The 57,265-nt window shown below is 69.0% G+C and carries 47 protein-coding genes and 1 tRNA gene (1 of these 48 cut by a window edge); 17 read left to right on the top strand and 31 right to left on the bottom strand.

The genetic code is table 11. The annotated features are described in order from the left end of the window. Together AB0B91_RS34135 and AB0B91_RS34130 are read left to right on the top strand one after the other, a co-directional pair. Positions 1-351, top strand: the end of a protein-coding gene (locus AB0B91_RS34135; RefSeq protein ID WP_358328302.1) for a polysaccharide biosynthesis C-terminal domain-containing protein. 930 nt of this gene lie to the left of the window's left edge; only the last 351 of its 1,281 coding nucleotides appear in the window; its start codon lies beyond the left edge, outside the window; its stop codon occupies positions 349-351. Beyond that, positions 348-1,259 (top strand): sulfotransferase, encoded by a 912-nt coding sequence (locus AB0B91_RS34130; protein ID WP_358328299.1) that lies wholly within the window; start codon positions 348-350, stop codon positions 1,257-1,259. The genes AB0B91_RS34135 and AB0B91_RS34130 overlap by 4 nt, the downstream gene beginning before the upstream one ends. On the opposite strand, the gene AB0B91_RS34125 is transcribed toward AB0B91_RS34130, so the two are convergent. The 13 genes from AB0B91_RS34125 to AB0B91_RS34065 form a co-directional block, all read right to left on the bottom strand. After that, a complete protein-coding gene (locus AB0B91_RS34125) occupies positions 1,234-1,860 on the bottom strand; it encodes a hypothetical protein (RefSeq protein WP_358328296.1) in 627 nt (208 codons plus the stop codon). The genes AB0B91_RS34130 and AB0B91_RS34125 overlap by 26 nt on opposite strands. 39 nt (positions 1,861-1,899) lie before the next feature. Further along, positions 1,900-2,703, bottom strand: coding sequence for a WecB/TagA/CpsF family glycosyltransferase (locus AB0B91_RS34120; protein WP_358328293.1), 804 nt, complete (start codon positions 2,701-2,703; stop codon positions 1,900-1,902). 375 nt (positions 2,704-3,078) lie between these two features. Further along, complete coding sequence (locus tag AB0B91_RS34115) at positions 3,079-3,999, bottom strand: glycosyltransferase family 2 protein (protein WP_358328290.1); 921 nt, start codon at positions 3,997-3,999, stop codon at positions 3,079-3,081. Positions 4,000-4,174: 175 nt separating this feature from the next. After that, positions 4,175-5,083, bottom strand: coding sequence for a sulfotransferase (locus AB0B91_RS34110; RefSeq protein WP_358328287.1), 909 nt, complete (start codon positions 5,081-5,083; stop codon positions 4,175-4,177). 195 nt (positions 5,084-5,278) lie between these two features. Then, a complete protein-coding gene (gene cysN, locus AB0B91_RS34105; protein ID WP_358328284.1) occupies positions 5,279-6,541 on the bottom strand; it encodes a sulfate adenylyltransferase subunit CysN in 1,263 nt (420 codons plus the stop codon). Positions 6,542-6,545: 4 nt separating this feature from the next. After that, positions 6,546-7,460, bottom strand: a complete 915-nt coding sequence (gene cysD / locus AB0B91_RS34100; protein ID WP_358328281.1) for a sulfate adenylyltransferase subunit CysD — start codon at positions 7,458-7,460, stop codon at positions 6,546-6,548. An 18-nt stretch (positions 7,461-7,478) separates the two neighbouring features. Beyond that, positions 7,479-8,255, bottom strand: a complete 777-nt coding sequence (locus AB0B91_RS34095) for an inositol monophosphatase family protein (protein ID WP_358328278.1) — start codon at positions 8,253-8,255, stop codon at positions 7,479-7,481. Beyond that, complete coding sequence (locus tag AB0B91_RS34090; protein ID WP_358328886.1) at positions 8,255-9,580, bottom strand: sugar transferase; 1,326 nt, start codon at positions 9,578-9,580, stop codon at positions 8,255-8,257. Before AB0B91_RS34090 ends, AB0B91_RS34095 begins: the two co-directional genes overlap by 1 nt. Before the next feature lie 226 nt (positions 9,581-9,806). Further along, on the bottom strand, positions 9,807-10,391 hold the full coding sequence (gene pth, locus AB0B91_RS34085) for an aminoacyl-tRNA hydrolase (protein WP_358328274.1): 585 nt from the start codon (positions 10,389-10,391) through the stop codon (positions 9,807-9,809). Positions 10,392-10,451: 60 nt separating this feature from the next. Next, positions 10,452-11,060 (bottom strand): 50S ribosomal protein L25/general stress protein Ctc, encoded by a 609-nt coding sequence (locus AB0B91_RS34080; protein WP_358328271.1) that lies wholly within the window; start codon positions 11,058-11,060, stop codon positions 10,452-10,454. A 161-nt stretch (positions 11,061-11,221) separates the two neighbouring features. Further along, positions 11,222-12,199 (bottom strand): ribose-phosphate diphosphokinase, encoded by a 978-nt coding sequence (locus AB0B91_RS34075; protein ID WP_219534033.1) that lies wholly within the window; start codon positions 12,197-12,199, stop codon positions 11,222-11,224. Between the two features lie 64 nt (positions 12,200-12,263). After that, positions 12,264-13,715 (bottom strand): bifunctional UDP-N-acetylglucosamine diphosphorylase/glucosamine-1-phosphate N-acetyltransferase GlmU, encoded by a 1,452-nt coding sequence (glmU, locus tag AB0B91_RS34070; protein ID WP_358328268.1) that lies wholly within the window; start codon positions 13,713-13,715, stop codon positions 12,264-12,266. A gap of 118 nt (positions 13,716-13,833) precedes the next feature. After that, positions 13,834-13,905, bottom strand: a tRNA-Gln gene (locus AB0B91_RS34065). Between the two features lie 232 nt (positions 13,906-14,137). Here AB0B91_RS34065 and AB0B91_RS34060 point away from each other — a divergent pair. The 4 genes from AB0B91_RS34060 to AB0B91_RS34045 all read left to right on the top strand — a co-directional run bounded on the left by AB0B91_RS34060 (position 14,138) and on the right by AB0B91_RS34045 (position 18,977). Next, positions 14,138-15,076: an acyl-CoA desaturase gene (locus AB0B91_RS34060; RefSeq protein ID WP_358328265.1), complete on the top strand. Its 939-nt coding sequence runs from the start codon at positions 14,138-14,140 to the stop codon at positions 15,074-15,076. Positions 15,077-15,170: 94 nt separating this feature from the next. Beyond that, positions 15,171-16,037 (top strand): TetR family transcriptional regulator, encoded by an 867-nt coding sequence (locus AB0B91_RS34055; protein ID WP_358328883.1) that lies wholly within the window; start codon positions 15,171-15,173, stop codon positions 16,035-16,037. Between the two features lie 53 nt (positions 16,038-16,090). Continuing rightward, positions 16,091-18,151: an RNA degradosome polyphosphate kinase gene (locus AB0B91_RS34050; RefSeq protein WP_358328262.1), complete on the top strand. Its 2,061-nt coding sequence runs from the start codon at positions 16,091-16,093 to the stop codon at positions 18,149-18,151. Then, positions 18,144-18,977 carry an NUDIX hydrolase gene (locus AB0B91_RS34045; RefSeq protein ID WP_358328261.1) on the top strand — a complete coding sequence of 278 codons (834 nt, stop codon included), beginning with the start codon at positions 18,144-18,146 and terminating at the stop codon, positions 18,975-18,977. The genes AB0B91_RS34050 and AB0B91_RS34045 overlap by 8 nt, the downstream gene beginning before the upstream one ends. Before the next feature lie 4 nt (positions 18,978-18,981). Here the strand turns inward: AB0B91_RS34045 and AB0B91_RS34040 are convergent, their stop codons facing one another. The 4 genes from AB0B91_RS34040 to AB0B91_RS34025 are packed head-to-tail and all read right to left on the bottom strand — an operon-like array spanning position 18,982 to position 22,815. After that, positions 18,982-20,157 (bottom strand): cytochrome P450, encoded by a 1,176-nt coding sequence (locus AB0B91_RS34040; protein WP_358328258.1) that lies wholly within the window; start codon positions 20,155-20,157, stop codon positions 18,982-18,984. Further along, a complete protein-coding gene (locus tag AB0B91_RS34035; protein ID WP_358328255.1) occupies positions 20,154-21,656 on the bottom strand; it encodes a CYTH and CHAD domain-containing protein in 1,503 nt (500 codons plus the stop codon). Before AB0B91_RS34035 ends, AB0B91_RS34040 begins: the two co-directional genes overlap by 4 nt. A 53-nt stretch (positions 21,657-21,709) precedes the next feature. Beyond that, complete coding sequence (locus AB0B91_RS34030) at positions 21,710-22,045, bottom strand: glyoxalase (protein ID WP_358328252.1); 336 nt, start codon at positions 22,043-22,045, stop codon at positions 21,710-21,712. Continuing rightward, the gene (locus AB0B91_RS34025) at positions 22,042-22,815 is read right to left on the bottom strand and encodes a trans-aconitate 2-methyltransferase (protein WP_358328249.1); all 774 of its coding nucleotides are present in this window, start codon (positions 22,813-22,815) and stop codon (positions 22,042-22,044) included. The genes AB0B91_RS34030 and AB0B91_RS34025 overlap by 4 nt, the downstream gene beginning before the upstream one ends. A 159-nt stretch (positions 22,816-22,974) precedes the next feature. Here AB0B91_RS34025 and AB0B91_RS34020 point away from each other — a divergent pair, with 159 nt between their 5' ends. Beyond that, positions 22,975-23,475, top strand: a complete 501-nt coding sequence (locus AB0B91_RS34020; protein ID WP_358328246.1) for a MarR family transcriptional regulator — start codon at positions 22,975-22,977, stop codon at positions 23,473-23,475. Between the two features lie 295 nt (positions 23,476-23,770). On the opposite strand, the gene AB0B91_RS34015 is transcribed toward AB0B91_RS34020, so the two are convergent. Then, a complete protein-coding gene (locus AB0B91_RS34015; protein WP_358328243.1) occupies positions 23,771-25,567 on the bottom strand; it encodes an ABC-F family ATP-binding cassette domain-containing protein in 1,797 nt (598 codons plus the stop codon). Positions 25,568-25,924: 357 nt separating this feature from the next. After that, complete coding sequence (locus AB0B91_RS34010; protein ID WP_358328240.1) at positions 25,925-26,827, bottom strand: 4-(cytidine 5'-diphospho)-2-C-methyl-D-erythritol kinase; 903 nt, start codon at positions 26,825-26,827, stop codon at positions 25,925-25,927. A 559-nt stretch (positions 26,828-27,386) separates the two neighbouring features. Here AB0B91_RS34010 and AB0B91_RS34005 point away from each other — a divergent pair. After that, positions 27,387-28,274: an arginase family protein gene (locus tag AB0B91_RS34005; protein ID WP_358328880.1), complete on the top strand. Its 888-nt coding sequence runs from the start codon at positions 27,387-27,389 to the stop codon at positions 28,272-28,274. Between the two features lie 75 nt (positions 28,275-28,349). On the opposite strand, the gene AB0B91_RS34000 is transcribed toward AB0B91_RS34005, so the two are convergent. Further along, positions 28,350-29,324 (bottom strand): NlpC/P60 family protein, encoded by a 975-nt coding sequence (locus tag AB0B91_RS34000; protein ID WP_358328237.1) that lies wholly within the window; start codon positions 29,322-29,324, stop codon positions 28,350-28,352. Between the two features lie 303 nt (positions 29,325-29,627). Then, on the bottom strand, positions 29,628-30,488 hold the full coding sequence (rsmA, locus tag AB0B91_RS33995; RefSeq protein WP_358328234.1) for a 16S rRNA (adenine(1518)-N(6)/adenine(1519)-N(6))-dimethyltransferase RsmA: 861 nt from the start codon (positions 30,486-30,488) through the stop codon (positions 29,628-29,630). Between the two features lie 41 nt (positions 30,489-30,529). Between rsmA and AB0B91_RS33990 the strand changes: the two genes are divergently transcribed. Further along, positions 30,530-32,338, top strand: a complete 1,809-nt coding sequence (locus AB0B91_RS33990) for a protein kinase (RefSeq protein WP_358328231.1) — start codon at positions 30,530-30,532, stop codon at positions 32,336-32,338. Beyond that, positions 32,335-33,555 carry a hypothetical protein gene (locus AB0B91_RS33985; RefSeq protein ID WP_358328228.1) on the top strand — a complete coding sequence of 407 codons (1,221 nt, stop codon included), beginning with the start codon at positions 32,335-32,337 and terminating at the stop codon, positions 33,553-33,555. The genes AB0B91_RS33990 and AB0B91_RS33985 overlap by 4 nt, the downstream gene beginning before the upstream one ends. Before the next feature lie 17 nt (positions 33,556-33,572). Here the strand turns inward: AB0B91_RS33985 and dnaE are convergent, their stop codons facing one another. From dnaE to AB0B91_RS33970, 3 genes are all read right to left on the bottom strand, one after another. Beyond that, positions 33,573-37,127, bottom strand: coding sequence for a DNA polymerase III subunit alpha (dnaE, locus tag AB0B91_RS33980; RefSeq protein WP_358328225.1), 3,555 nt, complete (start codon positions 37,125-37,127; stop codon positions 33,573-33,575). Between the two features lie 126 nt (positions 37,128-37,253). Beyond that, the gene (locus AB0B91_RS33975) at positions 37,254-38,171 is read right to left on the bottom strand and encodes a ubiquitin-like domain-containing protein (RefSeq protein ID WP_358328222.1); all 918 of its coding nucleotides are present in this window, start codon (positions 38,169-38,171) and stop codon (positions 37,254-37,256) included. Positions 38,172-38,253: 82 nt separating this feature from the next. Then, the gene (locus AB0B91_RS33970; protein ID WP_358328219.1) at positions 38,254-39,129 is read right to left on the bottom strand and encodes a TatD family hydrolase; all 876 of its coding nucleotides are present in this window, start codon (positions 39,127-39,129) and stop codon (positions 38,254-38,256) included. On the opposite strand from AB0B91_RS33970, the gene AB0B91_RS33965 reads away from it, so the two are divergent. Together AB0B91_RS33965 and AB0B91_RS33960 are read left to right on the top strand one after the other, a co-directional pair. Next, positions 39,128-42,388, top strand: coding sequence for a BTAD domain-containing putative transcriptional regulator (locus AB0B91_RS33965; protein ID WP_358328216.1), 3,261 nt, complete (start codon positions 39,128-39,130; stop codon positions 42,386-42,388). The two genes, AB0B91_RS33970 and AB0B91_RS33965, sit on opposite strands and share 2 nt — an antisense overlap. A gap of 24 nt (positions 42,389-42,412) precedes the next feature. After that, the gene (locus AB0B91_RS33960) at positions 42,413-43,636 is read left to right on the top strand and encodes an FAD-dependent monooxygenase (protein WP_358328213.1); all 1,224 of its coding nucleotides are present in this window, start codon (positions 42,413-42,415) and stop codon (positions 43,634-43,636) included. On the opposite strand, the gene metG is transcribed toward AB0B91_RS33960, so the two are convergent. Beyond that, complete coding sequence (gene metG / locus AB0B91_RS33955) at positions 43,581-45,362, bottom strand: methionine--tRNA ligase (RefSeq protein ID WP_358328210.1); 1,782 nt, start codon at positions 45,360-45,362, stop codon at positions 43,581-43,583. The genes AB0B91_RS33960 and metG overlap by 56 nt on opposite strands. A 61-nt stretch (positions 45,363-45,423) precedes the next feature. Continuing rightward, a complete protein-coding gene (locus tag AB0B91_RS33950) occupies positions 45,424-46,647 on the bottom strand; it encodes a glycosyltransferase family 2 protein (protein ID WP_358328207.1) in 1,224 nt (407 codons plus the stop codon). Positions 46,648-46,746: 99 nt separating this feature from the next. Here AB0B91_RS33950 and AB0B91_RS33945 point away from each other — a divergent pair, with 99 nt between their 5' ends. Next, positions 46,747-48,291 (top strand): hypothetical protein, encoded by a 1,545-nt coding sequence (locus tag AB0B91_RS33945; RefSeq protein ID WP_358328204.1) that lies wholly within the window; start codon positions 46,747-46,749, stop codon positions 48,289-48,291. Here AB0B91_RS33945 and AB0B91_RS33940 read toward each other — a convergent pair. After that, positions 48,227-49,771, bottom strand: coding sequence for a phospholipid carrier-dependent glycosyltransferase (locus AB0B91_RS33940; RefSeq protein WP_358328201.1), 1,545 nt, complete (start codon positions 49,769-49,771; stop codon positions 48,227-48,229). The genes AB0B91_RS33945 and AB0B91_RS33940 overlap by 65 nt on opposite strands. A 52-nt stretch (positions 49,772-49,823) precedes the next feature. Then, a complete protein-coding gene (rsmI, locus tag AB0B91_RS33935) occupies positions 49,824-50,672 on the bottom strand; it encodes a 16S rRNA (cytidine(1402)-2'-O)-methyltransferase (RefSeq protein WP_358328198.1) in 849 nt (282 codons plus the stop codon). A 189-nt stretch (positions 50,673-50,861) separates the two neighbouring features. On the opposite strand from rsmI, the gene AB0B91_RS33930 reads away from it, so the two are divergent. Then, positions 50,862-52,394 (top strand): phospholipid carrier-dependent glycosyltransferase, encoded by a 1,533-nt coding sequence (locus AB0B91_RS33930; protein ID WP_358328195.1) that lies wholly within the window; start codon positions 50,862-50,864, stop codon positions 52,392-52,394. 113 nt (positions 52,395-52,507) lie between these two features. Further along, complete coding sequence (locus AB0B91_RS33925; RefSeq protein WP_358328192.1) at positions 52,508-53,692, top strand: hypothetical protein; 1,185 nt, start codon at positions 52,508-52,510, stop codon at positions 53,690-53,692. A gap of 12 nt (positions 53,693-53,704) precedes the next feature. On the opposite strand, the gene AB0B91_RS33920 is transcribed toward AB0B91_RS33925, so the two are convergent. Next, complete coding sequence (locus AB0B91_RS33920) at positions 53,705-54,103, bottom strand: MerR family transcriptional regulator (RefSeq protein ID WP_358328189.1); 399 nt, start codon at positions 54,101-54,103, stop codon at positions 53,705-53,707. A gap of 47 nt (positions 54,104-54,150) precedes the next feature. On the opposite strand from AB0B91_RS33920, the gene AB0B91_RS33915 reads away from it, so the two are divergent. Then, complete coding sequence (locus AB0B91_RS33915) at positions 54,151-54,939, top strand: MBL fold metallo-hydrolase (RefSeq protein WP_358328187.1); 789 nt, start codon at positions 54,151-54,153, stop codon at positions 54,937-54,939. Positions 54,940-55,057: 118 nt separating this feature from the next. Here the strand turns inward: AB0B91_RS33915 and AB0B91_RS33910 are convergent, their stop codons facing one another. Beyond that, entirely contained in the window at positions 55,058-55,636 is a 579-nt protein-coding gene (locus AB0B91_RS33910) for a calcium-binding protein (protein WP_358328184.1), read from the bottom strand. 319 nt (positions 55,637-55,955) lie between these two features. On the opposite strand from AB0B91_RS33910, the gene AB0B91_RS33905 reads away from it, so the two are divergent. Continuing rightward, positions 55,956-56,837: a helix-turn-helix transcriptional regulator gene (locus AB0B91_RS33905; protein WP_358328181.1), complete on the top strand. Its 882-nt coding sequence runs from the start codon at positions 55,956-55,958 to the stop codon at positions 56,835-56,837. Between the two features lie 36 nt (positions 56,838-56,873). Here the strand turns inward: AB0B91_RS33905 and AB0B91_RS33900 are convergent, their stop codons facing one another. Then, the gene (locus tag AB0B91_RS33900) at positions 56,874-57,089 is read right to left on the bottom strand and encodes a DUF397 domain-containing protein (protein ID WP_358328178.1); all 216 of its coding nucleotides are present in this window, start codon (positions 57,087-57,089) and stop codon (positions 56,874-56,876) included. Positions 57,090-57,265 lie beyond the last annotated feature (176 nt).

Raw genomic sequence — 57,265 nt, 5'->3', positions numbered from 1 at the left:
CTGCTGCGGCTGTTCGGTGCGGGGTACGACACCGCCGTGCCGGTGGCGCTGGTCCTGGCGGGCACGATGATGCTGGCGACGGCGTGCGGCATGGTCGACGTCGTCCTGACCGCCGCCGGGCACACCACGGCCAGCCTGCTCAACCTGGTGGCCGCGATCGCCTGCACGGTCGTGCTGGACGTGGCGCTCATCCCGGCCCACGGCGCCTTCGGCGCGGTGCTCGGCTGGTCGGGCGGGATGGTCGTGAAGAACCTGCTCCCCCTCTGGCAACTGCACCACCGCTACGGCCTCCACCCCTTCGGCCGCCACAGCCTCCCGGCACTCCGCGTCCGCTCCTGGGCCACCGCATGACCGCTCCCATCCTGGTGACGGGCCTGCCCAGGAGCGGCACGAGCTGGACGGGCAAGATGCTGGCGGCCGGGGGCGACCTCGTCTACGTCAACGAGCCGCTGAACCCCCAGCATCCGCCCGGCCGCTGTCCCGGTGTCCTGCGGGCGCACGTCACCCACCGCTTCCAGTACATCTGCGATGACAACGCCGCCGACTGGCTGCCCGCCTTCCGCGACACGGTGGCGCTGCGCTACCGCTACCTGGCCGAACTCCGCGCCAACCGCTCGCCGTACGATCTCGCCCGCATGGCGCGCTACGGCACGGCCTTCACACTGGGCCGCCTGCTGGGCCGGCGCGCACTGCTCGACGACCCGTTCGCGGTGCTGTCGGCGGGCTGGTTCGCCGCGCGCCTGGGCTGCAAGGTGATCGCGCTGACCCGCGACCCGGTGGCGTTCGTAGCCAGCTGGCAGCGCCTCGGCTGGACCGTCTACTTCCACGAACTCCTCGAACAGCCCCTGCTCATCCGCGACCACCCCGAACTCCTGGCACTACGCGCCCTCGTCGGCTCCCAGGACCGCATCGCCAAGGCGGCGGCCCTGTGGCGGGTCACCCGGTCGATCCTCGCCCGTACTCCGGACATCCTGCTGACCTCCTACGACGCCTTGGCCGCCGCACCGGTCCAGGGCTTCCGTGAGTTGTACGCCTACGCGGGCCTCGCCTGGTCACCCACCGCAGAACGCCGCATCACCAGAGCCTGCACGGCCCCCGCCGGCAGTGGCAGCGCGTTCGCCTGGTCGGGCCTGACCCTGTCCCGCACGGCCTTCCGCCCCATGAACTCGCGCCGCGCCCTCGAAACGGCCACCCGCGGCCTGACCTCCGCGGAAGCGTCTCGCGTACGGGCGCTCACTTCCGCAGATTTCCCGGCCTGAGGTGCATGGGCAGGTCCACGGCCACCCCGCGGCCACGCAGCAGGACCCACACCAGCCTGGTCTGCACGATCGCCGCGATCACGAACGCGTAGATGTAGAGAAAGAGGTTCCCCACGAGCAGGGCGGGGACCGACAGCGGCAGCAGCGCGTAGATCAGCACCGGGCTCACCACGCCTGTCATGTCTCCGGCCATGTCGAACACCCCCGCCGCGATGGCCCCCATGCAGAACACGCCATAGCCCGTGGTCACCCAGAAGGCCAGGCGGCCGCGCGAATACCGGCCGGTGAACTCGGTGATCGTCTCGTCTCTGGCCCACGCGTTACCGCCGGCGGCACGGGGTCTGCCCCTGCTGAACCACCACAACGGCACCGCCTGCACCAGCCCGAGCCCGGTAAACAGGGCGACCGTCACCAGGTCTTCGAAACGGAGATCGGGCAGCAGGAACATCACCAGGCTGGCCGGGAACGCGATGATCGAGAGCAGCCTCGCGAACGTACTCGCGGCCGGGCTCACCATCACGAGGACGGCCAGCAGAACCAGCAGAGCGCAGTAGACGAGCATCAGCAGGCCGACGAACCGGGCCCGGGTGGGTAATTTCACTGCGACACCCTATGGGCCCGCGAACCGGCGGCAGAAGGCCTATTCCCGAGTGGACCTGATGCTTCCTGAAGAGGCCCTTTTGCGCAGGCAGCCACCCAGCAGCCGGGCCGCGAACGGCAGGTCGTCGATCAGATAGCGCCTGGCCAGCCGTCCGGGCTCGGTCGCCAACCGGAACGCCCACTCCAGCCCCGCCCCCTGCATCCAGCCGGGCGCCCTGGGGACCGTCCCGGCGGCGAACGCGATCGCCGACCCGCACCCCACGAACCACGACCCCGGCAGATCCTGGCTCAGGCGCGCGATCAGCCGGTCCTGCCGCGGAAACCCGAGCCCGACGAACACCAGTCTCGGCCCCGCTCCCACGACCCTCCGCCGCACCCGTTCACGCCCTCCGTCCCCGTTCTCGAACCGGAACGGCGGCGCGTCCACGCCGCAGACCTGCAGCCTGGGATAACAGGCGGTGAGCTCACGAGCGGCTGACACGGCCGCACCCGGCGGGCCGCCCAGGAGATAGATCGGCCACCCTCGGCGCGCGGCCAGCTTGCTCAACGACCAGATCAGGTCGGCCCCGGTGACCCGCTCGGGTATCGGCGTGCCGAGCAGCCGCGCCGCCCACACCAGCGGCATCCCATCGGCCACGACGAGGTCCGCGGAGTTGACGAGGTGACGTAGTTTGTCGTCCTTTTCGACGGCCCGGCAGATGTCGACGTTCGGCGTCACGATCCGGCCGCCCCGCCCGGCCTCCAGCTCCCCGTCCACGTGCTCGACGACCTGCCGCTCGGTCAGCGGATCGACGGCCACGCCCCCGACCACCACCCGCCCCGGCCTCTCCTTCTCCCCAGCCATCCCCCGCCCCTCTCCCGACGCCCCCATGAGCCCCTCTCATGTCGCTCCCCGGATCAGGACTCCTCGCGACGGGGGCAGGATGTGACGGTCCCGCCGGAGTACGGAAGAGCGCCATACCTCGATCCGCCCGCTCAGGCCGGACGCGAAATCGCGGCACGCCCCGATCCGGCCGCTCAGGCTGGACGCGAGATCGCAGCCCGTCTCGATCCGACCCCTCACGCCAGACGCGAGACCACGGCATTGCCCTTCCCGCCTGCTCGCTCTGACGGCGGGACGGCGACACGGCCGGGTCGGGGCGCTCGGCCGGGCCACGAGGGGGCGACACCGCTGGCTCCGGCTGCTCGGTATGGCCGTGGGAAGGAGGTCTGGGGTGGGTCAAATGCCGTGCCCCCGATCGTGGAGCAGGGCGAGCACTGCCCGTGCCGAGATGAGGCCGGCGGCGACGGCGAGGGCGATCGGCGCGCGAGGTTCGCCGATGCGGGAGGCGAACGTACGGAGGGCCCAGCGTCCGGCCTCACGGCGCCGGCCCAACGCGGCGTGGTGGAAGGCGAGTTGGCCGTAGACCCGCGCTGCGCCTCGCGGATCCACGGCCAGTTCGGGGTGACGGGCGAGCATCCATTCCAGCCCGGCGATGCGGTCGGCCCAGCCGGCGACATAGTGGGAATTGCCCCAACGGATACGTACAAGTGGGCGATCGACGTTCGCGATCGGATGCCGCTTGGCGGCGCGCAGGGCCAGATCCCAGTCCTCGTTCTGCCCGGCCGGAGCGCTCTCGTCCACCCACACGGCGCCACGCCTGAACAGGAACGTCGACGAGTGCACCATCACCATGCGCGAACGCACCAGGTCGGCCACCGTGACCGTGTCGGTGCCCGCGAGCCTCGGCACCCGGCGCCGGCCGTACTCGACCTCGATGCCGCAGCTCACGAACTCGGCGCCGCCCTCGATGGCCCGCGCCTGCGCGGCGAGCTTGCCCGGCAGCCATACGTCGTCGTCGTCGCAGAACGCGATCATCTCGGTGTGGCAGGCGGCGATCCCGGTGTTGCGCGCGCCCGGCAGACCGGCGCTGAGGACGTTGGGCAGGACGAGCACACGATGGTGGACGCCCGTGCCGTTCCGCTGCGCGGCCACGTCGGCCACCTGCTCGGCGACGGCGGCGGGATCACCACCGTCGACGACGATGGCCAGCGAGATCCGCCCGGGGTAGTCCTGCGTCAGGACGGCTCGGGTGGCCGTCCGCAGTTGTTCGGGCCGGTCTCCCCGGGTCGGGATCACCACACCGACGGACGGGCTCATGCGGCCCCCACTTCGAGAGGTACGGCCCACGCCACGACGTCGGCAACCGATCCACAAGGCACAGCTCGCACCCCGGCGTCGGCAACCGACCCACGAGGCACGACTCGCGCCCCGGTATCGGCAGCCGGTCCATGAGGTACGGCTCGCGGTCCGGTATCGCAGGTCCGAGGCGCGTTCATGCCATCGCCTCCCCGTAGCCGTACCTCAGCCGGAGCGGCCAGGTGAGGGCGGCGACCAGCCGCCGGTGGTGGCGCGACAGGCCGGATCTCCATGAGTCGTCCCGTCGAAGGTGGACCGGGCCGACGGTGAAGCGCATGGGGTTGCCCGAGGCGGTGTGGGCGGTGGTCAACCGGGCGGTCGTGCCGGTGAGGAACGGCAGCGCCGTGGTCAGGCCCAGGGTGTCGGCCAATGTCGCCAGGGCGGCCGCTGGGTCGGCCAGGAGGTCCTCGTAGCGGAGCCTCGTCACCTGGACACCGCGAGCGGCGAGGAGGTCCAGGGCGAGGTTCTGGGCCGTCCAGTGGGCCGCTGTGCGGGCGGGGCCCCAGCGGGTCATCGGGCGGCCGTCCTCGGGGCGTTCGACGGTCTTGCGCCAGGAGTGGGCGACGGCCCGCGGGTCTCTGACCACGTGGACCACGTGCACGTCCACCCCGGCCGCCGCCAGGCAGAAGGCCAGGGAGGCGTGTTTGCCGGAGTCGACGACGGCCGTCGCGCCGGCGGTGACGGCCGCGGCGTCGTAGAGGCGCTGGTAGGTGGCGGCGTACTCCGCCAGATCCGGGTGGGTGATGTGCGGGATCCTGCGCGTGCGGTCGACGCGGTGCCGCAGGGCGAGGACGCGTTCGGCCAGAGCCGGTGTCCATCCGCCGAACGCGGTCTCGCCGACTTCGCGCCAGAACGGGCAGGCCGGGAAGGGGGCGCCACATCCGCACGGCTCGCCGGCCAGCACACCTCTGGCCCAGAGGTGGACGACCTCGCCCAGGGGCGTAACGCCCGGGATCTCGCCGAGCAGTCTTTCGAGCAGCGTGGTGCCGCTACGGCCGAGGCCGCCCAGGTAGATCACTCTGGAAGCGGTCGAACGGTGAGTCACGGGGGAACGGCTTTCGCGCGAAGAATACGGAACGTGGAGAGGCTAGCGCGGAGAGTAATCATTCCATCCGTGAAACGGTAAAGGATCTACCTAAGTCCCACCGCGATCCCTGGTCAGCGCCACCTGCCGCCAAGCCACACAGAACACGCAAAAGCGGGCGCCCGGCCCACCGGACGCCCGCCTCGAACGACGTGACTACCGCACGTCCATGATCATGCCGGCCCCCACCGTCCCGTTCGTGGCCTCGTCCACCAGGATGAACCCACCGGTCAGCCGGTTACGCGAGTAGTCGTCCACGAACAACGGCTGGGTGATCCGCAACGACACCCGCCCGATCTCGTTGAGCGACAGCGAGGTCGCCGTCTCGTCCCGGTGCAGTGTGTTGACGTCGAGCCGATAGTGCAGGTCGCGGACGAGCGCCCGGGCAGTGCGCGTCGTGTGCTTGATCATGAGCTTGGAGCGCGGCGCCAGTTTGGTGGTGTCGGCCATCCAGCAGACCATGGCCTCGATCTCCTGCGCCACCTGCGGCTGGTTGTTGGGCCGGGCGATCAGGTCACCGCGCGAGATGTCGATGTCGTCCTCGAAGCGGAGCGTCACCGACATCGGCGGGAACGCCTCCTCCACCGGCCCGTCGAAGGTGTCGATCGAGGCGATCCGGGTGACCAGGCCCGAGGGAAGGTGGACGACCTCGTCGCCGGGCTTGAGCACGCCGCCCGCCACCTGGCCCGCGTAACCGCGGTAGTCGTGGAAGGCGTGGTCGGTGGCCCGCTGCGGGCGGATCACGTATTGGACGGGGAAGCGCACGTCGACCAGGTTGCGGTCGGAGGCGATGTGGACGTTCTCCAGGTGGTGCAGCAGCGACGAGCCGTGGTACCAGGGCATGTTCTCGGACCTGGAGACCACGTTGTCGCCGTTGAGCGCCGAGATGGGGATGAACGTCAGGTCGGCCACGTTCAGCTTCGAGGCGAAGGCGGTGAACTCCTCGCGGATCTCCTCGAAGCGCTCCTCGGAGTAGTCGACCAGGTCCATCTTGTTCACGGCCAGGACCAGGTGGGGCACCCGCAGGAGCGTGGTCAGGAAGGCGTGCCGCCTCGACTGCTCCAGGACGCCCTTGCGCGCGTCGATGAGGATGATCGCCAGGTCGGCGGTGGAGGCGCCGGTGACCATGTTGCGGGTGTATTGGATGTGCCCGGGCGTGTCGGCGATGATGAACTTGCGGCGCGGCGTCGCGAAGTAGCGGTAGGCCACGTCGATCGTGATGCCCTGCTCCCGCTCGGCCCGCAGGCCGTCGGTGAGCAGCGACAGGTCGGTGTATTCGGTGCCGCGGTCGCGCGAGGTGCGCTCGACCGCCTCCAGCTGGTCTTCGAAGATCGCCTTGGAGTCGAAGAGCAGGCGGCCGATCAGGGTGGACTTGCCGTCATCGACGCTTCCGGCCGTGGCGAAACGCAGGATGTCCATAGGTTTAGAAGTAGCCTTCCCGCTTGCGATCCTCCATGGCGGCCTCCGAGGCGCGGTCGTCGGCCCTGGTGGCCCCGCGCTCGGTGATCCGGGTGACCGCGATCTCCTCGATGATCTCCTCCACCGTGGCGGCCGTGGACTGCACGGCCCCGGTGCAGGTCATGTCGCCCACCGTGCGATAGCGCACCACCGCCTCGAACAGCGGCTCATCGTCGCCCCGCTTGACGACCTCGGAGTCGGGCAGCAGCATGCCGTCGCGCTCGAAGACCTTGCGGGTGTGGGAGAAGTAGATGGACGGGATCTCGATGCCCTCGCGCCGGATGTAGTCCCAGACGTCGAGCTCGGTCCAGTTGGACAGCGGGAACACCCGGATGTGCTCGCCCTTGCGGATCCGCGCGTTGTAGAGGTTCCACAGCTCGGGGCGCTGGTTCTTCGGGTCCCACTGGCCGAAGTCGTCGCGGAAGGAGAACACCCGCTCCTTGGCGCGGGCCTTCTCCTCATCGCGGCGGGCACCGCCGAAGACGGCGTCGAACTCCTGCTCCTCGATCGCGTCGAGCAGCGTGGTGGTCTGCAGGCGGTTGCGCGAGGCGCGCCGCCCCGTCTCCTCGACCACGCGCCCGGCGTCGATCGAGTCCTGCACGCTGGCCACGATCAGGCGGGCGGCCAGTTCCTCGGAACGGCGGTCACGGAACTCGATGACCTCCTCGAAGTTGTGGCCCGTGTCGACATGCATCAGCGGAAAGGGGATCGGGGCCGGCCAGAACGCCTTCTCGGCGATCCGCAGCATGACGATGGAGTCCTTGCCGCCCGAGAAGAGCAGACAGGGACGCTCGAACTCCGCCGCCACTTCACGCATGATGTGAATGGCCTCGGCTTCGAGTACGTCGAGCTGCGACGTCGTATAGTCGCGCTGGAGCATGGGGACTTCCTCCGGCCTTCAGCGGTGCAGATCCCGAATCCCGGCGAGCAGAGCAGACGCCAAGTCAGGTAGGGAAACAAGGATATCCGGTAGTGAGGGGTCAACCTGGTTGTAGGTCAGCGGCGAGCCGTCGATGCGACTGGCGTGGGCCCCGGCCGCCTGCGCGACGGCGACGGGCGCGGCTGAGTCCCACTCGAACTGACCTCCGGCGTGCACGTACGCCTCGACCTCGCCGGTGAGCACGGCGGAGATCTTCGCCCCGGCCGACCCGATCGGCACGAGGTCGGCACCGACCAGGTAGGCCAGCTTCTGCACGAACTCGGGGGGCCTCGTGCGGCTCACCGCGATGCGAAACCGGCCGTTGTTGGCGGCGGGGTCGAAGACGGGCAGCGTGGGCGGCTCGGCGGTGGTGAGCGTGCGGCCCTGCGCGGGCAGCGCCACCGCGCCGGCGGCCAGCGCGCCCCGGTCCCAGAGGGCCACGTGGACGGCCCAGTCGGCCCGGCCCTCCTCGGAGAACTCGCGGGTGCCGTCGAGGGGGTCGACGATCCACACCCGTGATGCGCTCTGCCTGCGCGGGTCCAGCCGTTCCTCGCGGGTGGCCTCCTCGGAGAGCACGCAGTCGCTCGGCCGCAGCCGGGCCAGCGACTCCATCAGGAAGACGTGCGCGCTGCGGTCGCCCTCGGCCCGCAGCGCGGCCGCGTCACCGAAGCCGGTGCGTCGCCGAGTCTCCAGCAACCGCTCGCCCGCCTCCGTCGCCAGATCGGCGGCGAGGGCATGGTCGTCCCGAATCGTCATCAATAAGCTCCTTGCCCGCGGGCGACGGCCGACCAGGTCTTCCAGAGGATCTGAAGATCCAACATGAGAGACCAGTTCTCCACGTAACGCAGGTCGAGACGGACGGATTCCTCCCACGATAGGTCGGATCGCCCACTAACCTGCCACAGCCCGGTCAGTCCGGGCCGGACCAGCAGTCTTCTGCGCACGTCGTCGCCATAGCGGGCGACCTCTTCCGGCAGCGGCGGGCGCGGTCCGACCAGCGACATGTGCCCGAGCACCACGTTGATGAGCTGCGGCAGCTCGTCGAGCGAGTGGCGCCGCATCAGCGTGCCGAGCGGCGTCACCCGCGGATCGTTGCGGACCTTGAACAGCACGCCGTCGCCATCGCTGACGAGAGTGATCTTCTGCTGCTCGGCGCCACGTCGCATCGTGCGGAACTTCACAATCATGAACAGCTTGCCGTCCTTGCCGACCCGGATCTGCCGGAACAGCGCGGCCCCGGGACTGGTCACGCGTACGGCCAGCGCCAGCCCGCCCAGCAGCGGCGCCAGGCACACCAGCAGTAGGGCGGCCACCACCCGGTCGAAGCCGTTCTTGACCAGTTGCCTGGCCCCCGCCAGCTCGGGGTGCTCGACGTGCAGCAGCGGCAGCCCGGCGGCCGGCCGGATCATCGTGCGCGGCCCGGCCACGTCCATCAGCGCCGGGGCGACCACCAGGTCGGTCCGGGTGCGCTCCAGCCGCCAGGCTAGCCGGCGCAGCGCCTGGCCGTCCATCTCGGGGCAGGCCAGCACGGCCACGGTGTCGGCGCCGGACTGGTCGACCACGATCGACACGTCGCTGAAGCCGCCCGCGACGGGCACGTCCGCGATCCGCTCTTCGGGCGCGTCGTCGGGCAGGCAGGCGGCCACGACCTCCATGCCGTGGTAGGGCTCCCTGCGGAACAGCTGGACCAGCTCGGCGATCGCCGAGGCGTGCCCGACGGCCACCACCTTACGCATGCACGCGCCCGCCGCCCGGCGCCGGTGCAGCGAGCGGCGCAGGCCGTACCTGCAGAAAAGGGTGAAGAGTGTGACGAGCGGCAGGGCGAGGACCACGTAGCCGCGGGCGATGTCGGTCTTGGTCACGTAGGAGCCGATGGCCGTCGCGGCGGTCAGCGCGACGCCGCACTGCACGACGCGGCGGAACTCCTCGGAGCCGATGCCGATCATGCGCGGCTCGTAGGCCCGGTTGAACGCGACCGTGCAGATCCACAGCAGCGGCAGCGCCACGCTGACCGCGAAGTATGGCGCGGAGTAGGCGGTGAAGCCGCCGAACCTGACGTAGAACGCGGAGCCGGACGCCATGCCCGCGCACAGGAAGTCGCTGAACATGGCACGGATGCGATAGGCGCGTATCCAGGTAGGCAGGTAGGGGCTGACCCTCCTGGACCTGGCGTGGCCGGACCGGACTAGGGTCATCAGCCCCTCGCCGTCGCGCACGAATCCTCCACGTGACCGGTGATCTACAGACAGTCACCAGATCGTAGCGTCGGCGGAGGCATGGGAACCTACGAACGACCCAATGCGATGGTCAGCGAGGAGGGCCGGAAATGTGCAGATCAGCGCGGTGGAATTCGTTCTGCGTGACTTCGAGGCCGCGCTCCATCAGCGACTCCACCACGTCGGCCGCCCGGTCGACCAGGAAGGCCAGGTCCTTGCGCTCAGCCGTGGCGAAGTCCTTCAGAACGTAGGCTGCGGGATCCATCCGGCCGGGCGGGCGCCCGATGCCAAAGCGTACTCGCAGGTAGTCGCGGGTGCCGAGCACCTTGGTGATCGACTTCAGCCCATTGTGGCCGTTGTCGCCGCCGCCGAGCTTGGCGCGCAGCGCGCCGTACGGGACGTCGAGCTCGTCGTGGACCACGATCAGCCGGTCGGGGGCGAGCTTGTAGAAGTCGGACAGTGCTTTGACCGGCCCGCCCGAAAGGTTCATGTACGTCAGCGGCTTGGCCAGCACCGCGCGGCTGGACTCCAGCACCTCGGACCGGCTCCGGTGCGCCTTGAACCGCCCGCCGGCCCTGGCGGCCAGCTCGTCGAGCACCATGAAGCCCGCGTTGTGCCTGTTGCCGGCGTACTCGGAACCTGGATTGCCCAGCCCGACGATCAACCAGCGGTCCATGTGTCTCCCTCACGCGAAACGGGGCAGCCATCGGCTGCCCCGTCGCCGAACAGCGGCGTGTTACTCGGCGGCTTCGTCGCTGAGCGTGGCGGCCGCGGCGGCCTCCTCGGCCTCGGCCGCGGTGGGCTCCTCGACCGGCTTGGAGATGACCTGGAGGATGACGGTCTCGGGCTCGGCGATCAGCGTGGTGCCCTTGGCCAGCTTGAGGTCGGCGGCGGTGATCACCGTGCCGATCGTCAGGCCCTCGACGTCGACCTCGACGCCGGTCGGGATGTGGGTGGCCTCGGCCTCGACCGAGACGGAGACGAGCTGCTGGTCGAGCAGGCCCTCGGAGTTGACGTCGCCGACCGTGGTGACCGGGATGTCGACCGTGACCTTCTCGCCCCGCCGGACCAGGAGCAGGTCGACATGCTCGACGAAGCCCTTGATCGGGTCGCGCTGAACGCCCTTGGGCAGCGCGAGCTCGTCGACGCCGTCGCCCTTGAGGTGGATCAGCACGTTGGCGGTGCGGAGCGCGAGCAGCACCTCGTGGCCGGGCAGCGTCAGGTGCTTGGTGTCGGTGCCGTGGCCGTAGAGGACGGCCGGCACCTTGTTGTCACGGCGGATCTTGCGAGCGGCGCCCTTGCCGAACACGGTGCGCGGCTCGGCGGCGATACGTACTTCAGACACGACATCTCCTAGGGATGCAGTTCAGGATTTTGCGCTCCCCCTCACCCGCCCTAGCGGAAGGCGTTACGAACGCAACCCTCCAAGTCTACAGCGCTGTTTGCCGGGCTCCCGCCCGGAAGGCTGCGATGGATGTCCTCGCTGCGCTGCGGATCCATCACAGCTCAGGTGTCACCCTCGAACAAGCTGGTCACCGAGCCGTCGGTGAACACCTCGGTGATCGCGCGGGCGATCAGCGGCGCTATCGACAGGACGGTGAGCTTGTCGAACCTGTTGGCCTGCGACAACGGCAGGGTGTTGGTGACGATGACCTCGGAGATCCGGGAGTTCTTCAGCCGGTCGACCGCGGGATCGGAGAACACCGCGTGGGTGGCGGCGGTGATCACGTTGGTGGCGCCCTGCTCGTAGAGGGCGTCGGCGGCCTTGCAGATGGTGCCCGCGGTGTCGATCATGTCGTCGATCAGCACGCAGGTGCGTCCGCGTACCTTGCCGACGACCTCGCTGACCTTCACCGAGTTGGCCACGTCGAGGTCGCGGCGCTTATGGATGAAGGCCAGCGGCGTGCCGAGCGTGTCGGCCCAGCGCTCCGACAGCCGGACCCGGCCGGTGTCGGGCGAGACGATCGTGGTGGTCGCCAGGTCGAGCCGGTTCTTCAGGTAGCTCTCGAGCACCGGCATGGCGAACAGGTGGTCGACCGGGCCGTCGAAGAAGCCCTGGATCTGCGAGGTGTGCAGGTCTATCGACATGAGCCGGTCGGCGCCCGCGGTCTTGAACATGTCGGCCATCAGCCTGGCCGTGATCGGCTCGCGGCCGCGGCTCTTCTTGTCCTGTCTGGCGTAGCCGAAGAACGGCATGACCACGGTGATGCGCTTGGCGGAGGCCCGCTTCAGCGCGTCGACCATGATGAGCTGCTCCATGATCCACTGGTTGATGGGCCAGGTGTGGCTCTGGATCACGAAGGCATCGCAGCCGCGGACGGATTCGAGGTAGCGGGCGTAGATCTCGCCGTTGGCGAAGTCGATCAGCTTGGTGGGCGTGAGTGAGACGCCGACGTGCTCGGCGACCTCCTCGGCGAGCTCGGGGTAGGCGCGGCCGGAGAAGAGCATGAGGTTCTTCTCGCCGGGCTGCTTGATGCTGGTCATGAGATCTCCTTCGTCGGTCCCATGACCACGGTGCGGTTGTTACTGATGACCTCGACAAGCTCGGTCATTTGCCACTCTCCTGCTGTTCTTGCTTGGCCAGCGCCTTTTCCGCCGCCGCCGCCGATTTCGTACCCGCGCGCCGGCGCAAGACCCATTTTTCGATGTTGCGCTGTCGCGCCCTGGCCACGCCGATCGCCCCCGGGGGGACGTCGCCGTCGATGACCGAACCGGCCGCGGTGTAAGCGCCGTCGCCCACGGTCACGGGGGCGACGAGCATGGAGTCGCAGCCGACGAACGCGCCGTCGCGCACCGTGCTGCGGTGTTTGTTGACGCCGTCGTAGTTGACGAAGATCACGGCTGCGCCGATGTTGACGTCGTCGCCGATCGTGGCGTCGCCCGCGTACGACAGGTGTGGCACCTTCGACCGCTCGCCGACCTGCGTGTTCTTCATCTCGACGAACGTGCCCGCCTTGGACTTGTGGCCGAGCACAGTGCCGGGGCGCAGGTAGGCGTAGGGACCGACGCTCGCCTCCGGGCCGATCTCGGCGTGGTCGCAGACCGCGTTGCGTACGACCGCGCCCGCGCCGACCTTGGTGTCGGTCAGCGTGGTGGCCGGCCCGACCTCCGCTCCGGCTTCGATGACGGTGTGACCGTGCAGCTGCGTGCCGGGGTGGACGACCACGTCGGGCTCGATCTCGACGCCGACGTCGATCCAGGTGCTGGCCGGGTCGATGATCGTGACTCCGGCCCGCATGTGGCCGTCGAGCAGCCGCTGGTTGAGCACCTTGCGGGCGGAGGCGAGTTGTACGCGGTCGTTGACACCCTCGACCTCGACGAAGTCGGCCGCGATGTGCGCGCCGACCCGGTGGCCCTCCTCCCGCAGGATGGACAGCACGTCGGTGAGGTATTCCTCGCCCTGGGCGTTGTCGGTGGAGACCCGTTTGACCGCATCGGCGAGCAGCAGCCCGTCGAAGGCGTAGATGCCGGAGTTCATCTCTTTGATGACGCGCTGCTCGGGCGTGGCGTCCTTCTCCTCGACGATCTCCAGCACGGCGCCGCCGGGGTCGCGGATGATGCGCCCGTATCCGGTCGGGTCGGGCACCTCGGCCGTCAGCACGGTGACCGCGTTGCCGTCACCAGTATGGCGTTCGAGCAGCCCGGCGAGGGTCTGCGTACGAAGCAGAGGCACGTCTCCGTAGGTGACGAGGACGGTGCCGGCGATCGTGCCGAGCTCTTCGAGCACGGTGCGGACGGCGTGGCCGGTGCCGCGCTGCTCCCGCTGGACGACGGCGCGCGCGTCGGGGCTCGACTCGGCCAGGTGCGCGCCGACCCGTTCGGAGGCGTGGCCGATGACGACGATGAGCCGTTCGGGACCTAGGTCGCGAGCGGCGGTGAGCATGTGATCGACCAAGGCACGGCCGCACATCTCATGCAGGACTTTGGGGGTTCGGCTCTTCATCCGGGTGCCCTCGCCTGCGGCGAGGACGATGACTGCGGCCGGGCGCGGCACACTCACGGACTGGGGCTCCCTGTGGCTGGGCGGTTCAGGGTCGCGGCTCTCGCACCGCCACCCTCCCGACACCGTGAGGATACCCAACGGACACTCACGCTTACTCGGCGGGAGAGCCTCCAAGCTCCCGGAAGAGGACTCGAACCCCTACAAAGTGGACCAAAACCACTTGTCCTGCCGATTAGACGATCCGGGACTAAATCGGGCACCGCAGCGCCCGACGCACTCCTACGATACCGATCCTTGGCCCACGCGCGCGCCACATAACAGACCACCCGAAAAGCCGCAAGGTAAAGAACCTACTCCTCTTCCGGGCAGAGAGTCGCCTTCGCCACACTCGCGGCTTAGGTCTTACTAACTTACGATGGCGTAGGTTACGGTGGCGTAGCCAGGACATTCGTTCTCATATATGTCGTGAGAGGTAGCCCATGACCGTTATCGCCGAGCGCACGTCCCCCGGACCGAAGCCCGACGTCGAACCCGAACCCCGGACCAAAGCCGAGCTCGTCACCTTCGCCCTCGTCGTGGGGCTCCCCCTCATCGCGATCGTGGCCGCGGTGCCGTTCGCGTGGGGTTGGGGGCTCGGCTGGACCGACATCGTCATCGCCTTCGTCTTCTATGTCGTGACCGGCCTCGGCGTCACCGTCGGTCTGCACCGCTACTTCACGCACGGCTCGTTCAAGGCCAAGCGCCCCCTGAAGATCGCGCTGGGCATCGCGGGCAGCCTCTCGCTGGAGATGTCCGTGCTCGACTGGGTGGCCACCCACCGCAAGCACCACAAGTTCTCCGACAAGGAGGGCGACCCGCACTCGCCGTGGCGCTTCGGCCCCGGCTTCAAGTCGCTGTCCAAGGGTCTGCTGTACGCGCACATGGGCTGGATGTTCGACGCCGACCGGACCAACCGCGAGAAGTACGCCCCCGACCTGGTCAAGGACGACGACGTCGTCAAGCTGCACAAGTGGTTCGGCCCGCTGGCCCTCACCTCACTGTTGCTGCCCGGCATCCTCGGCGGCCTGCTCACCTGGTCCTGGCAGGGCGCGCTGACCGCGCTGTTCTGGGGCTCGCTGATCCGCATCGGCCTGCTGCACCACGTGACCTGGTCGATCAACTCGATCTGCCACGTGTTCGGCGAGGAGGACTTCCAGGTCCGCGACAAGTCGCGCAACGTGTGGTGGCTGGCCATCCCCTCGTTCGGCGAGTCGTGGCACAACCTGCACCACTCCGACCCCACCTGCGCCAGGCACGGCGCGTTGAAGGGCCAGATCGACCTCAGCGCCGAAGCCATCCGGATCTTCGAACGGCTCGGCTGGGTGTACGACGTACGTTGGCCGACCCCCGAACGCCTGGCGGCGAAGCGCATTGGATGACCCCGGCTCCTTGATGACCGGCCCTTTGATGACCGGTCAATCATCGAGCACCGCCATTATGGAAACCGTGACCGAACCCCGATCTCGCAGGCGCATGACTGGCAGGGAACGAAGAGAGCAGCTGATCCAGATCAGCCGTACGCTCTTCGCCGAGAAGGGGTTCGACGGGACCTCCATCGAGGAGATAGCGGCAACGGCCCAGGTCTCGAAGCCGGTGGTGTACGAACACTTCGGCGGCAAGGAAGGCGTCTACGCGGTCGTGGTCGACCGGGAGATGCAGAAGCTGCTCAGCATGATCACCGAGGCGCTGTCCGCCTCCCACTCGCTGATCAAGCTGGAGCGGGCCGCCCTGGCCCTGCTCCACTACATAGAGGAGAGCAGCGAGGGTTTCCGCATCCTGGTGCGCGACTCGCACGCCGCCTCGGGCACGGGCACGTTCGCGAGCCTGATCAGCGAGATCGCCAGCCAGGTCGAGGACGTTCTGGCCGACGAGTTCGTCTCTCGCAACTACGACCCCAAGCTGGCGCCGATGTACGCGCAGATGCTCGTCGGCATGGTGGCGCTGACCGGCCAGTGGTGGCTCGACGTGCGCAAGCCGGGCCGCGAGGAGGTCGCCGCCCATGTGGTCAACCTGGCCTGGAACGGCCTGACCGGGCTGAACCCGCAGCCGGCCATCACCGCGACCGGGCGCGCCCACCCGCCCGTCGCCGTGCCGCGCACCAGCGAGAAGGAGCTGCGCGAGCTGGAGAAGGCCCGCGACAAGGAGCTCAAGGAAGCCGAGAAGGCCCGCCAGCGGGAGCTCAAGGAGGCCGAGAAGATCCGGGTCCGCGAGCTGAAGGAGCGCGAGAAGCTGCTGAAGGACGCCGAGAAGGCCCGCGAGCGCGAGGAGAAGCTGCGCCAGCGGGAGGCTCGCCTGGCCGAACGCGCCGCCAGGCTGGAGCAGATTGACCAGGCAGAATAAGCCGTTGCCGGGTCGTTCACGTTCTGTTCAACCAAATGGGGCATATTTCTCATATGTCCGCGGAACCACTTCGTCCTGAGAGCGATCTCCCCCTGCCACAAGAGAGGTTCCTCAACCGCGAGGAGAGCTGGCTGCAGTTCAACGAGCGGGTGCTGGAACTGGCTGAAGACTCGGCCCTGCCCCTACTTGAACGCGTCCGCTTCCTGGCAATCTTCGCCAGCAACCTGGATGAGTTCTTCCGGGTACGGGTGGCCGGGCTGAAGCGGCGGATGGCCACCGGGCTGCTGCTCAGGACGAAGAGTGGGCTGAAACCGCGCGAGGAGCTGGCCCGGATCTCGGCGATCTCCGACGAGCTGGCCAAGCGGCACGCGGCGGTCTTCCACCAGCAGGTCTGCCCGCAGCTGGCCGCCGAGGGCATCGAGATCGTCAGGTGGGACGACCTGGGCCGCGAGGAGCGTACGGAGCTGCGCAAACTGTTCAGGGAGCGGATCCGGCCGGTGCTGACGCCGCTGGCCGTCGACCCTGCACACCCATTTCCGTATATTTCGGGACTCAGCCTGAATCTGGCGGTCCTGGTGAGGAATCCGGCGAACGATCACACCGTGTTCGCGCGGGTCAAGGTTCCTTCGCAGCTGCCCAGGTTCGTCACCGCGTCCAAGGACAGGTTCGTGCCGATGGAGGACGTCATCGCGGCACATCTGGGGCAGCTCTTCAAGGGCATGGAGATCGTCCAGCACCACGCCTTCAGGGTGACCCGCAACGAGGACCTCGACGTGGACGAGGACATCACCGAGAACCTCATGCAGGCGCTGGAGCGGGAGCTGAAGAACCGCCGCTTCGGCCCGGCCGTACGGCTGGAGGTCGAGGACACCATCACGCCCGAGGTGCTCGATCTGCTGGTCGAGGAGCTCGAAGTCGCGCCGCACGAGATCTACCGGCTGGCCGGCCCGCTCGACCTGACCGGGCTGCACGCCCTCGCCGATCTGGACCGGGCCGAGCTGAGCTACCGGCCGTTCGTCCCCAGGGAGGCCGTGCTGGCGGATGACGACATCTTCGCGGCGCTGCGCGAGCGGGACGTGCTCCTGCACCACCCCTACGACTCGTTCGCCACCAGCGTGCAGCGCTTCATCGAGGCGGCGGCCGAGGACCCGAACGTCCTGGCGATCAAGCAAACCCTCTACCGGACCAGCGGCGAGTCCCCCATCGTCGACGCGCTGATCGAGGCGGCCGAGTCGGGCAAGCAGGTCGTCGTGGTGGTGGAGATCAAGGCCCGCTTCGACGAGCACGCCAACATCGAATGGGCGCGCAAGCTGGAGAAGGCCGGCTGCCACGTGGTCTACGGCGTGGTCGGGCTGAAGACGCACTGCAAGCTGGCCCTGGTCGTACGGCAGGAGCCGTCCGGCGAGCTGCGCCGCTACTGCCACATCGGAACGGGCAACTACAACCCCAAGACGGCCAGGCAGTACGAGGATCTCGGCCTGCTCACCGCGGACCCGCTGGTCGGCGAGGACGTCACGGACCTGTTCATCCACCTGACCGGCTACTCCAACCACTCGGCCTACCGCAGGCTGCTCGTCGCCCCGCACTCGCTGCGCGGCGGCCTGATGGCCAGGATCGAGCGGGAGATCGCCCACCAGGAGGCGGGCCGTCCCGCGCGCATCAGGATCAAGACGAACTCTCTGGTGGACGAGCCGCTCATCGACGCCCTCTACCGGGCGTCGCGGGCCGGCGTGCAGGTGGACCTGTGGGTGCGGGGCATCTGCACCCTCCGCCCAGGCATTCCGGATCTGTCGGAGAACATCCGCGTACGGTCGATACTCGGCCGTTTCCTGGAGCACTCCCGGATCTACGAGTTCGGCCTGGGCCGGCGGCCCGAGGTGTGGATCGGCAGCGCCGACCTGATGCGCCGCAACCTCGAACGCCGGGTCGAGTCCCTGGTCAAGGTGACCAGCCAGCAGCACAGGGCGTACCTCATCGAGCTGATGGACTTCGCCACCGCTGACACGACGAGCGCGTGGCAGCTGAACTCCGACGGAACCTGGGTGCGACATCCGGGCGAGGACCTGCAGAGCCATCTGATCGGCACCCGCCGCTGGAGGACCGTTGATGACTGACCCGCTCCGTGCCGCCGGAGCCGTGGTGTGGCGTGGTGACGAGCGCCGCCCCGAGGTGGCCGTCATCCACCGCCCGGCCTACGACGACTGGACCTTCCCCAAGGGCAAGCTGAAACACGGCGAGCACGTGATCACCGCCGCGCTGCGCGAGGTACGCGAGGAGACGGGCCTGGTCACGGCGCTCGGCCGCGCCCTGCCGCCGGTCCATTACCTGATCACGGACCGGCTCAAGCGGGTCGACTACTGGGCGGCCCAGGCCACGCCCGAGAGCGTGGCGTTCACCCCCGGCGACGAGGTGGACGAGTTGCGCTGGCTGTCGCTCGACCGCGCCCGCGAGCTCCTGACCTGGGAGTGGGACGCGGGCCTGCTCCACTCGCTGGAGGCGGCGCCGCTGGAGACCGTCCCGCTCGTCCTGATACGTCATGGCTCCGCGGGCTCCAGGCAGGCGTGGAAGGGCGATGACGCGCTGCGCCCCCTCGACACGGACGGCAGGGCGCAGGCCGAGACCATCGCCCGGGTGCTGCCCGCCTACCGTCCCGAGGTCCTGGTGAGCTCGCCCAGCCTCAGGTGCGTTCAGACGCTCCAGCCGTACAGCGCGGACATCAGGACCGAGCCGCTGCTCAGCGAGGAGCACCACGACCCGGACAAGACGACCGCGCTGGTCGGGGAGCTCAGGACGGCGGCGGCCGTGTGCAGCCACGGCAAGGTGCTGCCCGACCTGATCCAGTCGCTCAGCGGCAAGGACGTGAACCTGCGCAAGGGGGCGTTCGCCGTCCTGCACCGGCTGGGCGAGCGGGTCGTCAGCGTGGAGCGCTACCCGACGTGACCGGTCACCAGGTGACGGGCAGTTCGGCGACCCCTTCGGTGATCCGGCCCTCGTTGCGCCGCAGCTCGTCGAACGGCACGGCCACCCGCAGGTCGGGGAAGCGCCGGTAGAGCCGGCTGAACACCGCCTCCAGCTCGACCCTGGCCAGGCTGGCGCCGATGCAGTAGCGCGGGCCGTACCCGAAGCTCAGGTGCGGGTCACTGGACGTCCTGCCCACGTCGAAGGTGTCGGGGTCGGGGTAGATCCGCTCGTCCCTGTTGGCCGCGCCGGGCATGATCAGCACGGCCTCGCCCCTGTGGATCGTGACGCCGCCGATCTCGATGTCGTCGTGGGCGTAGCGGGGCAGGCCGTGCAGGCTGGGCGAGGCCATGCGGAGGATCTCCTCGACGGCGGCGGGCGCCCGCCCGGGGTCGGCCTTGAGCAGCGCGAGCTGGTCGGGATTGGCCTCCAGGAACAGCACGCCGTAGTCGATGCGGTTCACCGTGGTCTCATGTCCGGCGAACAGCAGCCCGCCGGCCAGCTGGGCGATCCTGCCGTCGTCGTCCAGCACGTCGGCCAGGTCGGACAGGACGTCCTCGCCGGGATCGTGCCGCTTGCGCTCGATGAGCCCGGCCATGTACGCGCTCAGCTCCTCGCGCGCCGCCATGCCCTTGGCCTCGTCCGTAACGTCACCCATGCGGGCGGAGACGCCGCTGAAGTAGTCCCGGTCCTCGAAGGGGACGCCGAGCAGCTGGCAGATGACCAGTACGGGGAGCGGGAAGGACAGCTCGGCGTGCAGGTCGGCGGGCGGCGTCAGGCCGGCCAGGTGCTCCAGCCGCTCGTCGACCAGGGCGCCCACGTGGTCGCCGAGCGCCTTCATCCGGCGGGCGGAGAACGAGGGCATGAACAGCTTGCGCATCCGCTCGTTGTCGGCCTTCTCGGTCGCGCTCTCGCCCTGGGGGCCGCCGAGCAGCGCGGAGCCGGAGACGCGGGCGGCCTTCTCCGGTTCGGGGTGCGAGCGCCCGAGCCGGGAGTCGGCGAACAGCTTGCGGGCGTCCTCGTAGCCGCTGACGAGCCAGACCTCACCGCCCACCCGGGTCCGTACCCGGGTGATGCCCTTCTCGGCCCGCAGCTCCCGATAGGCCGCGGGGACCTCGAGCGCGTCATGTCGGTCGAAAGGTATGACTGGTAAGTCACTCATAGTAGTTTCCCGATGGCTTGCACTGTTTCGGCCCAGACTCTGGGGAAGTCCGCGTGTGCTCGCTCCGCCGTGCCGCGTTCGAGGCCGATGAGCAGGCCGTAGGTGAAGGTGTCCTCGCCTGCCTGCCGCGCGGTCTCCGCCTCCTTGGCCAGCGTCTCCTGCGCCACCACACCGTCCTGGTGCGCTCCGAGCACCTCCTGCACGGCCGCGGCGTGCTTGGCCAGCTTGGCCATGCTCTTGCCGAGCGTGGGCTGGAGGGCCTCGGCGGTGTAGCGGGCGCGTTTGGCCGCCTTGCGTACGTCGTGCATGGCGATCTCGCGGCGCTCGAGGTCGGAGATCGCCTGGGCGGTGTCGTAGGCCTTGGTCACCCGGTCCCAGTTGCCGGCGGCCACGTCACTGAGCTTGTCCTGTGCCGGTTTCGCCGCGGCCTTGGTCAGCCTCGGCGTGGCCGTCATCGTGTCGAGGGCGTCGAGCAGCGCGTAGTAGCGCTCGCCGCTGAGGGTCTCCTTGATGCGCTCGTACGCCTCGTGCTCGCGCGCGAGCAGGTCCTCGCCGAGCCTGGCCACGATGGGGCCGGTGACCAGTTCGGGGGCCAGCACCGCCAGCTCGCGGGCGAACCTGGCTCTGATCACCTCCAGGTCCCGGGCCTCGCCGAGCACGGCGCCCAGCCAGCGCAGCTCGTCCTGGACTCGCTTCGTGCCGGTGATGACGGTGTCGAACGCCTTGAGCGCGCTCCGCAGCCTGCGGGCGGCGACGCGCATCTGGTGGACGGCGTCCTCTTCCGCTCTGCGTACTCGGGGATCTTGTGAGAGGAGGGCTGTTACCTGGCTTGCCAGGTAGTTCACGATGACTTGGCCTGCCGTGCCGTCTTTTGTCAGGGCCTGGGCGGGGGGTGGGGGTTCGAGGAGTCTGGCGAGCTTGCTGGCCGCCACTGCCGGGGTGGCGCCGGCCTTCATGAGCCGCTTGCCGATCTTGGCGAGCAGGGCCTGGTCACCTTCGAGCAGCTCCGCCTCGACCTCGCGCCACCGCACGACGTCCGTTTTTTCTGACGCGACCGACTCGTCTGGCTTCTTGGTGTAGACCGTGCCCTTGACCCGGTCGTCGGCGATCTCGACCAGCGGGGTCGGGCCGTCGTGCAGCAGTGAGACGGTCCTGCGGGTGTCGAGCTCGGCCACCACCTGGAGTTCGGCGCCGCGGGTGTAGGCGCGGACGAGTTCGGCCAGTTCGGGGGGCACGACCTTGGTGCTCCGGGTGAGCGGGTGGGTGATCTCCTGACGGACGCCCTTGGCCTTGGGCAGCTTCAGATGCCAGCCCGCGTCGTCACCGCCGCGTCTTCGGCGGAGGGTGATGCCCCGGGTCGCCAGCCGCAGATCGGGCGTGTCGTAGTAGAGCGCCACGAGCTGATAGCTCTTCGGGCCCGAGATCTCCCCAAGCTTGCTCAGGTCGGGTACCGCGTAGTCGGGGGGAACGTCGAACTTGTCCTCGATTTCGATGCCCACAGCACCTCACAGCCTTGGCCGATTTGGACAATCATGCCACCACTGGATGAACTTCACACTTCTTGCAATAGCTCGATTCTGTTCCCCACCGGGTCCGTGAGGTAGATCCGGCGGTAGCCCGGGAGCAGGTCGTCGGGGGGTTCGGTGCTGAACGCGTTGAGGTCGTCCACCAGGAACGCCGGGTGCGCCTTCCTGGCGGGCCGGAAGTCGTCCTCGATGCCGAGATGCACCTCGACGCCCTCGCCACGGAACCAGACGCCACCGCGTTTGGCCAGATCAGGCGGTTTGGGGACCTCCTGGAGCCCGAGGACTCCTCCGTAGAACTCCCTCAGCATCGGCTCGCTCCCCGCGGGCGCGGCGAGCTGGACATGGTGCAGGCCCTTGATCACTGCTGCTGACGTTTCTGCGCCACCACGAAGATGCGCCGGAACGGGAACGGCGTGCCGTACGGCTTGGCCGGATAGACCTGGTCGAGCCGCTGCGCCAGCTCGGCCGTGAACTTCTTCTGCTCGTCGGCCTCCAGCCGGTCGAAGATCGGGCGCAGGGCGGTGCCGGAGATCCAGTTCAGCACCGCGTTGTCGCCCTCCAGTAGGTGGACGTACGTCGTCTCCCAGGCGTCGACCCGGCAGCCGCGCAGGAAGTCGACGTAGCCGGCGGCGTCGTCGACCGGGCTGCCCCGGTCGAAGTCGCCGAGCCGATCGGACCACGCGGGCGTGGCGCAGAGCTCGCGGATCGCCACGTGGCTGGGGGCGTCGAAGTTGCCCGGCACCTGGAAGGCCAGCCAGCCGTCCGGGCTCAGCGAGTCGATCCAGTGCTCCAGCACGTCGCGGTGCGAGGGCACCCATTGCAGGACGGCGTTGGAGACCAGCACGTCCACCGGCCGGTCGGGGCGCCACGTGGTGACATCGGCGACCGTGGACCTGATCTGCTGGTGCCGGCGGGCCTCGGTGATCATGGCTGGGGAGGCGTCGAAGCCGTCCACGGTAGCCTGGGGCCAGCGGCGGGCGAGTTCGACGGTGAGTTCGCCGGTGCCACAGCCGGCGTCCACGACATAATCGGGGCTGTCGGCGCCGATTCTGGCGGTCAGCTCGAAGAACGGGCGTGCTCGCTCGTCGGTGTACCTGGCGTACGTTGTGGGATCCCAGATATCTCTCGACATAGAGATTATTGATATCGAGATATGTATCTCGATGTCAAGACAGTACAATCTGACCATGACACAGGACGCGCTCCCCCCGATCTGGCGATCTGGTGTCGCGAACGAGGAGCCGCAGGACGCGCTCTTCCCGATCTGGCGATCTCATAGCAAGGCGGTGTCGTGAACGAGGAGCCGCAGGACGAGGTCGACCGGCTGGTGGCGGCCTGGCGGACGGAGCGCCCGGACCTCGACGTCGAGCCGCTTCAGGTGCTGTCGCGGGTTTCGCGCCTGGCCAAGCATCTCGACCGGGCCAGGCGGGCCGCGTTCGCCGAGCACGATCTCGAGCCGTGGGAGTTCGACGTGCTGACGGCGCTGCGGCGGGCGGGCAAGCCGTACGAGCTGAGCCCGGGGGCGCTGATCCGGGCCACGTTGGTCACGTCGGGCACGATGACGAACCGCATCGACCGCCTCGCCCAGGCATCCCTGGTCCGGCGGCGGCCGGATCCAGAGGATCGGCGGGGGGTGCTGGTGTCGCTTACCGAGAGCGGGGTGGCGCGGGTGGATGCCGCGTTCGCGGACCTGCTGCGACGCGAGCACGCCCTACTCGCCGCCCTGGCCCCCAACGACCAACACACCCTGTCCGCTCTGCTCCGCACCATGCTCGCGCCGTTCGACTCCTAGCCGCTCGCGTTCCGCAGAGGGCGAACGGCACAATTCCACGGTCTGTCTCAAGATTTGAGACGCTTGTTTTCTGTACGGCTTCGCATGGGTTGCCCGTGCCGCCGTCGTTGGCGCGCGACCGTCAAGCGCCGGTCGTGAAGGCTCACGGGGTGCTCGCCGTAACGACTCGTTCTTGGCCGCCTTCTTCGGAAGCCCGTCACCGCTCGTCCATCGGGCGTCTGCTTCAGAAGCCAGACGCCCGCATGCATGCCAACCGCTTACCGCTACGGCGCGTACTTGGGCCCCTGCTTCCGAGTCAGTCGCTCAGTCGGTCGGCGAGTTCGAGCCACTCGGCTTCGACTGTGTCCTTCTGCTCGAGGATGTCTCTGAGCTGGGCATCCAGGGAGCCTAGTTTGGCGTAGTCGCTGGCCGCGTCCGCCATCGCGGCGTGGAGCTTGGCCTCCTGGTCGCCCAGTCGGTCGAGTTGGCGTTCGAGGCGGTTCAGCTCCTTGCGGAGCTCTCGCTCCTCCTTGGCCGACATGCCCTCTTGGGGGGCTGCGGGCTGGGTCTGGGCGGGAGTGGGCTGGGGTGAGGTCGTTCGCGCTGTCAGGGCGGTGCCCTGAGCTCGCCGGGCCAGGTATTCGTCCACGCCCCCCGGAAGGAACGAGAGCTTGCCGTTGCCCAGGAGGGCTACGCACTTGTCTGTGACGCGCTCCAGGAAGTAGCGGTCGTGGCTCACCAGGATGAGCGTGCCGGGCCAGCCGTCGAGGAGGTCTTCGAGCTCGTTCAGCGTCTCGATGTCGAGATCGTTGGTCGGCTCGTCGAGCAGCAGCACGTTGGGGTCGTCCATGAGCAGCCTGAGCAGTTGCAGCCGCCGCCGCTCGCCACCCGACAGGTCGCCGACGACCTTCCACTGCGCCTCGCCCTTGAAGCCCAGGCGTTCGAGCAGCTGGGAGGCGGACCACTCCTTCTTGCCGACCTGGATGTACTTGCGGATCTCCTCGACCGTCTCCAGCACCCGGCGGGTGGGGTCGAGTTCGGCCAGTTCCTGGGACAGGTGCGCCAGCCGTACCGTCTTGCCCCTGGCCATCCGGCCCGAGTCGGGCTGGACCGTGTCGGCGAGCAAGCGGAGCACGGACGACTTGCCGGAACCGTTGACGCCGATCAGCCCGACGCGGTCGCCCGGCCCGAACTGCCAGGTGCAGTCGTCGAGCACCAGCGGGCCGCTGCCGGGGCCACCGGCGTGCAGGGTGACGTCTTCGAGGTCGTACACGGTCTTACCGAGCCGGACCGCCGCGAACCGCAGTAGTTCCACGCTCTCGCGAGCCGGCGGCTCGTCGGCGATCAGCGCCTGGGCGGCCTCCACCCGGAACTTGGGCTTCGACGTACGCGCGGGCGGGCCGCGCCGCAGCCAGGCGATCTCCTTGCGCATGAGGTTCTGGCGGCGTTCTTCGGCGGCCTGGGCGATGCGCGCCCGCTCCGCCTTCGCGAGCACGTACGCGGCGTAACCGCCCTCATACCGCTCGACTCGCCCGTCCACGACCTCCCACGTCCTGGTGGAGACCGCGTCGAGGAACCACCGGTCGTGTGTCACGACCACCAACGCGCTCTTACGTCCGGCCAGATGACCGGCGAGCCAGGCGATGGCTTCAATGTCGAGATGGTTCGTGGGCTCGTCGAGCATGATCAGGTCGTGCTCTTCGATGAGCAACTGGGCCAGCGCGGTGCGCCGCCGCTCACCACCAGACAGATCCCCCGCCTTGGCCTCAAGATCGAGATCGCCGATGAGATTACTGAGAATCTCGCGGACGCCCTGATCCCCCGCCCATTCGTGCTCGGCCTTCTCACCCAGCACGATCTCCCGGATGGGCATCGCCGGGTCGAGCGCGTCATGCTGCGTCAGCATGCCCACCCGCAGCCCCCGGGTATGGGTAACCCGGCCGCTGTCCGGCCGGACATCCGCCGCGATCACCGACAGAAGTGTGGTCTTACCGCCGCCGTTACGTCCGACGACACCTATGCGCTCTCCGACCTCGACGCCGAGGGAGACGTCGCTGAGCAGCGGCTTGGGCCCGTAGGCATGGGAAACAGACTCGAGATTTACCAGATTCATGGCCTTACCAGGGTATCGGCCCGCGCGACGCTGTGGTGACGACGCCAAGCCGCCACCGCACCGGGGGCGTCCCCCAATCGGCGAGCGGGCGAGCAACCGGGCGGGCGAGCGGCCAGATGGACAAACAGGCGGACGGGGAAGGAGGACGTGACAAGCGGCCGGACAGACGAACGGGGAAAAAGACGTGACAAGCGGCCGAACAGGCGAACGGGCGGGGGGCCATCCAAGCGGCCCCGCGCTGCCCGCTCCCCCCGTCTGGCAGCGCTTCCATCCTCCTCTGAACAGTCGCATCGCACCCTAGAGGGGGCGTACGAGAGAGAAGGCGTACGGCAGAGGGGGCGTACGGCGCTGACGGCCTTAGACCACTATCGCGCCCGGGACAGGGCCGTGGGCGGGGATGGCGGTGCGGGTGATGTTGGTGGTGGAGAGGGCGGTGGCCAGTTGGTCGGCGTGGGCGGCGTCGGTCGCGAGGAAGGCGCAGGTGGGACCGGAACCGGAGACGATCGCGCCGAGTGCGCCGTACTCACGGCCGGCTTCGAGGGTGCGGGCCAGTTGAGGACGGAGTGTCAGGGCGGCGGGCTGGAGGTCGTTCGTCAGGTACGCGCCCAGTTTGCGGGCGTCTCCGGCGCCGAGCGCCTCCAGCAGGGGGTCGCTCAACTGCGGCCAGGGGATTTCGGCACTGGTCGCGGCGCGGAGCCGATCGCATTCGGCGTAGACAGCGGCGGTGGACAGCCCACCCTCCGCCACCGCGAACACCCAGTGAAACTGGCCGCCGGTCGGCAACTCGCTGAGCTGTTCGCCCCGGCCGATCCCCACTGCCGTGCCCCCGAGCATCGAGAAGGGCACGTCACTACCTAGATCACCGGCGATCTCCATGAGATCTTCGAACGGCAGGCCAAGCCCCCACAGCTCGTTGCATGCCACCAGGGCCCCCGCCGCGTCGGCGCTCCCCCCGGCCATGCCACCGGCCACGGGAATGGCCTTATTGATGATCAGCGCCACACCATAAGTGCGGCCCGCGTGCTTGGCCAGGGCTCTCGCGGCCTGAATCGCGAGGTTCTCGTCATCGAGCGGGACACGGTCCGCCCAGTTTCCCCCCACCGTGACGGTGATCGACTCGGACTCCTTGGCGACCACTTCGTCGAAGATCGATACCGCGTGGAAAACGTTGACCAGGTCGTGATAGCCGTCTTCGCGGAGCGGTCCGACGGATAGCTGCACGTTGACCTTCGCGGGCACCCGTACGGTAACCGAACTCATCGATCTTCTGTCACTTTCGTCGCTTGGCGGGGTCGAGGACTCATGAGCTTATAGTGGCTCGCTTCCTGGTCACGTGATTCTCGGCAGAAGTGGTGAAGCCCTGTATGGGACCCGAGCCAACGCGCGTACCCCTGGAGGCCGGTGACATACACAGAGGTTAAGGCGCTTGACGGACCAAACGACCGGACGGCCGGTACAACCGAATCGTCTCACTCACTGGAACTGCCTGATCCACCGGCGCTGCGGCCCCAGAGCACTGAGGGCCACGAACCCTGCGGGGCTGCGGGGCTGCGGGGCTGCGGGGCTGCGGGGCTGCGGGGCGGACGGTAATGCCGGGCTGCAGGCGGACGGTACTGCCCGGAGTGCCGGAGTGCCCAGAGCCTGGTGGCTGGTGGCTGGTGGCTGGACGTGGGTAGGTCGCTGCAGTAGGGGAAATATGGGCTTTTGAGAGGAAGAGAGTGTTTTGTTGGAAGTGACGGTTGTTGAGGTGCCGCAGTGGCGGGGGTCGGGGTCCAGGACGGCGGAGCGGCTGCGGGAGGGGGCTCGGCTGGTGGCCGAGATGGTGCCTGCGGAGCGGCGGCTGCGGGTTGATGTGGATGATGATGATCTGATCGTTACGGCTGCTCGGGTGCGGGCGGTGATGTCGCAGTTGGGCGATGGGCTCGTGGTCACTGCCGGGGGTGATTGCGGAGTTGAGTTGGAGCCGGTGGCGACGGCTCGGCGGAAGTACGGGGATCGGCTGGTGGTCCTCTGGTTCGATGCTCATGGGGATCTCAACACGCAGGCCAGTTCACCTTCTGGGGCGTTTCACGGCATGGTGCTGCGGGCTCTCACCGGTGAAGGGCCGGAGGGGTTGGTGCCTGAGGAGCCGATCCGTCCGTGGCAGATCGTGCTTGCCGGGGTGCGGGATCTCGATCAGGCCGAGGTCGCGTTCGTTGAGGCGAGCGGGGTGCGCCATCTGGGTGTGACGGACTCCGTGGCGCTGGTCGACGCTGTTGCTTCGGCTGGCCTCGATCGGGGACAGGGTGGTCGCTCGGAGAACCCGGACCATGGGCTGGGGCTTGGGACTGAAAACTCCGATCGTGGGTCGGGACTCCGGACTGAAGGGTCCAGTCGTGGGTTGGGGCTTGGGACTGAAGAGTCCAGTCGTGGATCGGCGATTGGGGTGGAGAAGTCCAGCCGTAGGCAGGGGGGCGGGATCGAGGAGAAGGTCGTTTACCTTCATATCGATCTTGATGTGTTGGATCCGGAGATGTTCGGGAGCGTCGGGACGCCGGCGCCGGGTGGGTTGCGTCCTGATCAGCTGCTTGAGTTGGTCGGTGCGCTGGCGGAGCGGTTTGAGGTGGCCGGGCTGGGGATCGTGGAGTATGAGCCGGCCAGGCAGGAGGATCAGGAGCTGCTTGCGCCGCTGGTCGACAGGCTGGTCAGAATTTGCGCCCGTACTTGAGTAGCCGGACCGCACCCGGCGAAATGGGGGATCGGGTGCGGTCCGAGTGTGCGGAGCCCTGCTACGGGCTGTAGGTCAGCCTGGGCGTACGGCGCCTCGGTAGAGGGGGCGATAGTAGGTGGAGGTCAGGAACGGGGTTCTTCTGACTACGTCGCCGGTTTTGGGGGCGTGGATCATTACGCCTCCGCCCAGGTTGAGGCCGACGTGGGTGGGGTCACCGGTGCCGCCGCCGAAGAAGACCAGGTCGCCCTTGCGTAGGTCGTCGAGCGTGACTCTGCGGCCCTGGCGGAACTGGGTGCCTGTGTAGTGGCCGAGCCTTATGCCAGCTTTGGACCAGGCGTAGAGGGTGAGGCCGCTGCAGTCGAAGCCCTTGGTGTGGGCTCCTCTGCCTATGCCTGTGGTGGCGCCGGATGGTGCGCCGCCGCCCCATGAGAATGGGGTGCCCAGCTGGTCGATGGCGGCTGCTGTTGCTATGTCGCCCTTGGTCAGGGGCTTGGTGGGTCTCGGCTTGGTAGGAGTATTTCGGGGGGCCTGGGCCGGGGGGTTGGGGGCGGGGCAGGACTCTGGGGGCAGGGGGATGAGGACGTAGATGGGCTGGTTGTTGTGTGCCAGCGCATCAGGAGGTAGGGCGAAGAACGGCTCTGGTGGGACGGGGATGTCCTGGGGGTGCTTCGTCTCGCGGTCGTTGGCTGCGGGTGGGTTGGTGGGGAGGGCGATCAGGCGGAAGCACGGGGTGGTCGGCGGTTCGGGTGAGGTGGTGGTCGCGGCGGCCACCGCGCTGGGGGATGCGATGAGGGCCGCGAGGGTGCCGCCGCCGATCGCGAGCCAGGTAAGAGCAGAGCAAGTGGTCAGGGCAGAGCGAGTGGCCGGGGCAGAGCGAGTGGCCGGGGCGAGATGGATGTCCAGGACGGGGGCTGTGTCCGGGACGGGGGCTGTGTCCGGGACAGGGCGGGTGTCCAGAGCAGGACTGGGGGTCAGGTCGGAGCGGGTGTCCAGAGCGGGGCTGGGAGTCGGGTCGGGGTGAGGGGTCAGGGCGGGGCGGGGGGTCATGGTGGGCCTCCTGCGGCGTGCGGAATGGAGGCCCCAGGATCTTGCGATTGGTCAGGGCGGCGGGGAGCCGAACGGGGTTCTGTGGATAGCCGGGGATACGGGGGCAGGCTCTGTGGATATCCAGGGGTGCCGGACAACGCAGGACTCGGTGGATAGCGGGCGCGCCGGACAACGCAGGTGTCTGTGGATATCCAGGGGTGCCAGACAGCGCACGACTCGGTGGATAGCGGGCGCGCCGGGCGAAGCGGCTCTTTGGAGGTCCTGGGGGCCAGGTACGGCAGGTTTCAGTGGATAGCGGGCGATCTAGGGTTTGACTTCGGCGATCCGGGCGAAAGCCGTCACGTCCAACTGCTCTCCCCTCTCCGAGGGGTTCACCCCAGCGGCCCGCAGCGCGGCCTCCGCCTGGGCGGGGCTTCCGGCCCACGTGGCCAGCGCGGCCCGCAACGTCTTACGCCGCTGCGCGAACGCGGCGTCGATCACTGCGAACACCTCCTCCCGCGACGCGGACGTCTCAGGCGGGTCCCGCCGGACCATGGAGACGAGGCCGGAGTCCACGTTAGGGGCGGGCCAGAACACCGTCCGTCCCACCGGCCCGGCCCGTCGTACGTCCGCGTACCAGGCGGCCTTCACCGACGGCACCCCGTACACCTTGGAGCCGGGCCCCGCCGCGAGGCGGTCGGCCACCTCCGACTGGACCATCACGAGGCCCTTGTGCAGTGACGGCAGCGCCTGCAGCAGGTGCAGGACCACCGGGACCGCGACGTTGTAGGGGAGGTTCGCGACCAGGGCGGTGGGGGTGTGGCCCAGCAGGTCGGCGGAGGTGATGCGCAGGGCGTCGGCCTCCACGACCGTGAGCTTGTCGCCGAGGCCGCGGTCCGCGACGGTTACCGGGAGCTGGGCGGCCAGTACGGGGTCGATCTCGACGGCCACCACGTGCTGGGCCGCGGGGAGCAGCGCGAGGGTGAGCGAGCCGAGGCCGGGCCCGACCTCTATGACCACGTCTTCTGGGGCGAGTGCGGCGACTCTGACGATGCGCCGCACGGTTCCCGCGTCGATCACGAAGTTTTGGCCTAGCTTTTTCGTCGGACGAAGATTTAGCTTATCCGCCAAAATACGTATTTCTGTAGGGCCCAACAGGCTCATCATCCAACCAGTCTCCCGCATCGAAGAACCTGCGATGGCGGATGGGGGCACCACAGGGGAGGATGGCCGTGGAACAGGAAGGGACGTCCTTGATGGAGCCAACGGGCGCCGCGCCGCTCCGCCCGACGGATCTGCGAGAAATCGGGCCATACCGACTGCTCGGCCGGCTCGGCGAGGGTGGAATGGGTACGGTGTTCCTGGCCAGGGCGCCGACGGGGCGGTTCGTCGCGGTCAAAGTGGTGAAGGCGGAGTTCGCCAACCAGCAGGGGTTCGCCGACCGCTTTCACTCCGAGGTGGAGAACGCGCGGCGGGTGGCGTCGTTCTGCACGGCACAGGTGCTCGACAACGGCAACACCGGCGACGGCCGGCCGTACATGGTGACCGAGTACATCGGCGGCACCCCGCTGTCGGACCAGATCGCCAAGTACGGCGCGCTGGACCCGGGGCCGCTGCACGGCGTCGCGCTGGGAGTCGCGGCGGCGCTGGCGGCGATCCACGTCGCCGGGCTGGTGCACCGGGATCTCAAGCCGGCCAATGTCATCTTGTCGCTGTCCGGGCCGCGAGTGATCGACTTCGGCATCGCCAGGGCGCTCGACAGGGAGACCGGGTTCACGATGTCCGGTGAGCTGCTGGGCAGTCCGGGCTGGTGGGCGCCCGAGCAGGTGCGGGGGGAGACGGTCACTCCCGCCGCCGACATCTTCGCCTGGGGCTGCCTGATCGCGTACGCCGGTAATGGGCGCCACCCGTTCGGACGCGGCGACCCCATCACGCTCGCGACGCGCGTCCTGAACACGCCGCCCGACCTGGGCGCGCTGCCCGCGCCTCTCGACGAGTTGGTACGGCGGGCGACCGACATGGAGCCCGCCCAGCGGCCCACGGCCCAGGACCTGCTGATCGCCCTGGTCGGCGGCAGCGCGCCCAAGCCTGCGGCGGCGACGGTGGACAATCCGCCGACCCTGGTGGCGCCCGGGCTGCTCAACGACTGGGAGCCGCCGCAGAACGTGGTGAACGAACCTGACATCACGGCCACGTTCGCCACGCCGCCGCCCAGTGACACGACGGCCAAGGGGCCGGCCGTGGCCACCGACGTACCCCCACAGGAGTCGAAGCAGGCCGATCTGCAGGAGCTGGCCCGCCGGGAGGAGCAGGCCGCCCGCGAGGAGCTGGCGCGTTGGGAGGTTCCGGCCCCCGAGCAGCCGACTCCGAAGAAGCCCAAGAAGCCCAAAAAGGAGCGCTTAGCCGAGCAGGCCCCTCAGCCCGACGACGAGCTGAGCGTGCAGGCCCGAAACACGGACCCGGGACGCCAGGCCGAGGAACTGTCCACGGACGACACCCAGGCCCCCCTCCCCGGCCGCTCCCTCAGCACCCGCTGGCTCATCGCGGCCGCCGCGGCCGTGGCGGCCATCGCCGTCACCGTCGGCGTCCTCATCGTCACCTCCAGCCGCAACATCACCCCGCCCGCCCGGACGCAGACCCAGTCGGCGACCTCCTCGGCGCGGCCCAACGACGTCGGTCACCGGTTCGCGCTCGGCAAGTCCTTCGACGACCCGCAGCTCATCGTCGTCGCGGCCCCGCAGTGCGGCCTGAAGGAGTTCGAGGGCAAGACGCAGACCCAGGGCCAGCTGTGCGTGGTTCGCTGGACGATGCTGAACCCCGGAGGCGAACGCCAGGAGATCGGCGACCCGATCGTCTCGCTGCTCGACGACAGAGGCGGGCGCCACGACCCGGTGGAGGCCACGTTCCCGGCGGTGATCACCGCGGGCAGCCGGATCGACAACGCGTTCGTGTTCGACATGCCGCTTTACCGCAAACCCGTAGAGCTGTCCGCCACCAGACTCAAGAACGGCAACCAGATCGAGGTCCGGCTGTGAAGACGATCGGTGCGGCGCTCCTGGCGCTCGCGCTCGCCGTGGGCGGCACGCTCGCCACCGGCACCCCCGCGACAGCCGCCACGAGCACCACCAAGAAGGCCGCCTGCTCGGGTACGAGTGACTTCGACGGCGACGGCCTGGAGGACGTGGCGGTCGGCGACCCGTTCGCCGACGGCGGCAAGGGCGCCGTGCACATCCTCTCCGGGGACAAGGTGATCCCGATTTCGGTGCCCGGCCTCCAGCAGGGTGACGCGCTCGGCTGGTCGGTGACGCTGGCCAAGGTCGATCCCGGCAACCCCTGCGCCGACCTGGTGGTGGGGGCGCCGTACACGGACGTCGACGGCGTCAAGGACGCGGGTGCGGTCTATGTCGTGTACGGCGGGGGCAGCCCGGCACCGCAACAACTGGTGGCGCCCGAGCCGCAGCGCGATGCCCACTTCGGCTGGTCCCTGGCGTCCCGGGGCAGCCTGGTGGCGATCGGCGCGCCGTACGAGGACCAGGCCCAGATCGCCGACGCGGGCTCCGTCTACGTGCGCGAGGGCACCGGTCGGCTGATCAGGATAAATCAGGACTCGGCGGAGGTGCCGGGCAACGGCGAGGTCGGCGACCAGTTCGGCTGGTCACTGGCCGTCGGGCCGGGCAACAGCCTGCTCGTCGGCGTCCCGTACGAGAACGACGACGGCGCCGGCCGCCAGGTCGACGCGGGCAAGTCCGACTCGGGGGCCGCGGTCCGCATCGACAACGTGCTGGCGCCGACGCTCGCGGGGGTCAAGCTCGACTCGCCCACCAAGGCCGCCGGAGACAGGTACGGCTACGCGGTGGCGTACGCCGAGGGGGCCGGGTTCGCGGTGACCGCGCCGGGCCACGGCTATGTCCAGCTCTACGACCCGGCCATGCGCCCGACGAGGCGGGTGGGGCAGGGGGCGGGGTTCGGGTTCTCGATGGCCGCCTCGGCCGACGGCAAGGTGGCCGTCGGCGCGCCCTATGAGGGAGGCGTACGGGTGCTGTCGTTCAAGAACGCGGCCGAGGACAAGAGGCTCCCGGCGTCGGACGGCCTGTTCGGGTGGTCGCTGACCTACAGCGGCAACAAGCTCTACATCGGCCAGCCCGACGCCGTGCCGGCCGGCAAGGTCCTGGTGCTGGCCCGCAACTCCGATGAGCTGCGGCCGCTCCAACCACCCGCCGGCGCCGACTTCGGTAGCTCGATCGCCGGTTGACCCAGCCGGCCGCGGACTTACATCATGATCGCCTCCGGGCCGAACAGCTGCTTGACGTCCGCGGCGAAGCTGGGTTCGGCATTGACGGAGAACTCCGGCAGAGCACACACCATGATCTTCCCGGTCAGCCGCTGCACATTGATCCGCAGCGGCACGTTGCCCTGGTGCAGCTTCAGCACGTTACGGAGTTCTTCCACGGCTTCCTGCGTGAGGCGTTCCTCGCGCACCTGGATGGTGATGGGATGCCCGGAATCGCTGGTGATGCCGGACACGTCGAGTGGGGTGAGGTCTTCCGCGAAGATGCTGATGGCGCCGTCACGGTTGTTGACCTTGCCGCCGACCGACACCACGGCATCCCCGCGCAGCTCCGGCGCGTACAGCTCGTAGCTCCTGGGGAAGAACAGGCACTCGATGGCCGCGTCCATGTCCTCGACGGTGACGATCGCCCACACGTTGCCGGCCTTGTTGACCCGCTTGTCGACCTTGGTGATCAGGCCGCACACCCGGACGTCCCCGCGGTCGTCACGGCCGCTTTCGAGCAGTTCGGCGATCGTGGTGTCCCGGTGGCGGGCCAGGAGCCGCTCCGTGCCCGCCAGGGGGTGATCCGACACGTACAGGCCGAGCATCTCCCGCTCGAAGTCCAGTCGCGTCTTCTTGTCCCACTCCATGTCCGGAATCTGTACGGAGAACGCCGCCGTGCCCGCGTCGTCGCTCGGGCCGCCGAACAGCGAGTCCTGGCCGTGGGCCTCGTTCTTCTTGATGTCGATGACCGAATCGACCGCCGGCTCGTGCACCATGAGCAGCGCCTTGCGCTGGTGGTCGAGCGAGTCGAACGCGCCCGCCTTGATCAGCGATTCGATGACCCGCTTGTTGCAGACCGTCAACGGCACCTTGCCGAGGAAGTCGTTGAAGTTCTCGTAACTGCCCTTCTCGGCGCGGGCCTTCACGATGCCTTCGACGACGTTCTCACCGACGTTGCGGACCGCGCCCAGGCCGAACCTGACCTTGTCGTCGCCGACCGCGACGAAGTCGAGCTGGGAGTCGTTCACGTCCGGGGCGAGCACCTGGATGCCCATCTTGCGGCACTCGGCCAGATAAACGGCGGCCTTGTCCTTGTCGTCCCCCACGGAGGTCAGCAGGGCGGCCATGTACTCGGCGGGGTAGTTGGCCTTGAGGTAGGCGGTCCAGTAGGCGACGAGGCCGTAGCCGGCGGTGTGGGACTTGTTGAAGGCGTATCCGGAGAACGGCAGCATGACGTCCCACAGCGCCTGGGTGGCCTCGGCGGTGTAGCCGTTGCCGTGCATGCCGGCCTGGAAGTTGGCGAACTCGGCGTCCAGGATCTCTTTCTTCTTCTTGCCCATGGCGCGACGCAGCAGGTCGGCGCCGCCCAGGGTGTAGCCGGCCAGCTCGCGGGCGACGGCCATGATCTGCTCTTGGTAGACGAGCAGGTGGAAGGTCGGCCCGAGGATCGGTTCGAGCGCTTCCTTCAGCTCGGGGTGGATGGGGTCGATGTCCTGACGGCCGTTCTTGCGGTGCGCGTAGTTGGTGTGCGCGTTGGCCGCCATCGGGCCCGGCCGGTATAGAGCGAGCACGGCGGCGATGTCCTCGAATCGGCTCGGTTCCATCAGCTTCAGGAGCTGCCGCATCGGGCCGCCGTCAAGCTGGAACACGCCCAGGGTGTCGCCGCGGGCCAGCAGCTTGTACGTGGGCACGTCGTCGAGGGGAAGGGTCAGGGTGTCGAGTTTGACGCCCCGGTTCTGCTCGATGATCTTGATGGCGTGGTCGATGATGCCCAGGTTTCGTAGCCCCAGGAAGTCCATCTTGACCAGGCCCATGTCTTCACAGGACGGGTAGTCGAACCCGGTGATGATCACGCCGTCCTTGTCCCGCATGTGCATGGGGATCAGGTCCAGCAGGGGCTCCGAGGACAGGATGACCGCGGCCGCGTGCACGCCGGTGCCGCGGATCAGGCCCTCGATGCCGCGGCCGGTGTCGATGACCTTGCGTACGTCCGAGTCGTTCTCGTACAGGGCGCGGAGCTCACCGCCCTCGTTGTAGCGGGGGTGGTCCTCGTTGAAGATGTCGGCGAGCGGGACGCCCTTGCCCATGACGTCCGGCGGCATCGCCTTGGTGATCTTGTCGCCCATGGCGAACGGGTAGCCGAGAATCCGGCTCGCGTCCTTGACGGCGGCCTTGGCCTTGATCGTGCCGAACGTGTTGACCTGGGCGGTCGCTTCGCTGCCGTACTTCTGCGTCACATACTGGACCATCCGGTCCCGCTGGCGGTCGTCGAAGTCGAGGTCGACGTCCGGCGGGTTGATGCGCTCGGGGTTCAGGAAGCGCTCGAACAGCAGGCCGTGCTCCAGCGGGTCGAGCTCGGTGATGCGGGTGGCGTAGGCGACGATCGAGCCGGTGGCGCTGCCTCGGCCCGGACCCACGGCGATGCCGTTGTCGCGGGCGTACTTACAGATGTCGGCGACCACGAGGAAGTAGGAGGAGAACCCCATGGGACCGATGACCTTCATCTCGGTCTCATACCGCTCCATCACCTCGGCGGGGATGGGTGTGCCGTAACGCAGCTCCAGGCCGCGCTCCACTTCCTGGCGCAGCCAGGATTCCTGCGTCTCCCCCTCGGGCACGTCGGGGAACTGCGGCATCCGGTCGACGTGCTGGAACACGTCGCCGTAGTCGCCCACCATCTCGGCCACGAGCAGCGTGTTGTCACACGCTTCCGGCATTTCGGCGAACAGCTTGCGCATCTCGTCGGCGGACTTGAGGTAGTAGCCCGACCCGTTGAACCGGAAACGGTTGGGGTCGTCCTTGTTCTTGCCCACGCCGACGCACAGGAGGCTGTCGTGCGCGTCGGCCTGGTCCTCCGTCACGTAGTGGGAGTCGTTGGTGACCAGGAGCGGGATGTTGAGCTGCTTGGCCAGGCGGAGCAGGTCGGCGCGGACCTCCCGCTCGATGCTGATGCCGTGGTCCATCAGCTCCAGGAAGTAGCTGTCCTTGCCGAAGATCTCTTGGTATTCGCCGGCGACTCTGACCGCCTCGTCGTACTGGCCGAGCCGGATCCGGGTCTGCACCGCGCCGGACGGGCAGCCGGTGGTGGCGATGATCCCGTTCGCGTGCTTGGAGATCAGGTCCTGGTCCATGCGGGGCTTGGAGTAGTAGCCCTCGAACGACGCCAAGGAGGACAGCCGGAACAGGTTGCGCAACCCGTCCGCGTTCTTGGCCCACATGGTCATATGGGTGAACCGGCCGCCGCCGGAGACGTCCTTGCCGCCCTCACCGTCGGCCACGCCGGTCTCGGCGCGCTGCCCCCAGAAGACCGGCTTCTTCACGAACCGGTTCTCGGGGGCCACATAGGCCTCGATGCCGACGATCGGCTTGACCGGGCTGCCCTTCGCCACCTTCTGGAACTCGTACGCACCGAACATGTTGCCGTGGTCGGACATCGCGATGGCGGGCATCTGGAGCCGCTCGGCTTCCTTGAACAGCGGCTTCATCTTGGCCGCTCCGTCAAGCATGCTGTACTCGGTGTGCACGTGCAGATGCACGAAAGACTCGCTCACCCGTTCCCCTTACCTCGGCGCCAGCCCGTCCTCTCGGATGAGCTTATTCCGTCTCATGAGGCTGTTGGGGCATCGGGCGTGAGGGGCCGACACCTTGTTGTGAGCCTGTTGCAGGCTGGCAAGCGGCTAGCCGAAAAGCCGTGATCCACACTCCCGCCACTGGCCCTGCCACCGGCCGCCGACCAACTGGTAGAGGAGCTGTGCCCGATAGGTCTGCTCCTCCGCCGGCCAGGTATGCGGCAGCCCGGTGCCGCCGACGGCCGCCCACATGGGCAGGCTGAATCCGTACATCCCGTAATAGGGCCCGGCGGGGTTGACCGCCAGCGGGTCGCCGTTCGACATGCACTGGGCCAGCGCGGCCCAGTCGAGCCCCGCCACGGTCGCCGGCACGATCACGGTGTGCGGCGGCGGGGGCGGGCTGACCCTGATGACGGTCCCCTGCGCCGGGAAGCTGTCGAGCGGCGGCCGTACCCGGTAGCCGCGGTGCAGCGGGACGCGGCGCTGCCTGAGCACCTCGCGGACGGTACGGCCGGTGGTCGTGGTCGCCGTCCGGACGCCGCCCGTCTCTACGTACACCTCACGTCGCGTGTACATCGAGAGCGAGAGGCCGGACAGCGGCACGTTCCGGCCCGGCGGGACCGACAGTCTGCCGCCGGCCGGGCTGATGTCGAGCTCGGCCAGCGCGTCGCCGACGTTCGTGGCGGTCACCAGGTGCTGGGTGGTGCGCCCGTCGACGGTCAGGGTGATGGGACGGGCGTGGCGCACCTCGATCCACGTGCCGTCGACGAGCTTCTCCTGCCCGGCCGGTCGTACGGAGTCGCCAGACCCCACCGGCACACCGGCCTCGCCGAGGACCTCCCGCACCGAGCCGGCGAAGCTGCGCAGCGCGATCTGCTTGCCGTCGACGACCAGCACCACGCTCTTGACCAGGGTCGCGACGGTCACGATCCCGCCCACGGCCATGACCGCGAGCAGGCAGAACACCGGTGTCCACGGCGAGCGCCAGGCAATCCGAGGGCGTGGGGCGCGCCTCTTTCCTCGCACGGTCGACCTCCGGTAGCGGCTTCGGGCGGCTCGACGTTAGTGGCGCCCGCGCCGTCGCCTCCACCGGTTCACGGAAAGATGGTCACCACTCTCCGAAGACCGAGACTCCGTTGACGCTGATGGCCTCGCACAGCTCATCCGGATGGACTCCCTTGACCTCCGCCAGGCAGCGCAGGGTGAGCGGGATGAGGTAGGGCGCGTTGGGCTTGCCCCGGTACGGCACGGGCGGCAGGTAAGGAGCGTCGGTCTCGACCAGCATGAGCTCCATCGGCGCGACCTGGGCCGCCTCCCGGAGGTAGGAGGCGTTCTTGTAGGTCACCGGCCCAGAAAAAGACATGAAATATCCGGCTTCGGTGCACTTTTTCGCCATTTCAGCATCGCCCGAGAAGCTGTGGAACACCACCACCGGCGGCGCGCCCTCGGCGGCCAGCACCTTCAGCACGTCGTCGTGCGCGTCGCGGTCGTGGATGACCAGCGCCTTGCCGGTGCGCTTGGCGATCTCGATGTGCGCCCGGAAGCTCGCGTGCTGGTCGTCCTTGGCCGCCCAGTCACGGTAGTAGTCCAGCCCCGTCTCCCCCACCGCCCGCACCTCGTCGCGCCCGGCCAGCGCCTCGATCTCGGCCAGCGTCTCGGGCGTGGCCGCGTGCGCCTCGTTGGGATGGATCGCGACGCCGGCGTAGATCCCCTCGTGCTCCGCCGCCGCCTCGGCGTTCCACCGGGAGGACGGCAGGTCGTAGCCGATCGTGACAAGCCGGGTCACACCAACGGCGCGCGAGTCGTCGAGGATGCTCCGTACGCTCGCCGACGCCGCCTGTGCCGCCTGCGCCACCGGATCGCCCGAGGACGCCTGCCGGTTTCCGACCATGATGTCCAGATGGCAGTGGCTGTCGAACACCGGCGCGGACAGCGGCTCCGGCGGGCTGGGAATCTTGCTCACGCCCTCTAAAGTAACCTCCATGCGCTTCGGCATCCTCGGCAGCACCCGTGCCTGGCGCGCGGACGGCGGCGAGGTGCCACTCGGCGGCCGGGCCCGGCGGGCCCTGCTGGCGCTCCTGCTCATCCGGCCCGGCGAGGTCGTCACCTACGACCGGCTCATCGATGTCCTGTACGGCGAGCAGCCGCCCAAGAACGCCCAGCACGCCCTGCACTCCCAGGTGTCGAGGCTGCGCGGCGACGGCATCATGGTCGAGCGGGCGGCCACGGGTTACCGGCTGGCCGTCGATCCCGGCGACGTCGACGCGCACCGGTTCCTGCGGCTGGCCGAGGCCGGGCGGCAGGCTCTCGACGCCGACCCGGACCGGGCCGCCGCGTTGCTGGGCGAGGCGCTGTCCCTGTGGCGCGGCACCGCGCTCGCCGATCTCGACCCGGCGCATGCCGTGCCCCTCGAAGAGCGGCGTGTGGCCGCTCAGGAGGACCGGATCGAGGCCGACCTGCGGCGAGGAGCGTACCGGGCGGCGATCCCGGAGCTCGGCGAGCTGATCGAACGTCACCCGCTGCGCGAGCGGCTGCGCGGCCAGCTCATGCGGGCCCTGAGCGCGGACGGCCGCCAGGCCGAGGCGCTGGTCGTCTACGAGCAGGTAAGGCGGCTACTGGCCGACGAGCTGGGCGCCGACCCCTCACCCGAACTGACCGTCCTGCACCAGAACCTGCTACGCGGCGAACTGACCCGCCTGACACCACAGCCCACCCCCGCCCTGGCCACCGCCGGACCGACCGGACAGATCGTGGTCGCATCCGGTGATTCCGGGCGGTCGCGGATGCCGGCTCGGCTCACCAGCCTGGTTGGCCGGGCCTACGATCTGGCCGCGGTCGGCGCGCTCATCGACTCGGCCCGGCTGGTGACGCTGCTGGGACCGGGCGGCGCGGGCAAGACGCGGCTGGCGGTCGAGGTCGCCGGGCGGCGTCCCGACGCCTGCCTCGCCGAGCTGGCCTCCCTGACAGAGGGCACCGGCCTGCCACAGGCGGTGCTCGACGCGCTGGGCGTGCGTGAGGGCGGCCTGCTGAGCGGCCCGGCCGAGCCCTTGCCCGGTCGGCCCGCAGGCACGGGCGCGGGCACGGGCGCTGGCACGGGCACGGGCACGGGCACGGCCGAGTCCGCAGCCCTGTCGCGGTTGATCGCCGCCCTCGCCGAGCGCCCGCTGCTGCTCGTGCTCGACAACTGCGAGCACCTGATCGAGGGCGTCGCCGCCTTCGCGGAGCGGTTACTGGCCGCCTGCCCTCAGCTGCGCATCCTGGCGACCAGCCGCGAGCCGCTCGGCATCACGGCCGAGCACCTCTGGCCGGTACGCCCGCTCGCCCCCGCCGACGCCGTCCGTCTCTTCACCGACCGGGCGGCGGCGGTCCGCCCGGGGTTCACGCCGGACGAGACGGTCGAGCGGATCTGTTCCGCGCTGGACGGCCTGCCGCTGGCGATCGAGCTGGCTGCTGCCCGCATGCGTACGCACGAGGCCCCCGAGCTGGCCGAACGCCTCGCCGGCACCGACCGCTTCCGGCTGCTGTCACGCGGCAGCCGTACCGCCGACGCACGACATCAGACGCTCCGCGCGGTCGTCGCGTGGAGCTGGGAGCTGCTGACCGAGCCCGAACGCGCGATGGCGGCCCGCCTCACGGTCTTCTCCGGCGGCGCCACCGCGACGGCCGCCGCCGAGGTGTGCGGCCTGCCCGACGCCGAGGAACTGCTCGACTCGCTGGCCGACAAGTCGCTGGTGAACGTGGCCGCCGGCCGCTACCGCATGCTGGAGACCATCCGCGCCTTCTGCGCCGAGCAGCTCGCCGACAAGGCATCCGTACAGCGGGCGCATGCGACGTACTTCCTCGGCCTGGCGCAGCGGGCCGACCCGCACCTGCGCGCGGCCGAGCAGCTCGACTGGCTGGAGTCGCTGTCCGCCGAGCACGACAACCTCCGTACGGCCCTGCGCTGGGCGGCCGAGGCGGGCGAGGTGCGGCTCGGCATGCGGCTGCTGGCGGCGCAGTCCGCCTACCTGTGGATGCGCGGGATGCGCGGCACCGCCAGAGCCTCGGCCGTCGCCCTGCTGGAGGCGGCCGGGCCGGCGCCGGATCCGGAGCTCGGCGACGCGTACGTGCTCTGCCTGCTGACCGTGGCCGGCGGCGAGGGGGCCGGGGAGCTGTGGGCCCGCCACTCCGCCGTGGCCGACGCGATCGTGTCGGCTGGAGAGGGGGCGCGGGACTACCCGGTTCTCACGTTCCTGTGGCCGATGATCACAGCGGCCATGCACGCCCCCGAGCCGACTCTCGCGGTGCTGGCCAGGGCCACGACGAGTCCCGACCCGTGGGAGCGCGCCATGGCCCGGATGATGTGGGCCTATTCGCTGATGGCTCGCGGCGAGTACGCCCAGGCACAGGCCGACCTGATCTCGGCGCTCGACGCCCTGCGCGCGCTCGGCGACCGGTGGGGGTCGATGATCTCGCTCGACGCGCTGGCCTGGCTGGCGGGCATCCACGGCGACCGGGACACCGCGCTGGCCCGCACTGACGAGGCGATCGTGCTGGCCGAGGAGCTGGACGCGACCGAGGACCTGGCCGATCTGCTGTGCAACCGGGGCGATCACCACCTGCACGCCGACCCCGCCGCCGCCAGGGCCGACTACGAGCGCGCCGCCGAACTGGCCCGGCGCGTGGGCGTGCCGACGAACGTGGCGTCGGCGCTGCGCGGGCTCGGCGACGTGGCCCTGGAGGAGGGCGACCTGGTCAGGGCGCGGGAGCTGCACGAGGAGGCGCTGCGGCGCTCGGATCCCCGGTGGCTCAGGAGTGCGGGCAGCAGGATCCGGCTCCTGGTCGGCCTGGGACGCCTCGCGGAGGCTGACGGCGACCCGCACGCGGCCGGGGCCTGGCACCGGCGGGCGATCGAGGCCGCGCTCGCGACGGGCGCGATGCCGGAGAGCGCCCGGGCGTTCGAGTCACTCGCCCGGCTCGCGCTCCTCGACGACGGCGGTGCTCGGTCGGCCGCCAAGTTGCTGGGGGCCGCCACCGCGGTGCTCAGCGGGATCCGGCTCGACACGCCGGTAAGCGCGGACGTCTCCGCCCGGGTGCGGGCCGTCCTGGGCGACGAGGCGTACGAGCGGGCCTGGACCGAAGGCGCGGCACTCACCCACTTCCAGGCGGCCCTCCTGGCGGGTGTGTCCGATGCGGCGATCGACTCCTCACCGCTGCGCCTGATCGCCACCCTGCCCGGTGAGCTCGGGGTGAGACCGCGGTGAGCGCGCCCCGCGATGCTCGGCCGCATGGACATTCTGCTCTCCGGCGCCAGCGTCGCCGGTCCCGCCCTGGCCTACTGGCTCAACCGCTCCGGACACTCCACCACGATCGTCGAACGGGCGCCCGCCCTGCGTGACGGCGGCTACTCGGTCGACTTCCGCGGCGACGTCCACCTCACTGTGCTCCGCAAGATGGGCATATTCCAGGAAATTCAGCGACGGCAGACCCACATGGGTGCCATGTGGAACGTCAACGAGGCAGGCAAGAAGCTGAGCGCCCTGCCGGCCGACCTGTTCGCCGGCGACGTCGAGATCCTGCGCGGTGACCTCGCCGAGATCCTCTACGACCTCACCAAGGACCACACCGAGTACATCTTCGACGACTCCGTCGCCGCGCTCGACGAGGACGCCGACGGGGTCACGGTCACGTTCGAGCGGGGGCCGAGCAGGCGCTTCGACCTGGTGGTCGGCGCCGACGGCCTGCACTCGAAAGTGCGTGAGCTGGCCTTCGGTCCCGAACGGCAGTTCCTGTCGTACCTGGGCCTGTACTGCGCGATCTTCACGACGGAGAACTACCTCGGCCTCGACTACAGCGGCCAGGCCTACGGCACACCGGGCAGGATGGTCGCCCTCTACAGCGCCAGGCAGAACACCGAGGCCAAGGCCATGTTCTGGTTCGGCTCGCCGGAGCTGACCTATGACCGCCGTGACAGCCGCAGGCAGCAGGACCTGCTGGAGCAGGCGATGGCGGGCGTCGGCTGGGAGGCTCCCCGGCTGCTGCGCGACATGCGGCGGGCCGGCGACTTCTACTTCGACGCCATCGCCCAGGTGCGGATGGACCGCTGGTCACGCGGCCGGGTCGTGCTGCTCGGCGACGCCGCCTGGTGCCCCTCGCCGCTGTCGGGCATGGGCACCGGGCTCGCCATGGTGGGCGCGTACGTGCTGGCGGGCGAGCTGGCGGCAACCGGCGACCACCGGACCGCCTTCGCCGGGTACGAGGCGGCCATGCGCGACTACGTGCTCGCCTGCCAGAAGATGGGCGAGGGCGTCAGTAAGTTCATGGTGCCGGAGAACAGGTTCATGCTCTGGTTCATGAACCAGAACTACAAGCTGATGCCGTACCTGCCGTGGAAGGGCCTGATGGCGCGGTCCGCGCGGAAGACGGCCGCCGCCATCAGGCTCAAGGACTACGAGATCAGTCGGCCAGCCGGGCCAGCTCCTCGTCCACGACCTTCGGGTCGAGCTTCTTGAACAGCGGCACCGGCGGCGCGAGCGGGGTGCCGGGCTTGATCTGCCGGTGCTCCCACTGGGCCGCGCCCTGGTAGTCGCCGGTGATCACCGGGTAGGGGGTGCCACCGTCCTCGTCGACGTCGTGCATCTCCGGCATGCCGGACCAGACGCCCTCGCCGCCGAGCATCGCGTGGACCTTGTTGGACGAGCCGGGCAGGAACGGCGTGAGCATCGTCTTGGCGTCGTCGACCACCTGGAGGGCGACGTGCAGGATCGACTTCTGCCGCTCCGCGTCGTCCTTGAGCTTCCACGGCTCCTGCTCGGCCAGGTAGCGGTTGGCGTCGCGGACCACGTCGAACGCCTCGGTGATGGCGTTCTTGAACCGTGAACGGTTGAGCTCGGCGCCCACCGGTCCGAAGGCGTTGCGCGAGCGCTCAAGCAGCGCCCGGTCGGCGTCGGTCAGCTCACCGGCCTCGGGAATCGCGCCGAAGTTCTTGGCCGCCATGGAGATCGACCGGTTGACCAGGTTGCCCCAGGCCGCGACGAGCTCGCCGTTGTTGCGGTTGACGAACTCCTGCCAGGTGAAGTCGGTGTCCTGGTTTTCCGGACCGGCCACGGAGATGTAGTAGCGCAGCGCGTCGGCGTCGTAGCGGGCCAGGAAGTCGCGGACGTAGATGACGACCTGCCGGGAGGAGGAGAACTTCTTGCCCTCCATGGTCAAAAACTCGCTGGAGACCACCTCGGACGGCACGTTGAGCGCGCCCAGCGACCCCGGGGAGCCGCCCCTGGCGCCCTGACCGTTGTAGCCGAACAGCATCGCGGGCCAGATCTCGGCGTGGAAGACGATGTTGTCCTTGCCCATGAAGTAGTAGCCGCGGGCGTCGGGGTTCTGCCACCACTGGCGCCACGCGTCGGGGTCGCCGGAGCGCTTGGCCCACTCGATGGACGCGGACAGGTAGCCGATGACGGCGTCGAACCAGACGTAGAGCCGCTTGTTGGGCTGGTCGCGCCAGCCGTCGAGCGGGATCGGCACGCCCCAGTCGAGGTCGCGGCTGATCGCCCGCGGCTGCAGGTCGCCGAGCAGGTTGAGGGCGAACTTGAGCACGTTGGGCCGCCACTCGCCCTGCTTGGACTGCAGGTAGGAGCCGAGCACCTCGGCGAAGGCGGGCAGGTCGAGCATGAAGTGCTCGGTCTCGACGAAGATCGGCGTCTCGCCGTTGATGCGGCTCTTGGGGTTGATGAGCTGGATCGGGTCGAGCTGGTTGCCGCAGTTGTCGCACTGGTCGCCGCGGGCACCGTCGTAGCCGCAGATGGGGCAGGTGCCCTCGACGTAACGGTCGGGCAGGGTGCGTCCGGTGGACGGGGAGATCGCGCCCATCGTGGTCTTGGGGAAGATGTAGCCGTTGTCGTAGAGGCCCTTGAAGATCGCCTGCGCGACGGCGTAGTGGTTCTTCGTCGTCGTGCGGGTGAACAGGTCGTAGGACAGCCCCAGGCCGGTCAGGTCTTCGGCGATCACCCGGTTGTAGCGGTCGGCGAGCTCGCGGGCGGTCACGCCCTCCTTGTCGGCCTGCACCTGGATGGGCGTGCCGTGCTCGTCGGTGCCGGACACCATCAGCACCTTGTTGCCCGCCATCCGCTGGTAGCGGCTGAAGACGTCGGACGGCACGCCGAATCCGGATACGTGCCCGATGTGGCGAGGGCCGTTAGCGTACGGCCACGCTACGGCGGTCAAGATGTGCTGGGACATAGGCCAAGCCTACGGTGCGACCGCGGTCGCCTCGTACCGAATCCCGGCACGAGGCGAATGATCAACGCGTCGTGGACTCCTCGCGGGACACGGCCTCGGCCGCCTCCTCGGCCACCTTGGCGGCGACGTCTATCGAGCTCTCGCGGGTGCGGCGGATGCCCAGGATGCTGATGAACAGCGCCGCGAAAATGGTCTGGAAACTCATGATGAGCGCCGTGGCCGACGGCACGACGATGCGCAGCGACTCACGCGGGTCGAGCGAGCCGAAGCTGCGGACCTGCCAGTGCACCAGCGACATCACCAGGCCGACGAGACCGGCCAGGGCCAGCAACCCGCCGACCACCAGGCCCTTCTCCAGCGTGACGATGTCGATGAGCTTGCGCACGCGTTGCGACTCGGGCAGGAAGCCCTCCTCGGCCGCGTAGACCTTGGTGAACAGCGCGAACAGCGCGGCCTGGAAGCCGATCACCACCGCCGCCGACGCCCCGACCAGGGTGTCGACGTCGAAGGCCAGCTCGCCGATCTCGACGGGGCCGAACGTCAGCGCCGTGCCCGCGACCAGCCCGAGCACCATCAGCAGCAGGCCGGGGTAGAAGAACAGCCACTTGGGGCTGTACAGCATGAGGAAGCGCAGGTGGCGCCAGCCGTCACGCCAGGAGCGCAGGTGCGGCGGCCGGGAGCGGCCGTCGGGTGACAGCGTCGTGGGCACCTCGCGCACGTCGAGGCCCGACAGCGTGGAGCGGACCACCATCTCGGAGGCGAACTCCATGCCGCCCGTCTGCAGCTGGAGCCGCAGGATCGAGTCGCGCCGGAAGCCGCGCAGGCCGCAGTGGAAGTCGCCGATGGCCGACGGGAAGAACAGCCGGCCGATGAACGACAGCACCGGGTTGCCCAGGTAGCGGTGGAGCGGCGGCATGGCGCCAGGCGCGATGCCCCCCTTGAACCGGTTGCCCATCACGAGATCGGCACCGTCGCGCAGTTGCTCGACGAACGGGAGCAACGAGGTGAAGTCGTAGGAGTCGTCGGCATCGCCCATGATGACGTATTTGCCACGTGCGGCACGGATGCCGCCCATGAGCGCGTTGCCGTAACCCTTCTCATCGACGTGGACGACGCGAGCACCGGCGTCACGGGCGAGCTGCTGCGAGCCGTCCGTGCTGCCGTTGTCGGCGATCAGGACTTCGCCCTCGATGCCGTGCTCTTCCATGCACGCCAGTGCCTTGCGTACACAGACTTCCACGGTCTCCGCCTCGTTGAGGCAGGGCATGACCACCGTCAGTTCCACGTCTCAACCCTTCAGTTAAGGCTCTTCCAGCCCACCATCATGCCCTGTGCCCCAGGGTGGTCGGGTCAAGTCCTAAAAACGACTGGCATTCTTTACAGCATGGTGAGCGCTGCGGAGATTACCCCTGTGGACCCCTCCGCTCCTGGCTGGCCGGCGCGCGCGCTGGCGTTCCTGGGCCGTCATCGGGTGTTCGCCGCCGCATTCGCCTTGGGCGGGGTGCTGCGGCTCGTCACCATGCTCGGGTACGGCCCGGCGATGTGGTTCAACGACTCCTACGAGTACGTCTCCGTCGCGCTGCACCCCAGGCCACACCCCATCCGGCCCGACGGTTACGGGTTCTGGCTGCTGCTGCTCAAGCCGTTCCACAGCTTCTCCTTGGTGACCCTGTCCCAGCACCTGATGGGCCTGGCCACGGGCGCGCTCATCTACGCGTTGCTGCGCCGGAAATTCGGCCTGCCGAAATGGGGGGCGACGCTCGCGGCCGTCCCGGTGCTGTTCGACGCCTACCAGATCCAGCTCGAACAGCTCGTCATGTCCGACACGCTGTTCACACTGCTGGTCGTGGGCGTGGTCACGATGGTCCTGTGGAACCGGCGGATGTCGTGGAAGCTGGGCGTGGTCGTCGGGCTGCTGCTCGCGCTGACCGCGCTGACCCGCTCGATCGGCCTGCCGATCCTCGTCCTGGTCGTCGCCTACCTGCTGATCAAGCGGACCGGGTGGAAGGCGATCGTGTCCGTGATCATGGCCTGCGCGGTTCCGGTCCTGGCCTACATGGGTTGGTTCTCCACAAACTTCGGCAAATTCGCGATGACCAACAGCGACGGGCTCATCCTCTACATGCGCACGGCGATCTTCGCCGACTGCAACAAGATGCACATCGACAAATACCGGGAGCTCCAGATGCTCCTGCTGTGCATCAACGATCCGGTCAATCAGCGCAAGGACTACGCGCAGTGGTACCTGTGGGGCCAGGGCAACGGTGACGGCCAGGGCACCGGCGAGGTGCTGCACCGCTGGGGCGCGGGCAAGAAGTTCACCGACATCACCAACGAGGCCGCCAGCGCGTTCGCCACACGGGCGATCGTCTCGCAGCCCGGCGACTATCTGAAGGTGGTCGCGCGCGACTTCTTCCGCGCCTTCAACTGGGGCAGGCCGCGCTTCCCTGATGAGAAGACTTACAACATGTATCGCTTCATCCCGTTCTACGAGCTCGATGACAGCGGCAATCCCAAGCGCCTGCCCCAGTGGCCCTCCTTCCAGGGCAGGACCGACACCGACGCCTACACATACGAGCAGGGCCCGCCGGAGACGAGGATCGTCGCGCCATGGGCGCAGATCATGAGCGGCTACCAGCAGGTGGTCTACCTCCCCGGCATCGTGCTGGGCGGCGTGATGCTGATCGGCCTGTACGGCACGGTGGTCCGCTGGCGCAAGTTCGGCGGCCCGGTGATCCTGCCCTGGCTCGGCGCGTTCGGCCTGCTGCTCGCGCCCGCCGCGACGGCGGAGTTCGACTACCGCTATGTTCTGCCGGCGGTCCCTCTGGCCTGCATCGCGGCGGCGATCACCCTGCGCCGCGGCGTCACTTGGGTGCGCGCTCGACCCAAGAACGCGTCAGCATCCGAGCCCACCACTGTGCCTGCGTGAGCGTCTCGGCCACCAGCACCGGATAGAGCCACCAGAAGTTGATCAGCACGATCAGCGTGAACGCCCCCACGGCCGCGGCCCCCACCGCCCGCCGTGCGGGTGAGGCGCTCTCCTTCCCGATCACCAGCCCCGCGACCAGGACGAGCGCCAGCACCATGAACGGCACCACGGGGATCATGTAGAAGAGGTACATCGTCCGCTTGTCGGCGATGGCGTAGTAGAACCAGGGCAGCCAGCCGGCGGCGTAGGCCAGCAGCACCGCCCCGGCTCGCCAGTCGCGCGTGGCGACGTACCAGGCGATGAGTCCCAGCAGGGCCAGCGCGGCGGCGTACCAGAGCGCGGGCGTGCCCGCCCCCACCACGGCCTGCGAGCACTTGTCGGCCCCGCACGCCGAGCCCGGCAGGTCCGTCGGGTAGAAGAAGGAGACCGGCCGCAGCAGCATCGGCCAGGTCCACGGATCCGACTTGTACGGGTGGTAGTCGTGCAGGCCGGTGTGATAGCCGAGCACCTGCACCTGATACTGCAGCCACGACCGCACCGAGTCGACGACGAAGAACATCGGCCCCGACGACGTCGCCTGGTCCCAGTTGCGCCCGTAGCCGCCCGCGGTGACGAACCACCCCGTCCACGAGGCCACGAAGGTCAGCGCGGGCACCAGCCCGAGCGCGGCCAGCCACGACGGCGCGTCCAGCGAGAGCGCCCCCTGGTACGGCCGGCGCAACCCGACGGCCCGCCTGGCCCCCATGTCCCACAGCAGGCTCATGACCGCGAACGCGACCAGGAAGAACAGCCCCGACCACTTCACCGCGCAGGCCGCGCCCAGGCAGACCCCGGCGGCCAGCCGCCACGGCCGCAGGCCCAGCCGCGGCCCGGCCGGGGTGAGCGGCGAGCTGTCGTACCAGTCGGCCAGGCGCCGCCGTGACCAGTCGCGGTCGGCCACCAGGCAGGCGAACCCGGCCAGCACCCAGAACATCAGGAAGATGTCCAGCAGCGCCGTCCGCGACAGCACCAGATGCAGCCCGTCCAGCGAGAGCAGCAGCCCGCCCAGGCAGCCGAGCAGCGTCGAGCGGGTCATCCGGCGGGCCACGCGGGCCAGGATGAGGATCGACAGCGTCCCCACGACCGCCGCGGCGAACCGCCAGCCGAACGGGTTCACGCCGAACAGCCACTCCCCCAGCCCGATCATCCACTTGCCCAGCGGCGGGTGGGCGACGAACGAGGCGCAATCCGTCGTATTGGGGCAGTGCTTGAAGATGTCGAGGTCGCCGGTCATCAGCCGGCGGTCGGCCACCGGGTTCTTGTTGTCGCCGAGCGTGAGCCGCTCCACCCCGAACCTGAGCAGCGAGTAGGCGTCCTTGAGGTAGTACGTCTCGTCGAAGACGACGGCCCGCGGCTCGCTCAGCCTGACGAACCTGAGTATCCCGCCGAACAGGGCGACCGCGATCGGGCCCAGCCACCCCCACAGGGCGGTTCCCTGCATCGGCGGCACCAGCCTGTGGGCGGAAGACCCCCAATTCTTCACGATGTGCACCCTATGGCGTGGGTGATCTCCTGTGAACCGCGTCGTAGAGCTCCCGCTTGGGCAGACCCGCCTCCTTGGCCACGTCGGCGACGGCCACCTTGCGCAGCTCCCCACCGGCCACCCGGCGGTCCACCTCCGCGACCAGCGACTCGATGTCGGGCTCGGTGTCGTCCATGACGTGACCGGCGACGACCACGGTGATCTCGCCCTTGACGCCCGCCGCCGCCCAGGCGGCCAGCTCGCCCAGACCGCCGCGCCGTACCTCCTCGTAGGTCTTGGTGAGCTCGCGGCAGACCGCGGCCCTCCTCTCCTGACCGAACGCCTCCGCCATCGCCTCCAGCGAGCTCTGGAGCCGGTGGGGCGCCTCGAAGAACACCATCGTGCGCTCCTCCTTGGCCAGCGCCGCCAGACGGCGGCCCCGCTCGCCCGGTTTGCGCGGTGGGAAGCCCTCGAAGCAGAACCGGTCGCTCGCCAGGCCGGAGACGGCCAGCGCGGTGGTGACGGCGCTCGGGCCCGGCAGCGCGGTGACCGTGATGCCCTCCTCGACCGCCAGGTGCGTGAGGCGGTATCCGGGGTCCGACACGCCCGGCATGCCGGCGTCGGTGATGACCACCACCGTCTGCCCCTGCTTGAGGATCTCGACGAGCTCCGCCGCGCGTCCGGCCTCGTTGGCGTCGTAGTAGGAGACCACCCGCCCGCCGATCTCCACGCCGAGCTCGTTGGCCAGCCTCCGCAGCCGTCTGGTGTCCTCCGCCGCCACCACGTCCGCCTTCTCGAGCACCTCGCGCAGCCGTGGCGAAACGTCACCCGCCTGTCCGATGGGGGCCCCTGCCAGCACCAACTTGCCCTCTACTGTCACCCGGCCATTGTGGCAGGGCATGCCGATAAGACCCTGTTTCCTGGGTAAGCACTGGCTTGAGGCCCGTACGATGTCCGAATGGCGGTGACCGATTTCCCGTACCAAACCTTTGGCCAGTCGGATGGCCAACCGGCGGCGGACGAGAGCAGTCCCGGGACACGATCCATCCGAGATCGCCTGGTCCCGCCGATGCGCGGCAGCGTGCTGTGGGGCTGGCTGGGGCCGCTGCTCGTCACCGTCTTCGGCGGGGTGCTGCGCTTCATGGGGCTCGGCCACCCCAACGCCGTGGTCTTCGACGAGACCTATTACGCCAAGGACGGCTATTCGCTGATCACGTGGCTCGTGGAACGGGTCACGATCAAGGACGCCGACAAGGCGCTCATCGCCAGCAACACCGACATCTGGCAGAAGTGCACCGAGGCGACACTCGACAAGTGCGCCTCCTATGTCGTCCACCCGCCGCTGGGCAAGTGGATGATCGGCGCGGGCGAGTGGCTGTTCGGCATGAACCCCTACGGCTGGCGGTTCGCCGCGGCGGTCATCGGGACGCTGTCGATCCTCATCCTGGCCCGGGTGGCCCGCCGGATGACCCGCTCGACGCTGCTCGGCTGCTTCGCCGGGCTCCTGCTCGCCCTCGACGGGCTGCACTTCGTGCTGTCGCGCACGGCGCTGCTGGACATCTTCCTGATGTTCTGGGTGCTGGCCGGGTTCGCCTGCCTGGTGGTCGACCGCGACCGGGCGCGCGAGCGGCTGATCGACTGGTACGAGACGTCGCCGCTGTCGCCGCAGGGGCCCTGGCTGGGGCTGCGGCCGTGGCGGATCGCCGCGGGCGTCTGCCTCGGGGCCGCCATGGGGGTCAAGTGGTCGGGACTGTTCTTCGCGGTGGCCTTCGCCGTCATGTCGCTGCTGTGGGACTTCGGCGCGCGGCGGGCAGTCGGCCTGCGCCAGCCTTATGCCGGCGCCCTCGCCAAGGACGTGCCGACCGGCCTGGCCGCCTTCGCGCTGGTCCCGTTCGTGACGTACATGGCCACCTGGGTCGGCTGGTTCGCCACCGCGACCGGCTACGGCCGCAACTGGGACCAGGCCACCTCGTCGGGCCCGATCTACTTCGTCTTCGACTCGATGCGATCGTGGGTCCAGTACCAGTGGCAGGTCTTCTCCTTCCACAACGGGCTGGCGACCTCGCATCCGTACATGTCGGATCCGTGGCAGTGGCCGCTGCTGCTGCGCCCGGTCGCCTTCTACTACGAGGGCAAACAGACCGCCTGCGGCGCCAAGGACTGCTCCGAGGCCGTGCTCGGCGTGGGCACCCCGGTGATCTGGTTCGGCGCGCTGGCCGCGCTGATCGGCCTGATCGCCTGGTACGTCGCCACGCGTGACTGGCGGGCCGGCGCGGTGCTGCTGGCCTACGCGATGGGCTGGCTGCCCTGGTTCTACTTCGCCATCGCCCAGAACCGCACGATGTTCCTGTTCTACGCGGTGCCGATGGTGCCGTTCATGGTGCTGGCCATCACGCTGTGCGCGGGTTTGCTGATAGGCCCCTCAGCGAAGACGGCGGGTGGGGCTGTACCGTTGAGGCGAACGCTCGGGGCTGCGGCCGTCGGCGCGTTCGCGCTTCTGGCACTGATCAACTTCTGGTGGCTGCATCCGGTTTTGTCCGCCGAGCTGATCCCCTACACCGAGTGGAAGGCAAGGATGCTCTTCGACAAGCGGTGGATATGACCCGGTTACAGTTCCATATTTACTAATTTCATAGGGTAGTCGCAGTGCAAGACCCAATACGCACCGGTTTCGGTCATCGTCAGGCCCGGGGTCGATACGGCAAACTTCGAGGCATGAGTGCACCAGACGTCACCGCCCTGCTCGCCGAGTTGGAGCGCTCCGAGCCGGATCTGGCCGAAGAGGCCAGGACCGCCGTGGAGTGGTTGACCGGCGGGGAGCCGCTGGAGACGGTTACTCAGCTCGACGTCTGCGAGTTCCTCTGGTACACGTTGCCGCTCAAGGTCGGCGGCGACCACGTGCGGCTGGCCCATTCCCTCGGCCGGCTGCTGCAGCTCGGCGGGCTCGAACGCTACGCCGCGCTCTGTGAGTCGACGACCACGACGCAGATCCTGCGTACCTACGCCCGCGAGGGCGAGGACGCGGGCACGAGCGCTTACCAGGTGGCGCTCGAAGCCACCGGCGTGCTCCCACCCGACGTGCCCGATCTGCAGTGGAGCATGATCATGGGCCCCGAGGAGCTGGGCGCGCACGTCGCCTGCTCCGCGGCGCTGGAGCTGGCGATCATCTCGGGCGAGAGCGTCGATCCCGGCGCGCTCACCAAGCGCTGGCTGACCGAGCCACGGACCGAGCTCGGCGGCGACAGCTGGCTGCACCGCGTACACGGTGAGCGGCTCAACCGCTGGGTGCTCGGCCGCGGTCCGGCCCGGCGGGAGCTGGCCCAGCCGTTCGAGGTGCGACTGCACGCTCCGGTGTCGGTCCAGCCGCTGCCCGGGCTCCACGGCCTGCTGTCGCTGGCCGCCTCGGAAGGGAGCCTGCCCATGCGGCTGGCCCCGTCGGCGGAGGCGCTCCGGCTGCGCGAGCTGGCCGAACGGGACCTGGGTGCGATCAGCCGCGACGGCGCCCGGCTGTCGATCACCGAACACGGCAGGCGGCTGCTCGACTCGCCCGAGGCCATGTGGGACGCGGTCACCCGGCTGCTCCTGGCCAGGGGCGAGCACGAGTTCGAGGTCTCGGCGCGTGAGGCCGCGCTCATGCTGCTCGCCGACGGCGCGCTGATGTCGCCGGCCGAGCTGCGCGAGCGGGTGGCGGAGGTGGTCGGCGGCGAGGGCTGGCATCCGGCGACGAACCTTGAGGACATCGCCACACCGGTCATCGAGCTGGTCGGGCAGCTGACCGCGCTCGGCCTGGCGTTCGCCGACGATCTCGCCGTACGGGTGACCCGGCCCGGTCAGCTCGCGGCCCTGGCCGCGCTCCGCGCCCACGCGCTGCGGCCGAGGCAGTATGTGAGCGCGGCCTGACGCCCGGTCCTTCTAAGGGGCGCTGACGCGGCGGATGGCCTGCTTGAAGGCGGGGCATTCGACGAGCGGGTCGTGGTCGCAGACCGCCGCGTGACGCAGGCTGTCACGCAGCCGGGTGAGTTGCGCGATCCGCTCGTCCACCGCGCGCTCCTTGGCGGCCATCCCCTCACGCAGCACGGCGTCGGACGGCCCGGCGCGCAGGAACGCGGCGATCTCGGCGAGCGTGAACCCGGCGTCGCGCGCGCAGGTGACCAGCGCCAGCCGTTCGAGTGTCGCGGGCAGGTACGTGCGGCGCAGGCCGTTGCGTCCGACGGCCGTGATGAGCCCCTTGCGCTCGTAGAACCGCAGGGCCGACGGCGCCAGACCGGACTGCCGCGCCACCTCTCCGATGTCCAGCAACGTCTCGTCCACACTCGCTCCTTGACTTGAACCGCGCTTCAAGTAGGAGTCTAGGACACATGAAAATTCATCACCTCAACCTCGGCTCGATGCGCGAGATCGATTCGACCGAGTCCCTGCCCTCCGCGCCCGCCGTCTGCCACGCCCTGCTCGTCGAGACCCCCGACTCGGGGCTCGTGCTGGTGGAGGCGGGGCTGGGGCTGGACGACGTGACACGGCCCGGCGAGACGCTCGAAACCGAGTGGGTCGAGCTGGTCGGGCCCGCGCTCCTGCCTGCGGAGACCGCCGTCCGGCAGATCGCCGCGCTCGGCCACGACCCGGCGGACGTACGCCACATCCTGCTGACCCACCTGGACGTCGACCACAGCGGCGGGCTGCCCGACTTCCCGCAGGCCGAGGTGCACGTCATGGCGGCCGAGCTGCAGGCGGCGCTCACGGAGGCGCCGAACCGCCGCTACCGCCCCAGCCACTGGGCGCACGGCCCGCGCTGGGTCACCTATCCCGGCACCGGTGACACCTGGTACGGGGTCGAGGGCGTACGGCCTTCGACGTTCTCCACGGACTTCCTGATGGTGCCGCTCGGCGGGCACACCCTGGGCCACGCGGGTGTGGCGGTCAGGGACGGCGACCGGTGGCTGCTGCACGCCGGTGACGCCTACTTCTACCACCGCGAGCTGTCACCCGACGAGCCGCTCTCGCATCCGCTGATGGACATCGTGCAGCTCGACTCGCAGGTGGACGAGGAGTCGCGGCTGACGAGCCAGGCCCGGCTGCGGGACCTGGCGAACGTGCATGGAGTGGAGGTGTTCTCCGCGCACGACCCCTGGGAGCTAAGCCGTATGGCTTGAGGTCTGGTCAGTTTCCGTTGGGCGCGTTCTACTGGGCATGAACCGGTTATCGCCCGCGCACGTATCTCTGGCTGCCCGGCCACCGCGGCGCGCAGAACGCGGTGGCCGGGCCCGGAGCCTACAGCTCGCAGTTGATCTCGCTTTCGCCGTTGCAACTGTCGGTGTCGCCACCGCCGTCGATCCGGTCGATCCCGACGCCACCGCTCAGCCGGTCGTTGCCGGCCAGACCACGGATCTGGTCGTCGCCCGCACCCCCGTTGATCACGTCGTCACCGAAGCCCCCCGCGAGCAGGTCGGCCTTGGAGCCGCCGTTGACCGTGTCGGCGCCGTTGTCGCCGGACAGCGTGCTCGGCAGGGTGGTGTTGTTGCGGATCGCGTCGTTGCCGGCCCCCGCGAACACGTCGACGCGGGTGATCCCGCTCGCCGGGCAGCGCACCCCTGCCCCCAGTTGCTGGCAGCCGGGGCCGGCGGCGACCGATCCCAGCGTGTTGCCGACGGTGATGAAACCGCCGAGGGAGCTGACGTCGATCCCGTCGGCCACCGCGCTGCCGTTGACGAGGATCCTGGTCCCGTCCACCTGCGCGTTGACCGTCGCTGCCGACGCCGGACCGGCCAGCGCTGTGGCGCCGGCGAACAGCACGGTGACGAACCCCAGGGCCATGCCCGTGTTGCGGAGCAGAGTGTTTCTGCTGAACATCTGTGTTTCCCCTCGATGTGTGTTCCGAGCCCCGCATCACTGTGATGCACCCGCCGGTGGCGCTCCGCGCAGAACGACGCAGTGGCGTCGCGTACTCGTTCGTTGACTGCCCCTCCCGTCACCTGGCGCTGAATCATTCTGAATCATCGAGCTTGCGGCGGCGACGCCTTGACCAGCGATCCTCGCTACTACCAGGGCGAGGCGGCAGCTCGCCCTGGTTTGACGTATGCGACATTAGCTGATTTAGTGCTTCATCAATTGGCATCAAACTGGTTCGTAGGGAATGGGTGCGCCGGATGCTGTCGAGGGTGCTGAGCGGATGAACACAGTCGCGAGTGACGGCGCCGAACACCGCACCAAGCGCGAGCGTCTCGCGACGGAACTGCGGCGCCTGCGTGACCAGGCCGGGATCTCCGGGCGAGACCTGGCGCACCGGGTCGGCATCAGCCAGTCCAAGGTGTCACGCATCGAGTCCGGGACCGTGATCCCTTCACTGCCGGAAGTGACGGCATGGGGCGCGGCGGTGGAGGCCTCGACGCAGACCAGGGAATGGCTGACCGATCTCACCGAAGCGGCGTTCACCGAGATGCACACCTGGCGGGCCGCGCTACAGCGGCAGGCGCACCTGCAGGACGAGATCCGGGAGCAGGAAGACCAGGCGCAACTGATACGCGGATTCCAGCCCACCCTCGTCCCGGGGCTGTTGCAGACCGCCGAGTACGCCCGGCGCGTCTTCTCGCTGTTCGACCCGCCGTACTCCGAGAGCGCACTGTCCATGGCCGTCTCGGCTCGTTTGCAACGACAGCTCGCACTCTATGAGGAAAGCCGGAGTTTCGAATTCCTCATTACCGAGGCGGCCCTGAGGTGCCGCCCGGGACCGCCCAAACTCCTCCTGGCCCAATTGGACCGGATAGCCTCACTCAGCACCCTGGAGAACGTCAGCATCGGGTTGATACCGCACAACACAGAAGCACTTGTCTGCCCACCGCATGGTTTCACCGTCTACGAGAGCGACGGCAGCGCGGCGGATACTTTTGTGGAGATAGAGACGGCGCATGTGAGATTGACCGCCGGACACGCCGACGACATCGCGGTCTATCAGCGGCAGTGGTCCCTGCTGAGCGAGATGGCCATCTTCGACGACGAGGCGCGGGAGTTCCTCGCCGGGGTCAGCGCCGACGTCCGCGCCACGGCCCGGTGACCCGTGCCTCGCCGCGTCCGCCGCGGAGCTCGGCCCTCACCTCAGGTCGAACTCGCCGGCGTGCACCCCGGCGAGAAACGCGCCCCACTCCGCGCCACTGAAGTAGAGGACGGGCCCCTCGGGGTCCTTGGAATCGCGGACCGCGACCTCGTCTTCACCCAAAGCGACCTCCACGCAGCCGCCGCCGTTGTCACTGAAGGTCGCCTTGAACCATGCGGCGCGCGCCGACCGGATTTCCTTGGCAGTGCCCATTATTTCTCCCCTGTTCGTTTCGGGGAGCCTTGGGCCCCCCAGGGCTGCCAGAGGAATTCTATGAATGCTTTTAGTCATATCCAATACGCGCACGACGAAGGAGTTGGGCGATGCAGTTTCGATTGTTGAACGGCGTGGAGGCGTACCGGGACGGTGTGCGGGTTTATGTCGGTGAC

Origin of the sequence: Nonomuraea sp. NPDC049141 (assembly GCF_040648415.1) — a bacterium.
Lineage (GTDB): Bacteria > Actinomycetota > Actinomycetes > Streptosporangiales > Streptosporangiaceae > Nonomuraea.
This window is presented reverse-complemented; position numbering and strand designations above follow the sequence as displayed.

What these genes read in the sequence shown, in the direction of transcription:
- AB0B91_RS34115 (WP_358328290.1), bottom strand. Translation starts at nt 3,999, where the DNA reads ATGAGCCCGTCCGTCGGTGTGGTGATCCCGACCCGGGGAGACCGGCCC.
- AB0B91_RS33915 (WP_358328187.1), top strand. Translation starts at nt 54,151, where the DNA reads ATGAAAATTCATCACCTCAACCTCGGCTCGATGCGCGAGATCGATTCG.
- AB0B91_RS34120 (WP_358328293.1), bottom strand. Translation starts at nt 2,703, where the DNA reads ATGGCTGGGGAGAAGGAGAGGCCGGGGCGGGTGGTGGTCGGGGGCGTG.
- AB0B91_RS33900 (WP_358328178.1), bottom strand. Translation starts at nt 57,089, where the DNA reads ATGGGCACTGCCAAGGAAATCCGGTCGGCGCGCGCCGCATGGTTCAAG.
- AB0B91_RS34010 (WP_358328240.1), bottom strand. Translation starts at nt 26,827, where the DNA reads ATGAGTTCGGTTACCGTACGGGTGCCCGCGAAGGTCAACGTGCAGCTA.
- AB0B91_RS34090 (WP_358328886.1), bottom strand. Translation starts at nt 9,580, where the DNA reads ATGGCGTCCGGCTCCGCGTTCTACGTCAGGTTCGGCGGCTTCACCGCC.
- AB0B91_RS34060 (WP_358328265.1), top strand. Translation starts at nt 14,138, where the DNA reads ATGACCGTTATCGCCGAGCGCACGTCCCCCGGACCGAAGCCCGACGTC.
- AB0B91_RS34075 (WP_219534033.1), bottom strand. Translation starts at nt 12,199, where the DNA reads ATGACCAGCATCAAGCAGCCCGGCGAGAAGAACCTCATGCTCTTCTCC.
- AB0B91_RS34050 (WP_358328262.1), top strand. Translation starts at nt 16,091, where the DNA reads ATGTCCGCGGAACCACTTCGTCCTGAGAGCGATCTCCCCCTGCCACAA.
- AB0B91_RS34045 (WP_358328261.1), top strand. Translation starts at nt 18,144, where the DNA reads ATGACTGACCCGCTCCGTGCCGCCGGAGCCGTGGTGTGGCGTGGTGAC.
- pth (WP_358328274.1), bottom strand. Translation starts at nt 10,391, where the DNA reads ATGGACCGCTGGTTGATCGTCGGGCTGGGCAATCCAGGTTCCGAGTAC.
- AB0B91_RS34130 (WP_358328299.1), top strand. Translation starts at nt 348, where the DNA reads ATGACCGCTCCCATCCTGGTGACGGGCCTGCCCAGGAGCGGCACGAGC.
- metG (WP_358328210.1), bottom strand. Translation starts at nt 45,362, where the DNA reads ATGTCCCAGCACATCTTGACCGCCGTAGCGTGGCCGTACGCTAACGGC.
- rsmA (WP_358328234.1), bottom strand. Translation starts at nt 30,488, where the DNA reads ATGCGGGAGACTGGTTGGATGATGAGCCTGTTGGGCCCTACAGAAATA.
- cysN (WP_358328284.1), bottom strand. Translation starts at nt 6,541, where the DNA reads ATGGACATCCTGCGTTTCGCCACGGCCGGAAGCGTCGATGACGGCAAG.
- AB0B91_RS33960 (WP_358328213.1), top strand. Translation starts at nt 42,413, where the DNA reads ATGGACATTCTGCTCTCCGGCGCCAGCGTCGCCGGTCCCGCCCTGGCC.
- AB0B91_RS34055 (WP_358328883.1), top strand. Translation starts at nt 15,171, where the DNA reads ATGACTGGCAGGGAACGAAGAGAGCAGCTGATCCAGATCAGCCGTACG.
- AB0B91_RS34015 (WP_358328243.1), bottom strand. Translation starts at nt 25,567, where the DNA reads ATGAATCTGGTAAATCTCGAGTCTGTTTCCCATGCCTACGGGCCCAAG.
- AB0B91_RS33930 (WP_358328195.1), top strand. Translation starts at nt 50,862, where the DNA reads ATGCGCGGCAGCGTGCTGTGGGGCTGGCTGGGGCCGCTGCTCGTCACC.
- AB0B91_RS34000 (WP_358328237.1), bottom strand. Translation starts at nt 29,324, where the DNA reads ATGACCCCCCGCCCCGCCCTGACCCCTCACCCCGACCCGACTCCCAGC.
- AB0B91_RS34095 (WP_358328278.1), bottom strand. Translation starts at nt 8,255, where the DNA reads ATGACGATTCGGGACGACCATGCCCTCGCCGCCGATCTGGCGACGGAG.
- AB0B91_RS34040 (WP_358328258.1), bottom strand. Translation starts at nt 20,157, where the DNA reads ATGAGTGACTTACCAGTCATACCTTTCGACCGACATGACGCGCTCGAG.
- AB0B91_RS33940 (WP_358328201.1), bottom strand. Translation starts at nt 49,771, where the DNA reads ATGCAGGGAACCGCCCTGTGGGGGTGGCTGGGCCCGATCGCGGTCGCC.
- cysD (WP_358328281.1), bottom strand. Translation starts at nt 7,460, where the DNA reads ATGCTCCAGCGCGACTATACGACGTCGCAGCTCGACGTACTCGAAGCC.
- AB0B91_RS33965 (WP_358328216.1), top strand. Translation starts at nt 39,128, where the DNA reads ATGCGCTTCGGCATCCTCGGCAGCACCCGTGCCTGGCGCGCGGACGGC.
- AB0B91_RS33905 (WP_358328181.1), top strand. Translation starts at nt 55,956, where the DNA reads ATGAACACAGTCGCGAGTGACGGCGCCGAACACCGCACCAAGCGCGAG.
- AB0B91_RS33925 (WP_358328192.1), top strand. Translation starts at nt 52,508, where the DNA reads ATGAGTGCACCAGACGTCACCGCCCTGCTCGCCGAGTTGGAGCGCTCC.
- AB0B91_RS34005 (WP_358328880.1), top strand. Translation starts at nt 27,387, where the DNA reads ATGGTGCCTGCGGAGCGGCGGCTGCGGGTTGATGTGGATGATGATGAT.
- AB0B91_RS33970 (WP_358328219.1), bottom strand. Translation starts at nt 39,129, where the DNA reads ATGGAGGTTACTTTAGAGGGCGTGAGCAAGATTCCCAGCCCGCCGGAG.
- AB0B91_RS33910 (WP_358328184.1), bottom strand. Translation starts at nt 55,636, where the DNA reads ATGTTCAGCAGAAACACTCTGCTCCGCAACACGGGCATGGCCCTGGGG.
- AB0B91_RS33990 (WP_358328231.1), top strand. Translation starts at nt 30,530, where the DNA reads ATGGCCGTGGAACAGGAAGGGACGTCCTTGATGGAGCCAACGGGCGCC.
- AB0B91_RS34025 (WP_358328249.1), bottom strand. Translation starts at nt 22,815, where the DNA reads ATGTCGAGAGATATCTGGGATCCCACAACGTACGCCAGGTACACCGAC.
- AB0B91_RS33945 (WP_358328204.1), top strand. Translation starts at nt 46,747, where the DNA reads ATGGTGAGCGCTGCGGAGATTACCCCTGTGGACCCCTCCGCTCCTGGC.